Genomic DNA, 57671 nt, shown 5'->3' on the forward strand with positions numbered 1-57671 from the left:
AAGGAGAAAAGTAGGAACTTGACCACTACTATCGACCCGAAACATAACTAACAGGCGGGTCAATTCTCGGCGCAAATGCCGGGTCACTTCTCAGTACAAATCAACAGCGTAAGCCTCGGGTAAGGCGACTTGGAACGTTTTCATCACGCTGCCTTCTTAAATAGGTCGGCGCGCTGGCCATGCGTAATGGCGAGGCGAGAAAGTTCGACTTCGCGCGCCAGAAAGTCACGGTCTTTCAGGAGCGCCTCAATAGCCGCGTGCACATCTCCCCTGTGGTAGGCGAGTACCTGCTGAATTTCGTCTTCATAATTTTGCACAAGAGCGTTCATGGCTTCCTCCTGCTAATTTAGATGTTCTCATTTTGTTCTCATTGGAGTTCGTCGTCAAGACGCTAAATTGCCGTGCATGAACGTGCTACAAATCGTGCAATTTACTGTGTTACAAACTGTGCTACAATTTCGGGTTCGTAATTAAAATAAGATAATAAAAACAATAGTGTATGGAATAGTTTGATACCAACCGACCGTACCATTTCTCTCCCAGGCCATTTCACTAACACGTTGAGTTTACTGCGGGATTGGACAATCTCGCCGTGAAGCCGTTGTCGCTTGCGGTAAATTTGGCTAGATATGCGGCTTTGAAGGTTATTTTCAAGGACATCGCAATGGTCGGATGCTTGCCGCCGCTTATCCTGCTGATTTTAGGGGCTGGCATTGGTGCATTGATCGGCGGCAGCACTGATGCAGTTTATGGCGGTCTTGTGGGGTTGGCCATCGGGCTGGTCGTGATGGTGGTCCTTGTCTGGATATTGATGAAGGCCCGCAACCGATAGACTGCTTTCACTGACTGTTTTAGGCGTCCGCTGGGCGCGTTCTATGAGCCGGTTTCGGTTGCGCTTTTAGAAGATCAAAAAACATCGGCCAGAGCTAAGCTCTGGCCGATGTTTTGCATAATGGCGATAGCTTCAGGCTTTGCTGCCCTTAGCGGCCAGCAAGAATGCCAGCAATGATGCCCGTTGCGGTGGTGACCAGCAGGAACTGGTTGTCGACCTTCACCCAGCGCTGGCCCGGACCCGGACGGCGGAGGCCATAACGCTGATAATCACGGACTTCCGGATGACGGCGCCAATCATTGTAACGCTGGCCCTTGGACCAGTTCTGACGGCCATGATCGCGACGATCATTGCGGCCAAATTCCTTGCCGTGCGACGGGCGTGGCTTCTGCTCCATGCGATGCGGACCCGGCTTGCGCTGATAATCCTGCGCTTGTGCTGCCAGTGGCGCGCCGATGAAGGAAAGGGCTACGGCTGCAAGAATGACTTTTTTGAACATCATGTTCTCCTTTGCTGTTGGGTTGACACTATTGGGAGACGAATGAACGGAAGATGAATGGCAGCATTTTGAAACATTAAATAAAATCAATGTGATATTAACACTTTATTAACCATGGCTTTATGTGTGCCAAACGCGTCAGAACTCGATGGAAACACTTGACCGTTCCGGCATCGGAACGTAATAGTGTTACGACGGTTCCCCGACCGAGAGTGAAGGGGATTAATAGGGAACACGGTGAGGACGACCCGAAAAGGGACCGAGACCGTGGCTGCCCCCGCAACTGTAAGCGGATTGCTGTCCATCCTCGTGACGCTGACAGGCGTCATGCCACTGTGTTTGATCGGCGAAAGCTGAACGACACGGGAAGGCAGATGGAAGCGACCATCCGCAAGCCAGGAGACCTGCCGTCATAGGGCCTTGAGCCCACCATCATCCATTGTCACGGGCGGGGATGCCCGGAGCAGGAGCAGGTTATGACAGCACATCGCGCTGCAAGGCGCTTTTTTACATCGTCATTCATATCCCCGGATATCTCCGTTTGCTCACGGTGCCTTATCGCCGCTGCTTGCTGACGTGGCCACATCTTTCATCATTTCGGGGATTCTCATGACATTCCACGGCAAGACGTCGTTTCGCGCAGCGCTATGCGCTCTTTCATTGCTCGCAGTCGTGCCAGCACTTCAGGCTGCAGAAACGCACTATCCGCTGACACTGAAGAACTGTGGACGAGACGTCACATTCAAACAGGCCCCGACGCGCGCGGTGGCTGTCGGTCAAAGCAGCACGGAAATTCTGTACAGCCTCGGTCTTGGCGACAAAGTGGTGGGCACGGCGGTCTGGTTTGGCCCGGTGCTCAAGGGCTTTGAAGAGGTCAATGCCAAGGTCAAGCGGCTGGCAGATAATGATCCGAGCTTTGAAAGCGTTCTGGCGCAGAAGCCTGATATCGTGACAGCGGATTTCCAGTGGCATGTCGGACCGAACGGCATCGTCGCCAAGCCGGAACAATTCGAGGAACTGGGCATACCCGCCTATACGTCGCCTTCGGATTGCGTCGGCAAGGATAATTCCGGCGGAGGCGATGGCGTGCGCACGGCGGCCTTCACGATGGATGTCGTTTATCAGGAAATCGGCGAGCTGGCCGCGATCTTCAACGTGCAGGATCGTGGTGAAAAGCTGATTGCCGAGCTGAAGGGACGCGAAGAAGCGGCACGCAGCAAGATTGGCGCCAGCGGCGGTAAGCTCTCCGCTGCGGTCTGGTTCTCCAGCACGCAGATCGACGCCGATCCCTATATCGCCGGTAAGTTTGGCGCTCCGGCCTATATCCTGTCGGCGCTTGGCATCAAGAATGTGGTCAACAGCGAAGAAGAGTGGCCGACGGTCGGCTGGGAGACGATTGCAAAGTCCAACCCGTCGATGATCGTGGCTGCCAAGCTGGACCGTCGCCGTTATCCGGCGGACGATATTGCCGTGAAGCACAAGTTCCTCGAAAGCGATCCGGTGACAAGCCTGATGCCAGCCGTCAAGGGCGGTCATGTCTTCGACATAGATGCGCAGTCGATGAGCACATCGCTGCGGGTGATTGAGGGTATTGAAACGCTGGCCGCAGCCATCGCTGCTTCGGACCTCAACAAATGACAGCTTTGGTGGCCATAGGAAGGCTTCCTTTCAGCAACAAGGTGAGCGCCGGGGTTCTGGCGCTCATTCTGCTGCTTGCCGCCCTTTGGTTTGGTGCGGCGATTGGTGAAACCGCCATACCGCTCGATGTGGTGGCGAAGACCGTCGCAAACCGGCTGTGGCATGCAGGCTATGTGCTCGATCCCATCGATGAGGGGATCGTATGGAGCTATCGTCTCAGCCGCGCCGTGGTGGCGGCATGCTGCGGCGCGGCGCTGGCGCTTTCCGGCGTTGTGCTGCAATCTCTGCTGCGCAATTCGCTCGCAGATCCGTATATTCTGGGCATCTCCGCCGGGGCTTCGACCGGGGCCGTCAGCGTCGCCATTCTTGGCATCGGCGCTGGCGTTCTCACGCTTTCGCTCGGCGCATTCATCGGGGCGATACTCGCCTTCGTTCTGGTTTCACTGTTGGCGCTGAAAGCCGGGCGCGGCAACAGCGCCATTATTCTTGCCGGTATAGCCGGCTCGCAGCTTTTCAACGCGCTGACCTCGTTCATCGTGACAAAGGCGGCCAATGCCGAACAGGCGCGTGGTATCATGTTCTGGCTTCTCGGCAATCTCTCCGGCGTGCGCTGGCCCGATGTTACGCTGGCGCTGCCTGCCTGTCTGATTGGCCTGGTCGTCTGCCTGTGGCACGCCCGTGCGCTCGATGCTTTCACGTTTGGTGCGGAATCCGCCGCTTCGCTCGGTATTCCGGTGCGGCGCGTCTATGCGGTGCTGATTGGCGCCAGCGCCATGATGACGGCGGTGATGGTTTCCATCGTCGGGTCCATCGGCTTTATCGGTCTTGTCATTCCCCATGCGGCGCGGATGATTGTCGGCGTGCGGCATGGCGCATTATTGCCGGTTAGTGCGTTGATCGGTGCAATCTTCATGATCGCGGCTGATATCGTGTCGCGCATTATCGTGCCGGGACAGGTGCTGCCCATCGGGGTTGTGACAGCGCTGGTCGGCGCTCCGGCCTTTGCGCTGCTGCTCGGACAGAGGAGGGCGCGCGCATGATGCTGTCGGCGCACAATGTTTCCTGGATGGCGGGCGGCGCGGAAATCCTGAGCGGCGTCTCGCTTGAGGTGATTGAAGGCGAGTTTCTCGGCATTATCGGGCCGAATGGCTCCGGCAAGACGACGCTTCTGTCGCTGCTTTCAGGTCTGAAGCGTCCGCGCAGCGGTGCGGTGCAACTCGGCGAAACACCGATTGAACGTTTCAACCGCCGCGAGATTGCGCGGCTGCTGGCGCTGGTCGAACAGCAGGCGGAAACGACTGAGCGCATCACGGCGCGACAGGCGGTGGAGCTTGGGCGCACGCCCTATCTCGGCGCTCTGTCACCGTGGTCTGCTGAAGATGACGCCATCGTCGATCATGCGCTGGCGCATGTGGATATGACCCATCTGGCCAAACGCAACTGGCATACGCTGTCGGGCGGAGAACGCCAGCGCCTGCATATTGCCCGCGCTTTGGCGCAGCAGCCGCGCATCTTGCTGTTGGACGAGCCGACCAATCACCTCGACATTGGTCATCAGATCGGGCTTCTCGATCTCGTCCGCCAGCAAAGCCAGACCAACGGGCTGACCGTGGTGGCCGCGCTGCACGACCTCAATCATGCAGCCATGTTCTGCGACCGCATTGCGGTGATGGACAAGGGACGGCTGGCGGCGCTCGGCGCACCACGAGACGTGTTAACGGCGGAGCGTATCCGTTCCGTATTTGGCGTCGATGTGGAGGTCGAGCATATGGGTGCCAGCGGTTGTCATATCCGCTATTGCGCACCGGGGCTTGTGCATGAAGCGCCGGTGCTGCAGCTGCGTACAGCTTAGCACTATAGTTGCATTCTTCGTGATGCCGGTCTGCAACGAGCAATTTCCTGCGCTCCGGTGCTCACGTACCCTTAAGTACGCTCCGCTCCGGTGCTCAAAAATCACTCGTTTCGCCGCGGCCTGACGAATTTGCAACTGTAGTGCTAGTTTAAAGCGGCTTTCAAGCGGCGCTGTTCCAGTCCAAGCCCCAGTTCTTCCGCGCGGGCAATGATCGGAGCAAAGCGGCGCTGCTTCTTTTCCTCGTGATTGGAAGCAATGTCGGCAATGCGGTGCTTCAGGAACGGGTTGAGAAAACGCTCGCGAACGGAAACCACATAGGCTTCCGCCTCGTCGCCTAGCCCATCGGCTGCAAACACCGGCAGCACTTCTTCGCGCCACAGGGCTTCCAGCTCGCTGCGGATAGTTTCATCCTGCATGGCTTCCAGCACGATTTCGTCTTTGGGGCGATTTCCCTTCACCCATCGTTCGGCAATGAAGCTATGACCGAGATTAAGCAGATAAAGCTTCAGCCGCTCATAGCGCGCCAGATCGTCGGTCACGACAATATCCTTGTGGCGGCATGGCAGCGTCAGGCCCTGCGCTTGTTCGATAGCCCAGATCGCATAGGGTTCAGCGATAGCGCCGACTGGCTCAATCGCTTCGGAGACGATGCGGTCAACCAGACTATTGGCAAAGATGCAGCGCGTTTCCAGCCATTCGACAAAACCGCTCGGCAGCTTCCATTCCTGCGCCAGCCCGATCAGGATGGCGCGCAGTTTGTCGCCGTTGCGGGAAATCAGCTCGCACGGGAAAATCGAGAGCGGTGCTTCCGGGTTGTTCTTCCAGCGATGGTGCAGAAGCACGAGCAGCTTGGCGGGAAAACTCTTCGGCAGGGTCTGCGGATTGGCGAGCAGCGAAGCGTCGTCGCTCGCGTCCAGCTCATAGCCCTTGTCGCCGGTGTTCGAGAGGATCACCTGGACAGTCGCGCCGAGATCGAGAATCTCGGCCCAGTCGGTATGTGCGGAATAAGCGGCGGTCACGCCCTTGGCGTTGTGCTCCGTTTCCGACGGCTTGCCATCGACCAGACCGCGGATCACGACGGGATAGGTCTTGCCTTCATTCAGTGCGGCGATGCGTTGCGCGCTCTGCGGGTTGGACGTTGTCTGCACCACGGCAATCGTGCCGATTGCATCACCTGTCGCCAGCGCTTCGGCGACGAAGAAATCGGCATGGGCGAGCAGAAAACGGCTGGTGCCGAATTGAAGAATCGCTGGCTTGTTTTGCATGGCATGCTCCCGAATTTGTAACAGTAGTGCTACGCGATCTGCGCCAAATTGGTCAAGCCAATAGGTTCTGGCCGCAGAAATAGGGTTGAATTTTTCTGGAGCGCTGCGCGATTTGCCGCATTTTCGCACCGATTCAGGCATATTGCGCTTCCCGTTGGCTGGAATTATGGTAAGGCCAATTTGGGAGTGATGATGAGCGACTTTGCGGCCACAGCGGAACCTCGCAGGCTTTACCAGCAGATTGCCGACCGGGTCAGAAATCTGATTCAAGACGGGCAGTTTCCGGCGGGAAGCAGGCTTCCGGCTGAGCGCGAGCTTGCCCAGCAACTGGGTGTGTCGCGCCCGTCGCTGCGTGAGGCGCTGATCGCTCTCGAGATCGCCGGCAATGTCGAAATCCGGATGGGTTCCGGCATCTATGTCAATGCCGATCCGGAAAAGCGTGTCGTTACGCAAGGTGTATCCATTGGCGAAAGCCCGCTGGAAATCATGCAGGCGCGCGAGCTGATTGAAGGCAGCGTGGTGGTGATGGCCTGTGCGCGCATGACGCCGGAGCCGCTTGCCGCATTGCGCGCGACGCTCGACGAGATGCGGGCCAATGTGCATGTCGACCGCCGGGCGATGGAGCTTGACCGGCAGTTCCACCTGCTGCTGGCCGAACAGGCGGGCAATTCGGTGGTGGTGCGGATCATCCGCGACCTCTTCGACGAGCGGCACAGCCCGCTGACGTCGCAGATCAGGACGCGGTTTGAGAATAACGATACGTGGGTTCTGGCTTTGGCAGAGCACGAAATCATCTATGCGGCGCTGGAGGCGAGGGATCCGCTTCAGGCGCAGGCAGCCATGCGAACGCATTTGGAGCAATCCAAACAGCGTTGGATGGATAACGAGCCGCGTGACAGGTCATTCGCGGCGACATGAATTGGGAGTGAGGTCAGACATATGAATATTTCCGTTTCCCCGGCTGCAACGCCGGTCATCCTGCTGCATCCATCCGACGACGTCGCGGTTGCGCGCATTTCCGTTCGCGCTGGCGACCCCATCGGGCTGGAGGGCATCAATGCCCGCGAGCTGATCGGTCGTGGCCACAAGGTTGCCATTCGCGCCATTCCCGAAGGCAAGGAAGTTCTGAAATACGGACAGGTCATCGGTGTTGCCACCAAGGATATTGAAGCCGGCGATCATGTGCATCTGCAAAACCTCGCCATGCTGCCTTCCGAACATGAGCACCAGTTCTCCATCGATATCGAAGAACGCGGCATGCTGCCGGAAGCCGAACGCCGCCATTTCATGGGCTATGATCGCGGCGCTGGCGGTGTCGGCACGCGCAATTATATCGGCGTCATCTCGTCGGTGAACTGCTCGGCCACTGTGTCGCGTTATATCGCCGACTATTTCAACCGCATGGGCGGTCTTGATGGTTTCGACAATGTCGATGGCGTCGTCGCGCTGACGCACGGCAGCGGTTGCGCGATCAACACCAAGTCGGAAGGCTATCGCCTGTTGATCCGCACCATTCAGGGCTATGCCAAGCACCCGAATTTTGGCGGCATCCTGCTGATCGGCCTTGGTTGCGAAACCAACCAGATCGCGCCGATCCTCGAACATTACCGCATGGAAGAAGGCACGCGTCTGCGCACCATGACGATCCAGCAGCATGGCGGCACGCGCAAGACCATCGATCATGCGATTTCCGAGATCAAGGAAATGCTGCCGCTGGTCAATTCTGCGGTGCGCACCAAGCAGCCGCTGTCGAAGCTGAAAGTGGCGCTGGAATGCGGCGGCTCGGACGGCTATTCCGGCATTTCGGCCAATCCGGCGCTGGGCTATGCCTCGGACCTTATCGTGCGCAATGGCGGCACGACTGTTCTTGCAGAAACGCCGGAAATCTATGGCGCAGAGCATCTTCTGACGCGCCGTGCTGTGACGCCTGCAGTGGCGGAAAAGTTGTTGCAGCGCATTGACTGGTGGCGCGATTACACCGCGCGCAACGGCGACGAACTCAACAACAATCCATCGCATGGCAACAAGCTTGGCGGCCTGACCACCATTCTGGAAAAGTCGCTCGGTGCAGTTGCCAAGGGCGGCTCCATGCCGCTCAAGGCCGTCTATGAATTCGCTGAAACGGTCACCGAGCCGGGCTTCGTCTTCATGGATACGCCGGGCTATGATCCCGTTGCCGTGACCGGTCAGGTGGCTGGCGGCTGCAATGTCATCTGCTTCACGACGGGCCGTGGTTCAGTTTCGGGCTTCAAGCCTTCGCCTTGCATCAAGATCGCCACGAATTCCGAAATGTACGAGCACATGAAGGAAGACATGGATATCAATTGCGGCGGCATCGTCACCGGCGCGGAAACCATTGAAGAGTCCGGCACGCGCATCTTCGAATATATCATTGCGGCCGCCTCCGGCGAAAAGACGCTGAGCGAAATCTACGACTATGGCGACAATGAATTTGTGCCATGGCAGGTGGGCGCCGTCACCTGATCTGCATCTTTCAATATGTAATCGACAGGAATATCCGATGGTCAAAGCTCTGCGTATCGAGAGCGAAAACGTAACCCGCTTCGCCGAGATCGATGAAGCGCCGCTGCTGCCCGGTCATGTGCGCGTCAAGGTGCGCCATGTCGGCCTGTGCGGCAGCGATCTGAACACTTTCAAGGGTCTCAATCCGCTGGTGCAGCTGCCGCGTATTCCGGGGCACGAAATCGGCGGCGAAATCATCGAGGCCGGTGCGGGCGTCGATGCGGCTTATGCTGCAGGCAAGCGGGTCATCGTGCTGCCCTATACGAATTGCGGCGAGTGCTCGTCTTGCCGCAAGGGGCGGCTCAATGCCTGTCGCTATAACAAAACGCTCGGCGTGCAGCAGAATGGCGGTCTGGCCGACCAGATCGTGCTGCCTGCTGAAAAGCTGATCCTGAACGATACGCTGGAACCGCGCCATCTGGCGCTGGTCGAGCCGCTGTCGGTGGGCTTCCATGCCGTGGCGCGCGGTCGCGTCGAGGCGGGCGATACGGTGGCTGTGCTCGGCTGCGGCATGATCGGCATGGGTGTGCTGATCGGCGCGGTGGCGCGTGGCGCCAAGGTTATCGCCATCGATCCGAGCGCGGAAAAGCGCGAGCTGGCGCTGCAATTCGGCGCAACGCATGTTCTGGCGAGCGGCGAAGATGTCGTGCAAAAGGTCATGGAACTGACCGGAGACGACGGCGTGGATGTCGCTTTCGAAGCGGTTGGCTTGCCAATCACCTTCACGCAGGCGGTCGACCTTGCCTGCTTTGCGGGACGCGTGGTCTATGTCGGCTATTCGAAATCGCCGGTGACCTACCAGACCCAGTTCTTCAACCTGAAGGAACTGGACATTATGGGGTCGCGCAATGCGACGCTGACTGATTTCGAGGCCGTTGTCGCACATCTGGAAAAGCTCGGCGCAGATGCCGATAAGCTCATCTCAAAAGTGTTTCCGTTCGACGAAGCCGAACAGGCGCTGCCTTACTGGGACGGCGACCGTAATGTGCTGAAAATCGTGATCGAGCGGGCTTAATAAGCCGCGTTATCGAGAAAAGGGGAGCCGGTTTGGCTCCCCTTTTTCGTTTCACGGCGCATAGTCCCGCCCTCGCTGACGCGCCAAAGGTGGTTCTGTCATTTTATTACATTATTGGCTCTGTTGAGCAAAAATCTCTGTTGCAAACTTACATTCTCGCTCTTACGCTGCTGCAAACATCAAGGCGGCAAACCAGTTAAAAGCCGTCATCACGACGGGGAATGGCATGGCGCATGCGGGCGAATTTGCAGGAAAATCGGTTCTGATCACCGGCGCAGGCGGTGGCGTCGGTAGTGCGCTTGTGAAGCTGTTTGCAGCGCATGGCGCGCGTGTCATCGGCTGCGATACGACGTTGGACCATTTGACGGCGGAAGAGCTTCATAGCCGCCATGCCTTTGATCTGCTGGACCGCAGCATGCTGGAGCCAGCGGCAGCGCAAATCATTGCTGCGGACGGTCTGCCGGATATCGTCATCAACAATGCGGGCTGGACGCGCGCGGAAACATTCGACGGTCTTGTCCAGAGCAAGATCGAAGCGGAAATCGACCTCAATCTGACAGCCGTGGCGGGCTTTTCCAACGTCATGGCGCAGGCTATGGCGGCACGCGGGCGGGGCGTCTTCGTGTTTATCTCTTCCGTCAATGCCGTCCTGCATTTCGGCAACCCGGCCTATGCAGCCGCGAAGGCCGGGATCAACGCTTTCGCCAAGGCCATTGCAGTCGAGTTCGGACAAAAGGGCGTGCGCGCCAATGTCGTGTGTCCGGGATCAATCCGCACACCTGCCTGGGATCACCGCATTGCGCAGAACCCTGCCGTGCTGGAGCGCTTGAAGCGCCTTTATCCGCTGGGGCGCATCGTTGATACGCGTGAGGTTGCGGAGGCGGTGGCCTTTCTGGCCTCTGATCGCGCATCGGGGATTACAGGTGCGATCCTGCCGGTCGATGCCGGGTTGACTGCTGGCAGCAGGCCTTTCATCGACGATATTCTCGGAGGGAACTAGGCCGATGGGAAAGGGCAGCGGCTTGCCGCGCTGATTGTCATGAGCAAGGTTGCCGATATCATAACGCGGTTGCATGTCGTGGCGCAGGACGGATCAAAATCCGACCGCAAACTGGCTGCGCTGGTGCTGGCCGATCCGGATTATGCGTCAAAAGCCGCGATCTCCGACATTGCCGCGCGGGCCAGTGTGAGCGAACCGACGGTGACGCGCTTTTGTCGTGCGCTCGGTTGCGATGGGGTGCGTGAGTTCAAGTTCTTTCTGGCACAGGCACTGGCCATTGGCGGCCAATACCTGACCGCTGAACTCCCCGCTCGCGACATCGGCGAGAGCCGCATTGCGACAGCGGTAACGGATGCTGCGATCGCCGCGATCCAGCGCGCGAGCGATGGGCTGGATATGGCCGGGGTGATGAAAACAGCCGAGCGATTGGCTGCTGGTGGTCCTGTTCTGTGTCTGGGGTCGGGCGGTATCTCCTCCATGCTGGCGACCGAAATGCAGAACCGGCTGTTTCGTCTCGGCATTCCGGTCAGCGCGCAGGTGGATGGCCAGTTGCAGCCCATGTATGCCGCGGTCACTACGCCCGAAACGACGGTGATCGCGTTTTCGGTTTCGGGCTTTGCGCGCTCCGTGGTGGAGGCGGTGCTGGTGGCGAAGCAATATGGGGCCGTGACGATTGCCATTACAGCGGCTGATTCCGATCTTGCCCGGGCGGCGGACAGGATCATTCCGTTTCAGGCTGATGAGGACGGGAATATTTACAAGCCGACGTCCTCGCGCTTTGCGCTGCTTGCCATTCTCGACATGATCGCCACAGCGACAGCCGAGGCGCGCGGGCTGAAGGTGCTGGAAAACCTGCGCCGGATCAAACATAGCCTGAACACGCTCAAAATCGACGATCCGCGTCTGCCGCTGGGCGACTGAGATCATTGTAATGCATATAGCCGAGGCACAGAGAGCCGCGACAAGCAAGGGGATGAAGATGACGGGAACGATCAATCCGTTCGATGGTGATCAGGATCGCGCACAGATCTGGGACATGCTGGTGCGGCGTGATATCGATGCTTTCGTCAATCAGGACTGGGCGCTGGTGGCCGATGATTTCGACGAAATCCGCTTTCTTGGCATTCATGCGCATCATGAAGCCGATCCCGATAAATGGGATGCCGGATTTCCGACATTGGCGGCCTATCGCGACGAGTGGCTGCGACAGGCGGCGGAGAGTGCTGCGACGGAATTTGCCGAATCTCTTTCAGAGGGCATTTTCCGCGCTACCGATCTCAGCGTTATCGACATTACGGGCGATGTCGCAGTTGCGCGGAAAAAATTTTACGGCACCATCGCAAAAAAAGATGGCTCGGTCGATCGCCTCAACTGGCAGACGCTTTATTTCTGCCGTCGCGATGGCACGCGTTGGAAAATTACGGGCTTCGTCGGTTATATGAGATATCGCTAAAAAATAGCGGATTCAGGTGTTTTTGGGCGCAAATGAGGCCGGTTTGCGCCTATTTTCATGTATAGACGAATACATGTCGATCCATAGTATAATCATACTGTTTTTCTCAAATTATAGCTATTTCGTCTTCAATCTATAGTCATCGGGCCGATGTCGCAGCTGATGGCATATTTGTCGCAGGCCGTTCGTGCAATTGAGTGGCGGAGGACTACTATTGTCCTCATGCTGGCCGACTTCGACCTACTTAAAAATGCCCCGGCCAGCCTGCATATTTCGTCGCGCAACCTTTCAAAAAATCACTAAAGGGGATGGGTGCGCTTGGATGAATTCACGGCTGTGGGTGGACATGTCGGGAAATGACCTATATAGAATCAGGCAATCTTTCGCTAATCATTCCATGCGTTTCGTTCGCGGAACGCAGATCGTGTGTGCGCAATTTGCGCTGGAATGAAGTTTTATCAATCTTGAAAAGGAGATTAAGTCCGCCAGCACAGCGGGGTTAAACTTAATGCATGGTATTTTATACAAGGATGAAAGTATGAAGTCGCCGGCTAAGACAAAGATAAGCTTGAATGGCGTGTTTAAAGTCTTCGGCGACGACCCGGAGCGTGCAATGGAAGCGTTGCGCGCGGGCAAGTCAAAAGCGCAGATTTACAGCGATCTCGGGGCCACCATTGGCGTCGACGATGCTAGTTTTGATATTTATGAAGGCGAAGTATTCGTCATCATGGGTCTGTCCGGTTCGGGCAAGTCGACCCTCCTGCGCCTGCTCAATCGGCTGATCGAACCGACCGCTGGTTCCATCGAAGTTGAAGGCCGCGATATCGTCAAAATGACGAAGCGCGAGCTGATCGACCTTCGCCGCCGCGACATGAGCATGGTTTTCCAGTCATTCGCACTGTTGCCCAATCGTTCGGTGCTGAACAACGCCGCCTTCGGCCTTGAAGTGGCCGGAATGGGTGAAGCCGAGCGTCACGCAAAGGCGCTGAGCGCGCTCGCCGCCGTCGGTCTTGAACCTTATGCCAACAGCATGCCGGACCAGCTTTCTGGCGGCATGAAGCAGCGCGTCGGTCTGGCGCGGGCTTTGGCCAGCGAGCCGACCATCCTGCTGATGGATGAAGCGTTTTCCGCACTCGATCCGCTGATCCGCACGGAAATGCAGGACGAGTTGAAGCGCCTTCAGGCCCAGCACAGCCGCACCATCATCTTCGTCAGCCATGACCTTGATGAAGCGATGCGCATTGGCGACCGTATCTGCATCATGCAGCACGGCAAGGTCGTACAGGTCGGCACACCGAACGAGATCGTCTCGGAGCCTGCCAACGATTATGTCCGGTCCTTCTTCCGCAATGTGGATGTGTCGCGTGTCTTCAAGGCCGCTGATGTCGCCCGTGAGGATGAACTGATCGTGTTCGAACCGGACCAGCTTGCAACTGCGTTGGAGCGTTTTGATGCCAGCGGCAAGGTGTTTGGCGTGCTGGTCGATGCCGACCGCACCTATCGTGGCCTTGTCAGCCGGGATGCGCTCGCCAAAGGCGCTGTCGCCGAAGCCGGAACGCGACTTGACGATGTGGCCGCCATCGAGGCGGAAGCGCCGTTGTCCGGTCTGCTGACGCAGGTTGCAGCCAGCCCCTGGCCGATGCCCGTCACCGACCGGCAGAACCGCTATGTTGGCGCGATCAGCAAATCGTCATTGCTTGAAACTTTGGGTCGTGCGGGCTGATTGCCCGCCTCCAGATTTTTCTCGCATGCATTTATTGACGCATTTCCGGACGCAAAATCGCTTCGCACTTTTGCTGGAAATGCTTCCCACCCAGTCCAGAAATACGGAAATGGACGGTAAAACATGGATTTGAATTTCAGTGTTGGTGGTGCGGCTGATGTGGTGGTCAATTACATTCTCGACCATTTCACGCCTGCACTCGATATAATCGCAGCGGCCATCGGTTTTGTGACCGATGGCATTCAAAACGCTCTCATCGCAATCCCACCTGTCGCCGGTGTGGCCATCCTCACTTTGCTCGCGCTGTGGCGCGTTGGCTGGAAGTTCGCGATTTTCACCATTCTCGCATTGGCGCTCATCATCCACATGGAATTGTGGAGTGGCACAATGGAAAGCCTGTCGCTGGTGCTGGCATCGACCGTTATTGCGATGGTGATCGGCATCCCGCTGGGTATCGCCATGGCGCGCAGCGACATGGTGGCGTCGATCGTGCGCCCGGTGCTCGACCTGATGCAGACAATGCCAGCCTTCGTCTATCTTATTCCGGCGGCGATGTTTTTCGGTCTTGGCGCTGTACCCGGCACGATTGCAACGGTGATCTTTGCCATGCCGCCAGTGGTGCGCCTGACCAATCTCGGCATTCGTCAGGTCCACGCGGAATTCGTCGAAGCGGGTCTGGCCTTCGGCTGTACGTCGCGACAGCTTCTGTTCAAGGTGCAGCTGCCGAACGCCATGCCGTCGATCATGGCCGGTGTGAACCAGACAATCATGCTGTCCCTGTCGATGGTGGTCATCGCGTCGATGATCGGTGCCGGCGGTCTTGGCAATACGGTCCTGACCGGTATCCAGCGCCTCAATGTGGGTCTTGGTTTCGAAGGCGGTCTGGCCGTGGTCATTCTGGCGGTCATTCTCGACCGCATCACCCAGAGCTTCGGCAAGGGAAATGGCACTGGCTTCTTCAAGAGGCTGGCATCAATGAGAAAGGCGGCAGACACACAGTCTGCCTCATCCTTTCGCAAGCAGGAAGCATGAGACAGAACAATAAAATAACGGCAGCGCATTCCGAAAAGTGGGAACCGGTTTTCGGGCAAAAATGCGCTCCAAAGAATAATAAAACGGGAACTGAATCCAATCGAAAAGGAGTAGGCATGTTGAAGAAACTTGCAGGTTTCGGTCTGGCTGCAGTGGTGGCGGGTACCATGACAATGGGCGCGGCCTTTGCGCAGGACGGTAAGACGGTAAAGATCGGCTGGGCCCCGTGGTCCGATGCCGAGTTCGTCACCAAGCTGACCAAGAAGCTGATCGAAGACAATCTCGGCCAGAAGGTCGAGCTGGTGCAGACCGATGTTGCACCGCTTTATCAGGGCGTGAGCCGAGGCGATATCGATGCCATGCTGATGGCCTGGTTGCCGGAAACCCACGCTGATTATTACAAGCGCATCGAGGGCAAGGTCGAAAATCTCGGACCGCTCTATGAAGGTGCAAAGCTTGGCTGGATCGTTCCCGATTACATCCCGGAAAGCGAGATCAGCTCTATTGCCGATCTGAAGAAGCCTGAAGTGAAGGAAAAGCTGAAGGGCGAAATTCAGGGTATCGATCCGGGCGCCGGTCTGACACGTCTGTCGCAGGAAGCGATCAAGAAATACGGGCTCGATTACAAGCTCAATATTTCGAGTGAAGCGGCCATGTTGACGACGGTTGACCGTGCAACCCGTTCGGACGGCTGGTTTGTGGCAACGTCGTGGAGCCCGCACTGGATGTTCGGCAAGTACAAGCTGCGCTATATTGCCGATCCTGAAGGCGCGCTGGGCGGTGCAGAGCATGTGGACGCCATTGTCCGCAAGGGCTTCAAGGAAGAAAACCCGAAGGTCGCGGCGCTGCTGACCAAGATCGACATTCCGATCAACGAACTTGAATCGGCAATGTTCGATGCGCAGCAGACGTCTTACGAGAAGGCCGTCGATAAATATATCGCCGACCACCCGGACCGCATCAAGGAATGGCTTGCCGAATAATCGGTAAGTCTAGAGATGGAAAAGCCCCGCTCTTGCGGGGCTTTTTTTATCCCCTGCGGGCGATGAGAATACCGGCAATGACAATCGCGCCGCCAAGCCCCTGCATCATGCCGAGCGGCTCGGACAGAATAGTCCAGGCGAGGAACGCCGCCACCACCGGCTGAAGCAGCAAGGTGAGCGACGAAAAGGAAGCGGGCAGAAAGGCCAGAGCATAGGCGATCATGCTTTGTCCGGCGGCATGGGTGAGCCATGCAAGGCCCGCCAGCACAAGCCAGCCATAGAGCGTGGTGGGCATGATCTGCCCTTCCGCAAAATAGGCGACCGGCAGCGATACGATTGCTGCAATGGCACTGCTCCAAAGCATGATACGCATGGTCGAAAAGCGGTTGCGCAAGCGCCCGACCGATAGAATGTATCCGGCATAGAAGACCGCCGCGAGCAGCGCGAGCGCATCGCCGGATGATTGCGAATGCAGGAGTTCGCCGGGGCCGCCTTTCAGCACGACCACGCCGAGAACAGCAACGACCAGCCCGATGATGAACGACTGGCTGACATGTGCCTTATAGAGCAGCCATGCCGCAAGCGTTACGAAGATCGGGGCCATATTGGCGAGAAGCGTCGCATTGGCGACCGATGTGTAATGCAGCGACAAATGCCACGCGCCGAGATCGGCAGCGATGAACAGGCCAGGCACAGTAAGCAGCAGACAGTCCGTGAGGGTGAGGCGCGCATTGTCCTTGATGTCACCGCGCTCACGTCCGCTCATCAGCATGAGCGGGATGACCGCCAGCGCCACGCGCCAGAATCCGGTGGCAAGCGGGCCAACTTCCGAGAGGCGAACGAAAATCGGCGAACTGGCGATGGCAAAGCCACCGGCCACCAGAATTGGCATGGCCCAGCGCTGACCAAACGACTGAGCGTTGGAAGGGGTTGGGCTCGTTACGGGGCTCTCTGGGGCGGTCGTCTGCGACATGTCAAACTCGGGGTCAAACTCGGTCTTGTGTCGAACGCCTAAAGCCGCCTGCACAATGGATGCTGCGGGCACGCGATAAGGTCCGACATGCGAAAGATGAACCGGCGTTGCAGAGCGAATTCAGCACATTTTTTCTGCTACGCATGTTCCAAAACCGTCTGTCATGTCGCAAAGCAATCGAATTGTAGAAATTCTCAATTGTGGGCAGGACGGACGTCGAGATTGCTTATTCCTGTTTGAACAAAGCGTCCAGAAGAAAGATGTGCCGACAGGTTGCTTTGCGATCACTGTTGCCACAACGCCTTCAGCATATCGCCAGGCAATAAAAAGCGCCCCGCAGGGCGCTTTCTGTTCATTGATCGTTCGCTTACCGATAGGGCGAAACGCATTGTCTGCGTGGGCCGCTGTTCGGCTGGAAGGTGTTATCCGAAACGCGATAGGTGCGATAACGGTTCTGGCACCACCGCACGTGGTTGTTGGTGTGCACAACACGCGGCTGGTTCAGCGCGCCACCGACAATCGCACCGGCGGTGAAGGCTGCCAGTGGATACCACCAGCCGTCGCTGTGGCGGCGATAACCGTTACGATAGTAGCGCGAGCCATGATGACCGTGCCAGTAGCCGGGGCGGTTCGAAGGCCGGTGGCTGCTGTGTGGCGGACGGCCCGGCCTGTTGGCGTGATGCGGCGGGCGGCCTGGCCTGTGGGCATTGCTCGGCGGACGTTTATGACGCTGGGCATGGCCCCGCGGCGGACGGCGATCATCGCGAACCTGTTCGACATTCTGATTAAGCGCAGGACGCTCAAGGTTCATCGGCGCAGCCATGCTCGGAACGATAGATGTGATACCAAAGACCAGCGCCAAGGTCCCCGCGCATGCCTTTTTCAATATGTTCATGTGCAACCCTCCGTATGGAACAACGCATCTAAACGCCTGAAAACACAAATGGTTCCGTATTCAGACGGCGATAGGGTCGAATTTTGATGCGAAGAGGAGGTGTTTACTCGATACCGATGCGCACGATCTTGTCCACGAGCGCCGAGGCCAGATTGAGCGCGCTGCCGGTGGCGGTCACGATCTGGGGCAGGATCATCCATTCCAGCATCCATGCCGCGCCCGAGCGTTCCTGCTCATGCACCATGGACTGGTGAAGGCCCGAAACCTGAACCGCGTTGAAACGGGCAAGGCTGACCAGCACTTCAGCACCCACCGGGTTTTGTTTATGCGGCATGGCGGATGAGCCGCCACCGCCCGACAGGGAAAGCTCTGCCCCAAGCTCGGCCATCAGCGCGATGTCCTGTCCGAATTTGCCAAGCGTGCCAGTGATCAGCGACAGAAGACTGCCAAACTCGGCGATAAATGCGCGCTGGCTTTGCCATTGCGGTCGGTCGCGAAGGCCAAGTTTTTCTGCGAGAAGGGCGCGCAGTGCAGGGCCTTTTTCGCCGAATTTTTCCAGCGTTCCGGCAGCTCCGCCGAATTGCAGCGGGAAGGCGAGAGCGGCGAGCTTCTGCTCATAATCGGCGATTGGCGCCCGCCAGCTCGTGATGCGGTCTGAAACCGTGACGGGTATGGCGGCCTGCATACGGGTATAGGCCGTCAGGCCATTTTTGCCGAAGGTCGCATCAAGCCATTTGAAGCGGTCGGACAAATGTTGCAGCCGACCGCGTAAAATGGCGTTTGCCTCACGCAGCCGCAGCATCAGGCTCGTATCGATAACGTCCTGGCTGGTCGCACCAAAATGCAGTTGGGCCGCGAATTCCGGACCGGTCGCCTGACGCAGTTCCTTGACGAGTGCCGGGATGATGACGCCATCCCGTGCGGTCCCGCTTTCAAGAACGGACAGGTCCGGTTCAAAAGTCTCCGCTGCAAGCCTGATCGCATTGGCGGCTTCATTGGGGATAATCCCCAGCGAAGCCTGGGCATCCGATAGCGCCACTTCGAAGCGGACCATTCCGGCAATATCCGCAGCCGCGGTGAAGAGACTTAAAATCTCTTCGTCATCGCCAAAAAGTCCCGCCAGAAACGGATGTTCGAATACCGAAATGCTCATGCGTCAAATATCGAAAAAGACGGTTTCTTTTTCGCCCTGCAAGTGGATGTCGAAAGTATAGATGTCACCTTCGCGCTGGCCGATCAAGGTCGGGACGCGCATGCGGTGCTCGACGCGCGCCAACACCGGATCTTCCGCATTGGCGTCGGCCTCGTCGGAGAAATACATGCGTGTGTGCAGGCCGAGATTGATGCCGCGCGCGACGATCCAGAAAAGGATATGCGGGGCCATCAGGCGTCCGTCCCGGAAGGGAACGCGACCGGGCTTGATCGTCTCGAAGGTGAATTCGCCGGTTTCCATATGGGTTGGGCAGCGGCCCCATCCACGGAAATTGGGATCGGCCTTGCCGCCGGTTTCCGAAGGGCTGTTGTACAGTCCCGTGGCATCGGCCTGCCAGATTTCCACCAGCGCATCGCGCAGCGGCGCACCTATGCCGTCAAGAACGCGACCCTTGATGGTCACGCGCTCGCCCAGCGTCTTGTCGTTGGTTAGCGGGCTCGTTCCGAGATCTTCCGCGAAGACGCCATGGATGCCGACGAAATTCGGCGTCAATCCGATATGGACGTAAGGGCCCGCGGTCTGGGATGCGCTTTCCTTGAGATAACCCAGTGGCTGTACCATATCAGTTGCCCTCCGGACGGTTTTCAAAGAAGGTTGAGCGGCGTCCGCGCAACACAATGTCAAATTTGTAGGCCAGCATATCCATTGGCAGGGTCGCATTCATGTCGAGCGGTGCGATGAGGCGCTCGACAGCGCTTCTGTCAGGGACCGTCTTCACGATCGGGCAGCGCCAGATCAGCGGATCGCCTTCGAAATACATCTGGGTGATCAGACGCTGCGCGAAACCATGTCCGAAGATCGAGAAGTGGATATGGGCCGGGCGCCAATCGTTGACGCCGTTCGGCCACGGATAAGCGCCCGGCTGGATCGTCTTGAACCAGTAATAGCCGTTCTCATCGGTGATGGTACGGCCAACACCGCCGAAATTCGGATCGATGGCGGCGAGATAGGTTTCTTTCTTGTGGCGGTAGCGACCACCGGCATTGGCCTGCCAGAATTCGAGCAGCGCACCCGGAATCGGGCGATTGCTTTCGTCCAGCACGCGACCATGCACCAGAATGCGCGGGCCGACCGGCATTTCGCCGGGGCGCGCATAATTGCGGATCAGGTCGTTATCGAGTTCGTTCAGCATGCCATGCCCGAAAACCGGGCCGGTAATCTCGCTCTTGGTGCCTTCCAGCGACAGCAGCGCGCGGGTGGGCGAACGCAGAACGGATGTTTTGTACCACGGCGTATAGGCCGGTGGATGCATGGTCAGATCGCGAGCGAAAAAGGGGCTCGTTTCCGGCGGTGTGTTTTTCATTTCTCGGCTTCCTCCGCTTCCATCTGTGCGTAGGTCTGTTTGGCGATCTTGAACGCGTGGTTCGATGCGGGCACGCCCGCATAAATCGCAACATGCAGCAGAGCTTCGCAGATGTCGTCCTTGGTTGCGCCGGTATTCTTCGTGGCGCGGATATGCATTGCAACTTCATCGTCCTGGCCAAGTGCGGCCAGAAGCGCAATCGTTACCATGGAACGCTCGCGCTTGGTCCACTGCGGACGCGACCAGACCGTTCCCCATGCCGTCTCGGTGATAAGCTCCTGGAACGGTGCATCAAGACCCGTGGCACCATTCGATGCCCGGTCCACATGCGCATCGCCAAGAACCGAGCGACGGACGCTCATTCCAAGCTTGTAACGCTCGGAGCGCTCGGCAGTGTCACCCATGGTTATTCTCCCTGGAAGCTTAATTTGAAAGGCGGGTTGAAAGAAAATCGCGCAACAGCGAGACATAGGCGTCCGGTTGTTCCACGCAGGGTATATGGCCGCTATGCGCGATTTCAGCGAAAGTCGCGCTGGGCACGAGGCTTGCCAGTTCCTTGACGAGCGCAGGCGGCGTTGCGCCATCCCGATCGCCGACGACACATAGCACAGGCACGGAAATCGCCTTCGCTGCATCCGTGAAATCGGCATCGCGCAGGGCCGCGCAGGTGGCCGCATAGCCATCGAGCGGCTGGCGCGCGAACATGTTGCAATAGGCGCGGAAGGCATCATTGTCCGGCTTGCGGAAATCGTCGGTGAACCAGCGCGGCATGGTGCCGTCCAGAATGCTTGCCAGACCGTTCTGCAAAATTGCGTCGATGCGGGCGTTCCACATGTCCGCAGTGCCAATCTTGTGTGCGGTGTTGGACAGGATCATGCCCGCGACGAGATCGGGGCGGGCGGCATAGACACCCTGCGCAATCAGACCGCCGACCGAAAGGCCGCACAACACCACGCGGCGGATCGACAGCTTTTCGAGAAGCGCGATCAGGTCCTGCGCCAGAAGCGCGATGGAGTAGGGGGTGTTGCCGATATCGGAAAGGCCGTGTCCGCGCTTGTCATAAACCAGCGTCGGGATGTCGTTGCCGAGCTTTGCCCGAACATCATCCCAGATGCGCATGTCGGTTCCCAGCGAATTGATGAAAACCAGAACAGGCTTTTCATCCCCGCTCCACTGCAAATCATAGTGAAGCACGACGTCATTTACGTTGGCGAATTGCACGGCTTTCTCCTCTTGATCAGCACTGTTGCGCTTTCCAATTGGTTAAGTAAAATGATATTATCAGTCGAAATCATAACTTATAGGTTATCTAATCACGTGATCGGGAACAGGATCAAGTTTCGCCATCTGCACACCTTCGTTGAAGTGGCGCGGCAGAAGAGCGTGGTCAAGGCGTCTGAGATTTTGAATATCAGCCAGCCCGCCGTCACCAAAACAATCCGTGAGCTGGAGGATGTGCTGGGCGTTCCGGTTCTGGAGCGTGACGGTCGCGGTATTCGCCTGACGCGTTTCGGGGAGGTGTTTCTGCGCCATGCGGGAACGGCGTTGACGGCCTTGCGGCAGGGGCTCGATTCCGTCTCGCACGAGCTGGACGGTTCCGGCCCGCCGATCCGTATCGGCGCTCTGCCGACCGTTTCCACGCGCATCATGCCAAAAGCCATGAGCCTGTTTCTGGCGGAAAAGGCGGGCAGTCGTGTGAAGATCGTCACGGGCGAGAATGCGGTTCTGCTGGAGCAATTGCGCGTTGGCGATCTCGATCTGGTTGTCGGGCGTCTGGCCGCGCCGGAAAAGATGACCGGCTTTTCCTTCGAGCATCTTTATTCCGAACAAGTGCGGTTTCTGGTCCGGGCAGGGCATCCGCTCACTGACGGGCGACCTGTCTTCGATCATCTGGCGGATTATCCGGTGCTGATGCCGACGCAGAATTCGATCATCCGCCCCTTTGTGGAACGACTGCTGATCGCCAACGGCATCGGCGCGCTGCCCATTCAGGTGGAAACTGTTTCGGATGCTTTCGGGCGCGCTTTTGTTCGTGACAGCGACGCGATCTGGATCATTTCCGAAGGTGTCGTCGCGCGCGATGTGGCCGAAGGCAAACTGGTCATGTTGCCGATCGATACCAGCGAAACTGTCGGCCCGGTGGGCCTGACAATGCGGACGGACACGGTCAGTTCGGGATCGCTGCAAATGCTCATCCAGATATTGCGCGACGTTTCCGGCGCTTCGCTGTCCCGCTCAGTCTCCGGTGCCGGCACAGGCGGAACGTCGCTTTGATACTGTTAGTGATGCAATAGCTCGCCCAGAAATTTGCGCGTGCGTTCCTGTTTCGGATTGGCGAAGAATTCGTCCGGAGAAGCCTGTTCGATAATCGCGCCTTCCGCCATGAAGATCACGCGGTCGGCCACCTGCCGTGCAAAGCCCATTTCATGGGTAACGCAGATCATCGTCATGCCTTCGTCCGCAAGGCTGACCATGGTGTCGAGCACTTCCTTGACCATCTCCGGGTCGAGCGCGGAGGTCGGTTCGTCGAAGAGCATGACCTTCGGCTTCATGCACAGCGCGCGGGCGATGGCGACGCGCTGCTGCTGACCGCCTGAAAGCTGCGACGGAAATTTGTCGGCCTGCTCCAGAATTTTCACGCGGTTCAAAAGCGTTTTAGCGCTCTTTTCCGCGTCTGCCTTGCTGGTCTTAAGCGAGCGCATCGGCGCGAGCATACAGTTTTGCAGCACGGTGAGATGCGGGAAGAGATTGAACTGCTGGAACACCATGCCAACCTCACGACGCACCGCATCGATGGATTTGCCCGCATGGCCGAGCAGAATGCCGCCGACATGGATTTCGCCCTTCTGGTAGGTTTCCAGATGATTGATGCACCGAATGAGCGTCGATTTTCCGCTGCCGGACGGTCCGCAAAGAACGATCTTTTCTCCCTTGCGTACATCCAGATTGATGTCGTGCAAGGCTTGAAAATTGCCGTACCATTTTTCGACATTCTGCAAGCGGATCATCGCATCGGAGTTCTCGGCAGAGGGCTGGTGGATCATCGGGTCACTCCGGGCAGTGTCGTGGTGGTCAGCGGCTCGACGCGGCAAATTTGCGTTCAAGATGCGCACCGAAGATTGTCAGCGGGCAGCACATCAGGAAATAGAGCGCGCCAACAATGCCGAAGACGGTGAGCGGTTCGAAAATCTGGTTCGAAATGATGTTTCCGGCCCGTGTCAGCTCGGTAAAGCCGACGATGGAGGCAAGCGAGGTTCCCTTGATCAGCTGCACCAGAAAGCCGATGGTGGCAGGCAGCGAAATGCGGATCGCCTGCGGCAGGATCACGTCCTTCATGCGCCAGAAATAGCGAAGGCTGAGCGCTTTCGCAGCTTCTGTCTGGCCCTTGGGCACCGCTTCAATGGACCCGCGCCAGATTTCGCCCAGATAGGCGCTGGCATGCAGTGTCAGGCCAATCGCAACGGCAAGCCATGCATCGAGTTTCAGCCCGATGAGCGCAAGGCCGTAATAGACCACAAAGAGCTGCATCAAAAGCGGTGTTCCCTGAAAGACCGCGATATAGGTTGCCGTCATCCGTTCCAGTGCTGGAATGCCCGAAGTGCGCAGCAAGGCAATGCCGAGACCTGCGGTGCAACCGCAGACAAAGCCAACAGCCGAGAGCACTACCGTCCACTTCAATCCGATCAGCAGGAAGACAAATTCATCGTGACCCATGGGAAAACTCCTACTTGACCGGATAGGCGAAATAGCGCGCCGAGATGAAGGAGAAGAGGCGCATCATGACCCAGGAAATCACCAGATAGAACGCCGTGACGGTAAAATAGACCTCGAAGCTGCGGAAGCTGTCGGATTCGATGCGCTGGGCAACTGAAGTCAGTTCATAGGCCGAGATTGCCGAGGCAATGCTGGTTGTCAGCGTCAACAGGATGAACTGGCTTGTCAGCGACGGGAAAATCGCCCGCAAGGCCGGTTTCAGCACGATCAGCCGGAAGACCTGTGCCTTATGCAGGCCAAGCGCGATGCCAGCCTCGATCTGGCCCTTTGGAATGGATTGAACGCCGCCGCGAATGATCTCGATGGCATAGGCTCCGCCATTGATGCCCAGCGCGATGATAGCGGTTGGCGTCGGGTCGAGCCGGACACCGGCAAGCGGCAATGCGAAATAGATGAAGAAGATCTGGACGAGAAATGGCGTGTTGCGGATGAGTTCGACAAAGCCGATGACCAGCCAGCGCAGAAACCAGAAGCGTGAGCCGCGCAGCAGTACACCGCCAATGCCGATGACGATTGCCAGCAACATGCCGAATATGGCCATGGTAAAGGTTCCCAAACAGGCAAGCAGCAGGTTGGGGAGGCCATCGATGACCGGCGTGAAATCCAGAGTATAATTCATCGTTCGCTCTGTCTGTTTGCTCTTGAACAACAGGCCTTGAGCCTTGGGCGACGTCGTCTTTCTGGTCGCCGTTGTTCTCTTTGCTCCAATTGACCGATGCGGCCAGATGTCTGTCGGTCAGTCTTTGTCGACCATCTTTGCCATGGCTTGCACGGCCAGCTCATAACCATTTGCGCCGAAGCCAATCAGGATGCCGGTTGCGACGCGTGAAATAAGTGAATTGTGGTAGATGCTCTCGCGGGCATGGACGTTCGAAATATGCAACTCGATCTTCGGGCCGTCGAACATCTTCAAGGCGTCAAGCAAGGCGACTGAAGTAAATGTATAGCCCGCCGGATTGACGATGATACCGCAAGCTTGCTTGCGCGCCTGATGCACGCTTTCCACCAGTTCTCCCTCAAAATTGGTCTGGCGAAAATCCACCGTAAAACCAAGTGTCTCGGCCACTTGCGTCGCGCGGTCGCGAATATCGGCAAGCGTCGTGGTGCCATAGACTGTCGGCTCGCGCTCGCCGAGCAGATTGAGATTGGGGCCGTTCAAAATAAAGATGGTTCTGGACATGGTGCTTCCCGAAACGGCGGGTGGGCCGTTTTACGACATGAGGAAACGGTTGCAGACGCTGGCGTTTGTTAATCGGAAAAGCGCCCCCCGGAGCCTCCCCAATTCTCGTTTTATGCACTTGAACGCAAAGCGACTTCGCGCTTTTGCCGAAAATGCTGTTAGCCAGCGTCTGCAATCAGGATCGCTGAATTATCAGTTCGCCGTGAAGGAAACGCCTTCAAGCTTTTCCGGGAATTCCGGAACAGGCACTTTCATCCACTTATCGTAGATTTTCTTCAGCTCGCCATTGTCCTTGATCTTGTCGATGAAGGTGTTGATCGAAGCGTTGAGTTCCTTTTCGCCCAGACGCGTGCAAGCGCCGTTATAGAGCTTCTGGAATTCCAGCTTGTTTTCGAACTCACCCGGACGGGCCTTTTCGACGCGGTCCATATAGAAGATGTTGCCGCCAAGCGCCTGCACCTGACCGGACGCCAGAGCCTGTACGCTCGGCGCATCGCCGTCATAACGACGGATGGTGGCGCTGGATGGCGCATTCTTGGTAACCTGCGTGTCCTGTGCAGCGCCTTTGGCAACGCCAATGGTGAGATTGGCCATGTCGTCATTGGTTTTGATCGACATGGATTTCGGGCCGATCAGTACGATGGCATTCGCTACATAAGGCTTGCTGAACTGAACGGCCTTGGCGCGCTCCGGCAGCATGGCCATGGTCGCGAACAGCACGTCAACGCGTCCCGTGGTCAGCGCGGGAATGCGGTTGTTCACTTCAAGCGGTACGAATTCGACCGGCACGCCGAGTTCTTTGCCGAACAGATTGGCGATATCGGCGTCGAGACCATCCTGCTGGCCTGCGCTCGTCACAAAACCCCATGGCGGGTTGTCGCCCTGAATGCCGACGATGAGCTTGCCGCGCGCTTTGATTTCCTCTGGCGTAATGGCGGCTGCGGGCTTGGCGAGCCCAACGGCTGCCACCAGCGCTGCCGCGCCCAGCATCATGTGACGACGTGTCAGCATAGACTTAAACATTCGTTCCTCCTCCCAAAAACTGGCGCTCTATCGATCCTCTCCCGTGGATCAGATGGCCGTATGATTATATGTTTGGCAGATGATGCTTGGCAAATCAACCGAGTTTATCCAAATCATATGAGATTTTGAATTTTACATAAAACGGATTTTCCCGCCCGCCGCTAGAGCGGGCGTGATTGGGCAGATGACCGATCAGGCAATACGTCCGCTTTTGAGAATATGCTCCACGCCGCTCTGGATATGGCGGCGTATGACGGCTTGAGCGCCTTCGACGTCCCGCGCAACGGCCAGTTCAAACAGCAATTTGTGGTCGTCCACAACAGGGCGTCCGCGAAATGTCTGTGCCAGCATGTGATAGCGCAGAAAGCGGTCGAACACCGAGGATAGCGCCGTCAGCAGCGTTTCCGAATCGCATGCCGACACAATGGCTTGATGAAATTCCCAGTCGTAACGAACCCAGTCGATGGTGCGCGAAGCATCGCCCGCAAGCAGAACCCTTTCCGCCGCCGCGAGCTTATGATGGGCAGCAACGATACGCCCTTCCCATTCAAGGTCGCCAGATGCAAAGGAAAGCGCGATGGCATGGGTTTCGAGAACTCCGCGCAGATCGGCCAGTTCCTCCAGCTCCTTGCGGGAGGCGGGGCTGACTTCGAAGCCGCGCTGCCCCTCGGCCACGACGAGATTTTCCGTCGTCAGGCGGTTGAGGATTTCGCGCAGTGACGAAACGCTGATCGAATAGCGCTCCTTCGCCTGTTCAAGCTTGATCTTGGCTCGTGGCGGCAATGTTCCGGAAATGATGTCCTTGCGGATCTGCCGGAAAACCACATCGCTGACGGTTTCGGTGGATGCACTGTCTTCCCGCAGCATGGTGTTTCCTTTTGCGTGGCGGTCACGTTCAATAACGATAGCGGGAAGGGCAGCCGATCAGGGCAGCGTGCCCCCGGCCAGCGCATGTTGGACGCCGCCATCTATATGTTTGATAAGAATGGCTTTTGCTTCGGTCGCATTGCGCGCCAGTGCCGCATCGAGCAACTGCTTGTGTTCCTTTTCCGCGACGTCGCCACGATAGGACAGCGCAACCATCTGATAGCGCAGATATTTATCGAAGACGGTGGCATGGGTTTCCATTAACAGCCGGGAACCACAGGCTGAAATCAGCGCCTGATGAAACTCCCAGTCATAGCGCTTCCACTCTTCCGCTCGGCTGGCATCACCTGACGCCATGATCTGCTCCATCCGTGCCAGCTTGTAGTGCGACGAGACCAGTTGCGCCTCCCAATCCATGCCGCCGAAGGCGAAGGACTGTTCTAGCGCGTGGGTTTCCAGCAGCAGGCGCAATGCGGCGATTTCCTTGAGATCGGCATCCGACATGGGGGCGACTTCGAAACCGCGCTGACCCTCGGCGACGACAAAGCCCTCCGACGACAGACGGTTGAGAATTTCACGCAGTGTGCTGACGCTGGTGTCGTAGGAATCCTTCAGGCTTTCCAGCCGTAACCGTTGTGCAGGCGCCAGTCGCCCGAAGATAATATCGGTGCGAATGCGGCGATAGCAGCTTTCAGCGATGGACTCATTGGAAGATTCGTAACGCATTAGGAGATATCTCAGATATTCGACACTTTATCATACATGTCTCGCGTTCCTGTTACAATGTGATATCCTGACTTGCAGCAGGGTTTGAGACTTTCTCGGATGATCTGTGGATCGTCCCTGATCGTGAGTGCTGCCGAAATATCCTGGGGAGGAACAATGACGGACAGATCATTTGATAAATCGCGCGGTTTGAAGATCACACGTCTGCTTGGTCGAGAGAGTGTGTGCTGATGGCGCCACTTCGCATCGCGCTGATTGGCGCAGGCTTGATTGGCCGTGAACATGTCACGTTGATATCGGCAAACCCAGATGCGGAACTGGTTGCGATCTCGGATGTGTCGGATGAAAGCGTGTTCTATGCTTCCGCCATCGGTGTTCGCCACTTTCTCGATTTTGAAACGATGCTGGATGAGGTCAAACCCGATGGGGTCATCATCGCCTCGCCGAATGCATTGCATGTTTCGGCAGCGTTGGCCTGCGTTGAGCGCGGCATCGTCAGTCTCGTCGAAAAGCCGATTTCCGACAGGCTTGAAACCGCAGTTGCGCTGGTCCGGGCCAGCGAAAGTTCAGATGTGCCGGTACTGGTCGGACATCAACGTCGGCACAGCCCCGACATTCAGAAAAGCAGGCAATTGATTGCCGAGGGAATGATCGGTCGGCTGGTTGCCGTGCATGGCATGTGGCTCACCGATAAGCCGGGGCACTATTTCAATGCCGAATGGCGTCGCCGGGCAGGTGGTGGACCACTGCTGATCAATCTGATCCATGACATTGATTGCCTGCGATATATTTGCGGCGATATCCATTCCGTACAGGCTTTCACTTCCAACGCTGTCCGTGCGTTCGAAGTCGAAGACACGGCCAGCATTGGGCTCCGGTTTGAAAACGGTGCGCTCGGCAGTTTCCTGATGAGCGATACGGTGGTCTCGCCTTTCAACTGGGACACGGCTGCGGGGCAGGCGCTTTATTTCCCGCATCAGCCGGAGAATGCCTACTATTTCGGCGGCACAAAAGGCTGTTTAACGGCACCCGGTATGGATTTGTGGCGGCACGAAAATCCGGATGGCAACTGGCAGGACCCGCTTCTGCGCCAGCATGTTTCGTTGGATCGGTCGCGCGCCTATGTCAATCAGCTCGACCATTTTCTGTCGGTCATCCGTCGCGAGGCGGAGCCTTTGGTGTCCGCACGCGATGGAATGATGACACTCGCGACCGTGCTGGCAATTCAGGCAGCCGGGACCGGGAACAGCACCATATCCGTGCATGAATTCTTGGAGCAGGCGAACGCCTAACTCTCGAAGTCGCCGAAAATATCCTGCAAGCGGGTCAGTTGTTGCACGCGTTCATCGACAGCGCTGCCGAGCAGAATGATGATATGCGACAGCATGAGGTCCATGATCGCCGTCATCGTCGCCGCGCCATCCCAGAGCGGGCCGTGAGAGCCGGGGACGATGAGCGCGATGTCGGCGACTTCATTTGCCCAGGAGCAGAACTCGTCGGTCAGCAGGATCACCTTCACGCCGACACGGCGCGCTTCGATCGCCAGAGGGCGCGCCTTGGAGGCAAAGCGGCGCACATCGTGCAGAAACAGCACGCGGTTTTCGACGGAGCCGTCCAGCAGTTCCGCATAGGTGCCGTTCAGTCCATCCACGAAGGAGACGCCGGGGCGCGAATAGGAAAGTTGCGATGCAAAATATTGCGCGATGCCGCGCACATTCTGATAGGCGGCAACATAGACTTCGCGCGCGTCGATCAGCGCGTCGATGGTCTGCTGCCATTCCGGGCTGGTGGTCAGCTCATAGACGGTGCCAAGATTCTCGATCTGCTCCTGTACCAGACCGGCGAGCAGTTTTCCTTCGCGGAAATCCTGCTGAAGCCGGGCGACCGGTCCCTTCACCTGCCATGCCGGATTGGAACGACCGCGCCTGAGCGCCGTTTTCAGTTCTTCCAGTCCGTCGAAGCCCAGCCGTCGCAGGTAACGCCCCACGGTCATTTGAGAAATACCCAGCCGTTCGGCGATGGACTTTGCCGTCTCGAATGGAAGATCAGCGATGTTGCGCTCGATATAGCTGGCGATCAGCTTGTCGGCCTTGGATTTACGCAGCTCGGCGCTTTGCAGGCGTACGAGAATGTCTTTAGCCAAATCTTACCCCTCCCGTAAGCACCTCAGCGGTTCCCCTTGGAACTGAATCATCCAACCGCTCTATCTATTTGTTTTGAGCACATCTTATCCAAAAATCGTATCAAGATTTTCGGGATGTGCTCCAGTCGCTATAGCGGCGACTGGAGGTGATGCAACAGCTTATTGTGCCGTTTTTACCTTTGTCCAGACCCGGTCGAGCTGGCGAACGCCGGAGCCAAGATCTTCGAAGATCTGAAGCCGCTTCATCGTTTCGTCGGTCGGGTTGATTTCCGTGCTGCTCTTGATGTTGTCTGGCGTCAGCTGCCGGGCAGGCACATTGGGCGTACCGTTGGTCTGTTGGGCAACATTGAGCGCTGCAATTTCAGGCCGCGTGTAGAACTGCATGAACTTGATAGCATTGTCCTTGTTCGGGGACGTTTTGAGAACGCACATATCTTCCTGATACATGGTTGCGCCTTCTTCCGGAATGACATAGCCGAGGTCTTTCGGGTTGCCGAAGACGTCGATCATGCTGCCGACGAAGAAATGCGCGGCGGCAACGTCACCAGCGCCGACCATCGGTCGGGAATCATAGGTGAAAGCGGCCACATAAGGCTTCATCTCGATCACCGTATCGGCAGCTTTCTGAAGCTGCGCCGGGTCGGTCGAATTCACGGAATTGCCGTTGAGGATGAGGCCAACACTCAGCACTTCGCGCATATCGTCGAGAAGGGTGATCTTGAGCTTCTTTTCCTTGACCGTCGCCAGCAGGTCTTTCCAGCCGGTTATATCCTTGCCGAGCACACGCCGGTTATAGAGAATGCCGACAGTTCCGAAGGCATAGGGCAGGCAATATTCGCCCTTGGGGTCGCTTTTGGCGCGAAGGAACTTCGGATCGATATTCTTGAAGCCCTCATAGGTGTTGATGTCGGTCTTGGCCAGCAGATCGAGCTTGGCCATGATGTCCTGCATATGCACGGACGGAAACACGATGTCATAGCCGCTGGCGCCGCCCTGAATCTTGGCCAGCATTTCCTCATTGGAGGAATAGGTGGAAAGATTGACCTTGATCTTGGTCTCTTCCTCAAATTTCTGAAGAACGGCGGGATTGATATACTCGCCCCAGTTATAGATGTTCAGCTCGTCTGCGAAGCTTTTGCCGGTAGACATGCCCATAACCGTAAGCGCAATCAGCCCGAGGCGCTGAACGGCACCCTTGAAGGTCGTCATTGTAGTTCCCCTTGTCGTTTGTCACATTTTTCTCAAAGGCCGCAGCCTTTCCCGCTTATCGCTGATGACGGAAAGGATGGGTCTTCGAGGCGTTGACTTGTACCGGAATATGGTATCAACATAACCAAATCACGCAAGAGTTAATTCAATAACATTTCGGGGAACGAAAAATGCGCGATGCGATTGTGCGGCTGGTGTCCGCCGCCAAGACATTTGCCAGTCCGGAGGGCGGCGAGGTCAAGGCACTGGACGGTATCGATCTGGATATTGGTCGGAATGAGTTCATCACATTGCTGGGCCCGTCGGGTTGCGGCAAGACGACGTTGTTGCAGGCAATCAGCGGATTTGCCGCACTGGATAGCGGGCGGATCGAGATCGACGGCGTGGACATGACGGACCGTCCGCCTTATCGCCGTCCGGTCAATACGGTCTTCCAGAACTATGCGCTGTTTCCGCATATGAGCGTCGGGCAGAACGCCGGATATGCTCTCGAAGTCGCGGGTGTCGGCAAGGCCGAGCGCACGGAGCGCGTCAGGGCTGTTTTGCAGATGGTGGGATTGGCCGGTATGGAAGCCCGCCTGCCGCGTCAGCTCTCTGGTGGTCAGCAGCAGCGTGTCGCTTTGGCCCGGGCCATTGTGGCACGGCCAAAAGTTCTGCTGCTGGATGAGCCGCTATCCGCGCTCGACAAGAACCTGCGCGAGGCGATGCAGTTCGAACTAAAAACCTTGCAGCACGAATTGGGCATTACCTTCATCTTCGTCACCCATGACCAGCAGGAAGCGCTGACCATGTCGGATCGCGTGGCGGTGCTCTCCAATGGGCGCATCCAGCAGCTGGACACGCCGCGTGTTGTGTACGACCGCCCGGTCAATGCATTCGTCGCCAATTTCGTTGGCGCCAGCAATTTGCTGGAAGGGCAAGCCGACGCCAAGGGCTTCGTGCTGGGGGATGGGACGGTGTTACATCACGACGGTGACGGCAAAGCCAAAGGCAAGGTTACCGCACTTCTGCGGCCCGAAAATTTCTCGCTTGTCGCGCGCAATGAAAGACATGGCGCGCTCGATGTCACGCTCGACCAGATCGTCTTTGTCGGCTCGTCTTTCGAGCTGCTTGGGCGTCTCGCGTCCGGGCGCAAGCTGATGGCGCAGATTCCGGCGGTGGATCGAAACTCTGTCAATGATCTGCAGCCGGGGCAGGCCGCGCGCTGGTATTACGATCCGGCTACGGTCCACCTTCTGTGTGAAGGGGAGGGTGCGTGATGAATCTCGCTGCCCTGCGGCGCATGCAACTGACGGTTCTGCTTGGACCGGCGACACTGTTTCTGATCGTCTTCTTCGCCATACCGCTCGGAATTATGGTGGTGACGAGCTTTCTCGCGCCCGGTCTTTATGGCGGTGTCGAATGGGAGTTCTACCCGCATAATTTCGGGCGCATTCTGGGTTTTGCCGACCCGGCATTCGAGGAATACGACCCCATCTACCTATCGATTTTCTTTCGCTCAGTCCGGATAGCCATCGTGACGGTCATTGCCGCCTTGCTGGTCGCTTATCCCGCCGCGTTCTACATCAGCAGGCTTCCCGACCGGTGGAAGAATTTCTGCATTTTTCTCATTACCCTGCCGTTCTTCGCCAGCCTGATTGTGCGGCTGTTCGTCTGGGTGATGATCCTGCGCCCGACAGGCCTCATCAATGAAACGCTGATGTCGCTCGGCATCATTTCGCGTCCATTGGATATGATCTATACCGACGGGGCCATCGTGCTGGGCATGGTCTATGTGTTCCTGCCATTCATGTTCATGCCGGTCTATGCCAGCATTGAAAAGCTGGACTGGCGTCTGGTGCAGGCGTCGCTTGATCTGGGGGCAGGTCCGGTGCGGACATTCTTCCGGATTGTCCTGCCGCTGACCGCACCCGGCATTGCCGCCGGTTCGGTGATTGTCTTCATTCCATCACTTGGAAATTTCGTTGTGCCTGCCGTGCTCGGCGGTGCCAAGGTGATGATGCTCGGCAATCTCATCGAAGGGCAGTTTCTCTCGGCGCGCAACTGGCCGTTCGGGTCGGCGCTCGCCATGATGGTGATGGCCGTCATGCTGGTGCTGCTGTTGTTCTATGTGCTTTTGACCAACCGGCGTAATGCCGCCGAAGCGCTGTCGCGGTAAGGGGAGATATTCATGAAAATCGCCCGTACTCTCTTCAATGGCGGATTGCTGCTCTACGTCGCCTTGTTCTTCGCCTTCATCTATATCCCGCTTGCGCTCATCATCGTCTATTCGTTCAACGCCAATCCGGTGAACATGATGGTGTGGAGCGGCTTTACCACCGACTGGTATGCACAGGTGTTGGGCTTCAAGACAGGCGTTTCCGAAAGCGCGCTCTATATTGAATCGACCGACCAGCTTGTGGCCGCCGTGTTCAATAGCCTGAAAATCGCGATTTCAACGACGCTCATCTCGACCGTTCTCGGAACCGCTCTGGCGCTGGCCATGCATCGCTACAATTTTCTGGGAAAGCGCTTCTATCAGGTGACGCTTTTCATGCCGATGCTGATGCCGGATATCGTGCTGGGCATTGCGCTTTTGATCTTCTTCGTCAATGCGGGTATTCATCTGGGACTGACGACGATCATCATCGGGCAATGCACGTTTCTGATCTCCTATGTCTTCATCGTGGTTTCGGCCCGGCTGGCCGGTATGGACCGCACGCTGGAACATGCATCGGCAGATCTCGGCGCCAATGAATGGACGACGTTCCGCAAGGTCGTCATGCCCCAGCTCATGCCCGGCATTCTTGGTGGGGCACTGCTTGCCTTCATCATTTCCATGGATGACCTCGTCATCACCTATTTCATCGCAGGCGTTGATGTTACGACCCTGCCGATGTTCATCTTCGCCATGCTGCGACGCGGCATCAAACCGGAAATCAATGCGATCGCCGTCATGATGCTGACCTTCTCTTTCGTCGTGGCTTCGCTCGGTCTCTATCTTCGCTCTCGGAAGAAATAACATGACTTCACAGACACCTATCCGCAAACCGCGTGGCCGCGACCTCGGCATCCCTTTTACCGGGCGCACTGGCCCCAATAATGCGATCACCGATGTCGATGGCATCGGGGTCGGCTTCCAGACGATCATCGAGAACGAGCCGCGTCCAGGTCGCAAGCGTCCGGCGCGCAGTGGCGTGACCGCAATTGTACCGCATATGCAGTCGGAGACGCCGGTTCCGGTCTATGCCGGTATTCATCGCTTCAATGGCAATGGTGAAATGACGGGCACGCACTGGATCGCGGATGGCGGTTATTTCCTTGGCCCCGTCGTCATCACCAATACGCATGGTATCGGCATGGCCCATCACGCCACCACACGCTGGATGGTGGACCGCTATGCCTCGACCTACCAGACCGACGATTTCCTCTGGATCATGCCGGTTATTGCCGAAACCTATGATGGTGCGCTGAACGATATCAACGGCTTTCCCGTCACGGAAACCGATGTGCGCAAGGCGCTCGACAGCGCTGCTTCCGGCCCGGTGCAGGAAGGCAATTGCGGCGGCGGTACGGCTATGGTCACCTATGGCTTCAAAGGCGGCACGGGTACAGCATCCCGCGTTGTGGAGTTCGGTGGCCGCAGCTTCACAATTGGTGCGCTGGTGCAGGCCAATCATGGCCAGCGCGACTGGTTGACCATTGCCGGTGTTCCGGTCGGCAAGCATATGCGCGACGGCACCCCGCAAAGCCAGTTGCAGGAGCGCGGTTCCATCATCGTGGTGCTGGCAACCGACTTGCCCTTGATGCCACATCAGCTGCAGCGGCTGGCGCGCCGCGCCGCTATCGGTATCGGTCGTAACGGCACGCCGGGCGGCAACAACTCAGGCGATATTTTCCTGGCCTTCTCGACGGCCAATCAGCGCCCGATGCAACATCGTTCCGAGCCCTTCCTCCAGATGGAAGTCGTCAATGACGAACCGCTCGATCCTTTCTATCTCGCTGCAGTCGACAGCGTGGAGGAAGCGGTGGTCAATGCGATGATTGCAGCTGAGGATATGGGCGGGACTTCCTATGACCGTCTGCTCATTCAGGCTATCGACCACGACAAGCTGCGCGAAGTTCTGGCCAGCTATGGAAGACTGTCTGCATAAGGCAACAAACTGATCGTTGCTTGCAGTATAGAAAGCAGCGACAGACATGACGTCTGTCGCTGCCCCTTTGTGATGTTATCTCGACTGGAGGTCAGATCATCACAATGGCAATGCCGGATTGGGCTTTGCTTTTAAAACGACCGCTGAAAGCGAACTGTGCCGCCCCAGGCATCGTTGACGGTATTGTCGCGCACATCAGCTTCATAGCGCTTCCACTCGCCACCGAATTTGGTGTAGTTGACTTCCGGAGTGATGGTGAAACCGGGGACGATTTGATAGGCGATATTGGCCGCAGCAGCGGTCTTACCCCAATCATCATGCGCGCCTTGCAGATTGAAAACCACCTTGTCGGTCGCCTTGAATTTCAAGCCGCCCCATACTGCCCAGTCGCCGCCCCACTGGCCATACATCTGATCCGGATCGTCTTCCGAAGAATATGCGCCCTGCAGCCAGAGCGAAAAACGGTCGGTCAGATTGACGTCGCCACGGACCTTGGCAGCCCACGCTTCAATGACTGAGTCATAGGCCACAACACCTGCGATTGCCCCCCAGCCGCCCGCATATTTCAATCCGCCGACGACATGCGGTACATAGCCGTCAATGGTGTAATCGTGACCGTCGGGGTTGATATAGCCGCCGTCATTGTCACCGCCCTGTTCGAGGGCAATGACTGCGGAAAAGCCGCTGCTGCCTCCAAATGTGTACGAGATCTTGCCGGTGCGATAAGCGCCGGGTGAAACCACGTCATCATTGATGATATCGCCGAGATAGCCGGTGAAGGTGTGGAATTCCGAGTCGTCGATACCGACCCTCAGTCCGCCGAGTTCGATAAAGGCATATCGCAGGACAACATCCGAATCCGCATCACCATATACATCGCTGATGCCGGAACTGTTTGCCCAATAGTTGAAGCGGGTTTCAGTAAAAGTCTTCAAGGTGCCGAATTCGGTTTCCGAACCGGTCGAGGTGCGAAGCGCAAAGCGGGCAGTTTTGTCCCAGCCTTCGCGATCAATGCCAGAGTAGACATCGTCGCCGCCCTTAATATCGTAACGCAGATAGCCGTGGATACGCAGGCAGGTTTCCGTGCCGGGGATGTAGAAATAGCCCGTGCCATAGGCGTCGCAAACACGCATATACTCAACACCTTCAGGCTCTGGCGCGATGATTGCGTCGGCAGCATAGGATGAAAAGGAGATCATCGTCGCAGCCGAAGAGATCAGAACGGTCTTCATTTTCATAAGAGTTGCCTCGATTCAGCGTGAATTTTATGAGGCCCATTTATACATCCGTGACCGCGTCGCCTCAACAACGTAAAAAGTAATACATTCAATTGTTATTTAAATGTTGCAGCAATGATACCAATTACCACAATATATTATTATTTATACTTTTTATTTATATTAAATTGGTGCTAGTTTTATAATTATATCTAAATGATAATTGGTAAGCTAATTATACAATTGTCATTATTTTTCAAAAAGTTGCGATTTTTTGAATTTGATTGATAGTATAATCATTCATTTCAGAATGTGAGCTTTTAATCGTGCCTTGAGGGGCGAGTAATTGGAAAAGAAGTATTATCGATGGCAATTGACGCAGAAAAATTGACTTTGTTGCGGGATTTGATGGCAAATATACTTGTTTCCGCGAAAATATGGCGATCACTCGCAAACGAGGCGTTACTCGATCTCGGACTTGATTCGGGGATCGCGGCTTGCCTGTTCTGGATTGCGCATGTGGGGGATGGCGCCAAACAGATTGATATCGCAACGGAAATGGGGCTGACGGCGGCATCGCTGGTGCGGATGATCGATTCACTGGAGGCACTTCAGCTTGCGCGTCGCGAGGTGGATGAGAACAACAGACGAGCGAACAGGATCAGGTTGACCGAAGAGGGGCACCGCGTCGTTTCCATCATGCAAAAGCTCCTTGATGGTGTGCATCAGAAACTATTTCGTGAGTTTGAGAGCAGGGATATCAATACGGCCAACACGCTTTTGCGGCGAGTAATCAGCGAAAGGGCCTGATCGCCTACGTCCGAAGTGTTGCTGTGCATGCGGTCTCAGCAAATTTGTTGCTGAATGTTTCTCGCTTTCACTTGGAAATATTCAGTTACAAAAAAATAAGAAATACTCGTCGTGAAGCAGCTATAGTAGCGTGCAACAATATCTGCATGTTAAACGACACGAGTCTGAATGAGTGTTCCTCCGCATATACTGATTGTCGATGACGACCCGGAAATTCGATCACTGCTGTCTCGCTATATCAGCGAACAGGGTTTTCGTGTTTCTGTGGCGGGTGATCGGCGCGAATGCGAAAAGCGCCTCACGGAAACCAACCCCAATCTGATCGTGCTGGATGTCATGCTGCCGGACGGTTCCGGCCTCGATATTTGCAGACGGCTGCGGGATCGGGAGCCAAGTATTCCGGTCATCCTGCTGACGGCATTGAAAGAGGATGTCGACCGTATCATCGGTCTGGAAATCGGTGCTGATGATTATCTCGGCAAGCCGTTCAATCCGCGGGAGCTGACGGCGCGCATCAAGGCTGTGCTGCGCCGCAGCCAGCATGTTGCCTCAACGACGAGCGACGATGTGACGATTTTTCATTTCGGTGATTTCTCGCTCGACCCGCAATTGCGCAAGGTTGTGAAGCAGGATGGCGCACAGATCGAACTGACGGCGGCTGAATTTGACTTGTTGAAAGTGTTTGTGGAGCGTCCGGGACGCCTGCTGTCGCGCGATCAACTGCTCGATTTCACGCAGGGGCGTGGCCGTGGCCCGCTGGACCGTTCGATTGACGTTCTCATGAGCCGGTTGCGCCGCAAGCTGGATGATAGCCAGGCCGGGGATATTTTTAAAACTGTTCGCAATGGCGGCTATCAGCTGACCGTGCCCGTCAAGACATCGGTCGTGACGCGATGAACACGTTGCGCAATCGAATCGCGCTGTTGTTGATCTGCGCCATTGTCGCCGTTGTGGGGCTTGCGACTTTTGCGGCAGACCGTGTGCTCAGCCCGCCGTCGCGCGAACTGACATCTGATCCGCTGGCGCGCCAGATCATCCTGCTCGTTTCGTTGTTCGATAAGAACCCCGAGGAGGCGGAGAAGCTCGGTTTCACGCTTCAAAAGCAGCCGGTCGATAATGACGTCGATGAAAGAGGCACAAGTTTCATTTCACGCGCATTGGCGGCGAATGGCAAAAACTGGCCGCTGATTGTCAGTCGCGCGGATGCACCGAGGACAGAGAATGTTTCTGTCAAACTTGGTGAAGAGCAATGGTTGATTCTGCAAATCCCGCAGATGGGCCCACCGGATGGAGCGGCTCGGGTGCTGGCACTGTGGATCTGTCTGATCGTTCTGGGCAGTGCCGCCATTTCATTGTTTGCCGCCGACAAGATTACCAAACCGCTGCGCCTGCTGGAAGGCGCGGTCACGCGTATCGGGCCAGATGGCGTGCTGCCGCTGATACCCGAGACGGGATCGGGCGAGGTGCGAGCCACCGCGAAGGCTATCAACCAGCTTTCGACACGGCTTAAAGCCGCGATGGAAAGCCGTATGCGGTTGGTCGCTGCCGCCGGTCACGACCTGCGGACTCCCATGACGCGTATGCGGCTTCGTGCCGAATTCGTTACGGACGAGACGGAGCGCACAAAGTGGCTGGCCGATCTGCAAGAACTCGATTCTATTGCCGATAGCGCGATCCGCCTCGTGCGCGAGGAAGTGGACAGCAATGGTGCGACGGAGATTTTGCAACTCGACCGCCTCGTGACCGAACTGGTCACGGAATTGCGGGCGATTGGCTATTCGGCAGAGTTGCAGACAGCAAAAGTCACACAGCCCATTATGGTGCAGGCAAACCCGATTGCGCTGACACGGGCGCTGCGCAACCTGATGATCAATGCTGCAACCCATGGTCATCACGCGGTTGTGTCGAGTGTTGAGAAGAACGGCAAGGCAATCGTTCTTATAGAAGATGACGGACCGGGCATTCCGGAGGAGATGATGGGACGCATCTTCGAGCCGTTTTTCCGGGTGGATGCGGGACGCCGCAAAATGCATCCCGGTGCAGGACTTGGACTAGCTATCGCAAAGGAGATTATCGAACGCATGGGAGGGTGCATCGATATCGCCAACAAGACGCCGAACGGCATTGCACAAACGGTGACACTGCCGGTCGCAACCAAATCGCTCAGTAAACAAGGTCTATAGTATGGTTCAGCCGCTGATCTCCCATGGCAAGCCCCGCAGCTCCCTCCCAGGTGTGCGGTCTTTCGGAATGGCGCTCGCAGCCGCCTCGCTTCTGATAGTGTCGGCCTGTTCTCAAGAGCAATCCCAGAATGCCGCCGCCGGTGGTGCGCCCAAGCCGCAGGTCAGTGTTGTGACCTTGCAGCCGCAATCGGTGTCCATCAATGCGGAAATGCCAGGGCGCACGACGGCGTCGCTGGTGGCTGAAGTCAGGCCGCAGGTTGGCGGTATCATTCAGAAAAGACTGTTCACCGAAGGCGGCGAGGTCAATGAGGGCGACGCGCTCTATCAGATCGATCCCGCCAGCTATCAGGCTGCTTATGACAGTGCGGCGGCGGCTCTCCAGAAAGCGGAAGCCACTGTGCCGAGCGCACAATCCATGGTGACGCGCTATCAGGGCCTGATCAAGCAGAACGCAGTCAGCAAGCAGGACCTCGACAATGCAATCGCGTCGCTGGCGCAGGCCAATGCGGATGTTGCGGCTGCCAAGGCGGCGCTCGATACAGCGCAGATCAATCTCAATTATACGTCTATCAAAGCCCCCATCGGCGGGCGCATTGACCGGTCGACCCTGACGCCGGGCGCGCTGGTGACAGCCAGCCAGGATACGGCGCTGACCACGATCCGCACGCTTGACCCGATCAATGTCGATGTGACGCAATCGAGCACCAATCTGCTCAATCTGCGTCAGGCAATTCAGGACGGTCGTATCAAGATCAGCGGTGAAAATGTCACTGTTCGCCTGAAGCTCGAAACCGGTGCGATCTATCCGCTGTCGGGCAAGCTGGAATTCGCGGAATCTGCCGTGAGTGAAACGACGGGCACCTTCACGCTGCGCGCAACATTCCCCAATCCGGATCGCCTGCTGTTGCCGGGCATGTTTGTTCGCGCACTGGTTGAAGAAGGCGTCGCGCCCAACAGTTTCCTGGTGCCGCAGCGCGGTGTGACACGCAACGCCAAGGGCGAGCCGACCGGTCTGTTCGTCAATGCGGAAAACAAGGTTGAGGAACGTGTTCTGGAAGTCAGCCAGAGCGTCGGCAACAATTGGCTGGTCATCAGCGGCGTTGCCGCTGGCGACCGGGTTATTGTCGAAGGCTCGCAGCTCGTTCGCGCCGGTCAGGATGTCGAGCCAGTGGATGTAACCGTCGACGATACGACGGGCGAAGTGCGCGAGCGCAAGCAGGCTCAGGCGACGGAAGATTCCGCCACCCAGCTTGCTCAGGGTCAGGCAAGCAGCGCGGCGGTGAAGGAATAGACCATGTCGAATTTCTTCATCAACCGACCCAATTTCGCTTGGGTTATCGCGATCGTCATCATGCTTGGCGGTTTGCTGGCCCTCAATTCGCTGTCCATCTCGCAATATCCGCAGATTGCGCCGACAACGGTGCGCATCAGCGCCACCTATGCGGGTGCGGATGCCGAAACGGTCGAAAACTCGGTCACCAAGGTGATCGAGCAAGGCATGACCGGTATCGATAATCTGGATTACATGACGGCCAACTCGACCTCGACCGGGGCCGCAACCATTACGCTGACCTTCACCAGCGCTGCCGATCCTGATGTGGCGCAGATGCAGGTGCAGAACAAGCTGCAGCTCGTCCAGTCGCAGCTGCCGGAAATCGTGCAGAGCACCGGGATCACGGTCAGCAAGTCGTCGGAAAGCTTTCTGATGGTCATAGGCTTTGTCTCGACAGACAGAAAGCTGACGGCGAATGATCTCGCTGACTATATCGACAGCACGCTCAACGATACGCTGAAGCGTGTCGAAGGCGTTGGCGATACACGCATTTTCGGTGCTGGCTATGCCATGCGCATCTGGCTGGACCCGGACAAGCTTACGAAATACGCGCTCATGCCGAGCGATATCACCACGGCCATCGAAGCGCAGAACACGCAGGTTTCTGCGGGTCAGCTCGGTGCGATGCCCGCTGAAAAAGGCCAGCAGCTCAATGCGACGGTGACGGCCCAAAGCCGTCTTCAGACGCCGGAGCAGTTCCGCAACATCATTTTGAAAAGCACGACCGACGGTTCGCTGGTGCGGCTGAATGATGTGGCCCGCGTGGAGCTTGGCTCGGAAAGCTATACGAGCCAATCCAGCTATAACGGCCTGCCTTCGGGCGCCATCGGTATTTATCTTGCCACCGGCGCCAATGCGATCAGCACCGCCGAAGGCGTACAGACCGCCATCGGCAACCTTCAGGAAACGCTCCCGGCTGGTGTGGAGGTCGTTTATCCTTATGACACGACGCCATTCGTGCGCCTGTCCATCGAGGAAGTGATCAAGACGCTTATTGAAGCGATTGTTCTCGTCTTCATCGTCATGCTGGTATTCCTGCAGAATATCCGCGCGACGCTGATCCCTACACTCGCCGTTCCGGTCGTTCTGCTGGGGACATTCGGGGTGCTGGCGGTCTTCGGCTATTCCGTCAATACACTGACCATGTTCGCCATGGTGCTGGCCATCGGTCTTCTGGTGGATGACGCGATTGTCGTTGTGGAAAATGTCGAGCGCGTGATGGAGGAGGAGGGGCTTCCACCAAGAGAAGCCACGATCAAATCCATGGGCGAGATCACCGGCGCACTGGTCGGTATTGCAACGGTTCTCTCTGCCGTGTTTATCCCTATGGCCTTCTTCGGAGGCTCGGTCGGCGTTATCTATCGCCAGTTTTCGGTGACCATCGTATCGGCGATGATTCTGTCCGTGGTGGTCGCACTCATCCTGACACCGGCGTTATGCGCCACGCTTTTGAAGCCGGTTCATGGTCACGCGAAACAGCGCGGAATTTCGGGCTGGTTCAATCGCGGTTTCGACCGCACGACGAACGCCTATCGCAGCGGCGTCAGCGGGATTCTCTCACGCTCGTCGCGCTTCCTGGTGATTTTCGTATTGATCGTCATCGCCATGGGCTGGCTGTTCAACCGTCTCCCAAGCTCGTTCCTGCCGGAAGAAGATCAGGGCACGCTCATGACCAGCGTTCAGCTCCCCGTGGGCGCAACGCAGGACCGTACCGAGCGCGTCATGAAGCAGGTGACGGATTTCTATCTCAATCAGGAGAAGGATGCCGTCGAAGGCGTGATGAGCGTCATCGGCTTCGGCTATGGCGGGCAGGGACAGAATGTCGGTCTGGCCTTTGTGCGCCTGAAAGATTTCGAAACGCGCAAGACTGCCGATCTCTCGGCAAGCGCTGTTGCCGGACGCGCCATGAAATATTTCTCGACAATCCGCGACGGTAAGGTCTTTGCGCTTGCGCCGCCTGCCATTCAGGGTATGGGCAATTCGAGCGGCTTCGATTTCTTCCTGCAGGATGTCAATGGCGTGGGCCATGCCAAGTTGATCGAGGCGCGCAATCAGTTGCTGGCGCTCGCTGGCAAGAGCAGTCTTTTGTCCGGTACCCGCCCGAACGGGCAGGAAGACTCGCCGGAATTCGGCATCAATATCGATCAGGAAAAAGCGAGCGCGCTTGGCGTTTCTCTGGCCGATATCAACAGCACGCTCTCCACCGCCTGGGGTAGCGCCTATGTCAACGATTTCATCGACCGGGGACGCATCAAGCCGGTCTATATTCAGGGTGACAGCGCGTTCCGCATGCAGCCGGAAGATCTGGCCAAATGGCAGGTCCGCAATTCGGCTGGAACCATGGTGCCATTCTCGGCCTTCGCGACCGGCTACTGGAAATTCGGTTCGCCCCGGCTGGAACGCTATAACGGGTCGTCCGCTGTGGAAATTCAGGGTGCCGCCGCTGAAGGTGTCAGCTCCGGCGTCGCCATGGATGAAATCGACAATCTGATGAAGCAGTTGCCTTCCGGCTTCGCGCATGAATGGACGGGGCTTTCCTATCAGGAGCAGCTGTCCGGTAATCAGGCTGCGTCCCTTTATGCGATCTCGGTTCTGGTGGTCTTCCTGTGCCTCGTGGCGCTCTATGAAAGCTGGTCGATCCCGTTTGCGGTCATGCTGTCGGTGCCAATCGGCATCTTCGGCGCACTGCTTGGGGCGACGCTATTCGGCCAAAGCAACGACGTTTATTTCAAGGTCGGTCTTCTGACGACCATCGGCCTTGCTGCCAAAAATGCCATTCTGATCGTCGAATTTGCGATAGAGCGGCAGGCCGCAGGCATGGGGCTGGTAGAGGCGACTTTGGAAGCCTCGCGACAGCGCCTGCGACCGATCTTGATGACATCCTTCGCCTTTATTCTGGGCGTTACGCCACTGGCCATTGCAAGCGGTGCCGGTTCCGGTGCACAGAACGCAATTGGTATCGGCGTTATGGGTGGGATGATCGCCGCAACCGTGGTAGGTGTCTTCCTTGTTCCGCTGCTCTTCGTCACTGTTCGACGCGTATTCAAGGGCAAATCAAGTCAAACTCAACCGGTGTCGCCGCAGACGCAGACGGAATCAAACCATGACGACAAATGATCTTACCCGCGTTGCAGCGACTTTTGACCATAAGCCCTGCACCAGACAGGATCAGCGTGTCCGCCGCTATCTGAAAGTGCTGGGCACCCTGTGCCTCGTCGCCACCGTCAGTGGTTGTGTGGTTGGGCCGGACTATCAGTCGCCCTTGATCAATATGCCTTCGAACTGGGGCAACAAAAAGCAGCAGAAACCGGCCAAGCCAGCAGAGCTGGCCGAATGGTGGAAGCGGCTCAACGATCCATTGCTCAATGCTTTCGTGGAGGAAGCCGTTGCGGGCAATCTGGACGTTGCGACCGCCAAGGCCCGTGTGCGTGAAGCGCGTGCGACCTATCGCCAGTCGGTCGGTACATTGTTGCCATCGCTGGATGGTTCTGCTTCGGCGACTCGCAGCCGGACCGGCTCTTCGGTGGATGGCGCTGCGAGCACCAGCAACCAGTTCCAGGGCGGACTGGATGCAAGCTGGGAAATCGATCTGTTCGGCGCCAACCGCCGGTCGGTGGAAGCCGCGAAATACGGTATGGACGCCTCCGAGGAAGACCTGCGCAACACGCTCGTGACGTTGATCGGTGATGTGACGACCAACTATGTCGAAGCTCGCGGTTATCAGGCCCGTATCGCTCTGGCCCGACGGACTGCCGCTTCGCAACGCGAGACGGCAACACTGACGCGCAACAAGTTCGAGGCGGGCGCGTCCTCGGCGGTCGATCTTTCCAATGCATCGGGGCAGGCTGCGTCAACGGAAGCGAATATTCCAGACCTTGAAGCCGCTTACGCAGCTTCGGTGCATCGCCTGTCCGTGCTGACGGGCCGTGCGCCTGCTGCGCTTGCCGAGCGCATGAAGAAGGTCAAGGCGATCCCCAAGCCGAAACTGCCGATGCCGACCGGTATTCCGGCTGATATCCTGCTGTCTCGCCCGGATGTGCGGTTGGCCGAACGTCAATATGCGCAATACACGGCTAAGGTTGGTCAGGCGGAAGCTGCCCGTTATCCGAGCCTCAGCCTCACGGGCGATATTGCGACTTCGGCCACCAAGATCGGCGATCTTGGCAAAAGCTCGTCGATCAGCTGGTCGTTTGGCCCAAGCCTCTCGGTTCCGATCTTCAATGGCGGTCAGCTCAAGGCGGCTGTGGAACTGGCGGAAGCACAGCGCGACCAGTATTTCATCGCCTATCGTTCTTCGATCCTGACCGGGCTTGAAGAAGTTGAAAATGCGATCGTGTCGCTGGCGCAGGAGCGCATCAAGTCTTCCAAGCTTGCAACCTCTGCCGGTCATTATCGCGAAGCGGCATCGCTTGGACGTTCGCTCTATCAGTCGGGAACGCAGAGCTTCCTAGATCTTCTGGAAGCGCAGCGTTCGCTCTATTCGGCGGAAGATTCGCTGATCGCCAGCCAGGTTCTGATCACGACCGATTACATCGCACTCAACAAGGCGCTTGGCGGCGGCTGGAGCGGTGCCATCGAGGTTTCCAAACCGGAAGTGGTGGACGTGAATACGGGTCCACGTCTTCCGAAGAGAAAAGCAGTGGCGGCAGCCGCCAGCAACTAAACGCAAACCCGGTTATCCGGCCTTTCACCCGGATTGGCGATCTTATTCCGGCATCTGCTTCCAGCCTCACAACTGAGCCTGAGCAGATGCCGGAGTTGAAAAGATTGCTGGCAATTACAGATTTTTAGTGGATTTTTCGAATACGACACTTGATCATGCGGCCCGTCTGGCCGGTTTCAGAGGTCACATTCAATCCACGAGCAGATGCAAGGTTCCCTGAATGCGCTTTAAACGTCTCGTCGTCACGATCGCAGCCATCATCGCTGTGGCCGTATGCGGATATTTTTACTGGCGCAGCCAATCGGGATCACAGTCGCAGTCGATCATGACCGTCGCTGCGGCGCGGGGTGATATAGAAGTCACGGTGCTTGCCACGGGAACTGTCAAGCCTGTTCGTCTGGTTGCCGTCGGTGCGCAGGCATCGGGCCGTATCACATCGGTAAAAGTCAAGCTCGGACAGACCGTCAAGGCGAATGATCTCATTGCCGAGATTGACTCCACGACACAGAAAAACGATCTGCGAACCTCCGAGGCGTCGCTTGCCAATATGCAGGCGCAGTTGAAGGAAAAGCAGGCGACACTGGTGTTGAACCAGCAGACGCTGACGCGCCAGAAATCCATGCTGGCCAAACGTGCGGTATCGCAGGCCGATTACGACACGGCTGCCGCCGATCTGAATGTCACGCAGGCGCAGATTGAGTCTATCAAGGCCCAGATCAAGGAAGCCGAGGTCGCCGTCGAGACCGCCAAAGCCAATCTTGGCTATACGCAGATCACCGCGCCGATTGAGGGAACCGTTCTTTCCATCGTCAGCCAGGAAGGCCAGACGGTCAATGCAACGCAATCCGCGCCAACCATTGTTATTCTCGGCCAGCTCGACCGCATGACGGTTTATACGGAAATTTCCGAGGCTGATATTGTTCGGGTCAAGCCGGGTCTGCCGCTTTATTTCACGGTGCTTGGCGATCAGGACCGCCGCTATGAAGCAAGCCTTGAATCGGTGGAACCGGCGCCGGAATCGATCAAGAGCGACAGCAGTTTCAGTTCTTCAAGCTCGACATCGACATCATCGTCGACCAGCACCTCGTCGGAAGCGATCTATTACAACGGACTTTTCACGATCCCGAATGAAGACGGGCATTTGCGCACTTATATGACGGCGGAAGTCCATATCGTTCTCGGTCAGGAAAAGAATGTCCTGACCATTCCGTCTTCTGCTTTGGGCGCGCCCGATGCGGATGGTCGCTATACGGTCCGCGTGGTTGACGACAAGGGCGATATCACACGCAAAAAGATCGAGATCGGCTTGAACAACAAGGTCATGGTTCAGGTGAAGTCCGGCCTTGATGAAGGTGATCGCGTCATCAGTGGCGAATTGGCGGCAGGTTCGGCAGCGAGTTCCGGTTCGGGCGGTCGACGCGGCCCGCCGATGGGCTTCTGATCATGACGGAACCGTTGATCCGTCTCAGAAATGTCCGGCGGGAATATCCGTCGGGTGACAGCTCTATCGCGGTCCTCAAAGACGTCGATCTCACCATCGAGGCTGGCGAGATGGTCGCGATTGTCGGCGCGTCGGGGTCGGGCAAGTCCACCCTGATGAATATTCTCGGCTGTCTGGATCGTCCGACGTCCGGCAGCTACGAAATCAACGGGCGGGAAACCGCGTCCATGGATGTCGATGAGCTGGCCGCGCTGCGGCGCGAGCATTTCGGCTTCATTTTCCAGCGTTATCATCTGCTGCCCGAACTGACGGCAGTCGGCAATGTCGAGATACCGGCGATTTATGCCGGGATTGATCCGTCGACGCGCGCCAAGCGCGCCGGGGCCTTGCTGACGCGTCTTGGCATGGGCGACCGGATGCATCACCGTCCGGGTCAGCTATCTGGCGGCCAGCAGCAGCGCGTATCCATTGCGCGCGCGCTGATGAACGATGCCAGTCTCATTCTGGCCGACGAGCCGACCGGCGCGCTCGACAAGCACAGCGGCGAAGAGGTGCTGCGCATTCTGGGAGAGTTGCATGCCGAGGGGCGCACGGTCATCATCGTCACCCACGATATGTCGATTGCCAGCAGGGCGGAGCGCATCATCGAAATCAGCGATGGCGAGATTATCGCTGACCGCCCAGTGGAAAAGACCGAGATCGTTGAAAGCACCGTCAATCCCGACGATGCAGCGTCGACCCGCAAGCGTGCGCTGTCGCTCTACGGGCTGATGGGATCGATCCGCGAAGCCTTTCTTATGGCCTTGCTCTCGATGCGGGCGCACAAGCTGCGCACCTTCCTGACCATGCTGGGCATTATCATCGGCATTGCATCGGTCGTCAGCGTCGTGGCGCTGGGGCGCGGTTCGCAGGAACGGGTTCTGGCCAATATTTCCAGTCTAGGCACCAACACGCTGGAAATTTTCGCAGGTAAGGATTTTGGCGATGTGCGATCCGGAAAAATCACCACGCTGGTGGTTTCCGACGCGATAGAACTGTCCAAACAGCCTTATGTCGCGGCCGCAACGCCGACGGTCTCAACGAACAGCACGGTGCGTTTCGGCTCGCAGGAGTCCAATGCGCTGGTGAACGGTGTCAGCGAGCAATATTTTGTCGCCAAGGGCAGCAAGATTGCCGACGGGCAATTCTTCGACCGCGAAAGCGTGCGGACCACGGCGCCGGATGTCGTTATCGACCAGAACACCAAGAACGCCTTGTTTGCAGATACCAATCCAGTCGGGCAGGTGCTCTTGATCGGCAATGTTCCGGCACGAATTGTCGGCGTGATGGAGCCGCAGCAAGGCGGTTTCGGCTCGAACCAGAATCTGTCGCTTTATCTGCCCTATACGACTGTTCAGGCGCGATTTCTGGGAAGCAATTCGCTGCGCAGCATCACCTTGCAGGTCAAGGACGGAATCGATACGGCGCTGGCCGAGCAGTCAGTCACCGAGTTTCTGCTACAGCGCCATGGCACCAAGGATTTCTATATCCTGAATACAGACGATATTCGCAAGACGATCACCAGCACGACCCAGACGCTGACACTTCTGGTGGCGGCAATTGCCATCATCTCGCTGATTGTCGGCGGCATCGGGGTGATGAATATCATGCTCGTCACCGTCTCCGAGCGTGTTTCGGAAATCGGGGTGCGCATGGCGGTCGGCGGGCGGCAGAGCGATATTTTGCAGCAGTTTCTGATCGAGGCTGTGCTCGTCTGCCTGATCGGTGGCGTTTTGGGTATTCTGACGGCGCTTGGCTTCGGATTGCTGTTTAGCCTGATCAGCTCAAATTTCAGCCTGATCTATTCGACCACGTCGATTGTCGCGGCCTTCCTGTGTTCAACACTGATCGGTGTCGTGTTCGGCTATCTCCCGGCGCGAAACGCCTCGCAGCTCGATCCGGTAATCGCGCTTTCGAAAGGTTAGTGTCCGCCGCCGGTGATCTTTTGCTTGGTTCGCTTTATGATGAACCATACCAGCAGGATCACCGCCGGTATGGCGGCAAGATAGAGCCCCTTGAGCACCTCTTCATTGTGGTAATATTTGCCGAAGCTCTCCAGAAACATTTTGATGATGCCCAGCGCGTAATAGCTGATTGCCACGATGGAAAGGCCCTCGACGGCTTCCTGAAGTTTCACTTGCAGCGAGACCCGCTTTTCCATGGATTCGAGCAACAAGGCGTTCTGCTGTTCAAGTTCGACCTGAACGGAGGTTCGCAACAGATCGCTGGCGCGGGATGTACGCACCGCGCAATTCTCGATTTTCTTGTCGGCCTGATGGCAGAAGCGAACCGCAGGGCGAAAGCGGCGGTCGATGAAGACACCGAGCCGCTGATGGCCATCGAGCCTTTGCTCGCGGATTTCTTCCAGCCGGGCAAAAACCAGATCGGCATAGGCAGCCGTAGCACTGAAACGCTCACGCGTTTTGCCTGAGAAATCGATGATGTCTGCGGAAAGCTTGGCGATCCGGTCGAGCAGGGCGTCCTGTCTGCTGGTGCCTGCGCCCAGCTCGTCGACGATTGAACGTAACCGGCTGTCGAACTTGGCGCCCTGTACGAACGCGTCCTGCGCCAAGGGCAGGCTCAGAAGGGCCATCATACGATAGTCTTCAATTTCGAGAATGCGCCGGACCATGCGCCCGGTGCGGTAGTCATTCAGTGCGCGGTTCAGCACCACGATGCGCATCGCATTGCGCTCATTCAGGCGGAAGGTCGTCCAGACTTCCGCGTCGCCAGCGCCGACTGTTGAGGCCACCGCATCGGAATGCGAACCGAGCAGTTGCTTGGCGTCATGGGTGCCAGCCTTGCCGACCAGAACTTCCACCGAGGTGATGCGCTCGCCCGGCATCTTTCCGACAAGGTCGGTCCAGGTGGCGTCCTTTAGCGGAATGACATCCGGGTCGCCGTTCCACGGCACGACATAGGTGAGCGACACGAATTCGGTGTGCATTTCCCATTTGATCTGGCCGCTGGTCGTGCGGACGATACCGCTCTTTCCGTCGAGCGTATTGGCGCCATTGAGATCAAGCAGGGATTGCGGAATTTCGCTGATCGCATCCTGAACATAAAAGGCGTCATGCCAGACAACCGCAGGCGCGTCGAAATAGATCGACGGCCGTGCGTGAAGTTCGTTGTGGAGCTGCCGACGCATCGGATGGTCAATGATCATAGCCAGAATCCGGGAAGAGAGTTCTGACTATATTTAGCCATGAATTTCGATGCGCGGTATTTAAATATTGTTAGCGCCTGAAATAGACAGGCGCTTTATTGAATATTCAGGCGCTGAGCGTCGCCACGACCAGTTCATGATCGGAAATCGCAGCGCCGTCCCTGTCGATGGCTGCGACGGTTTGCGGTTCTTGTGCCGTGAAGCCACGCGTGAAAATCCAGTCCAGTCGGGCAAAAGGCGGTTGCGGTGTTCCATCTGGGCGGATGCGCTGCGTCTGCGCAAAATCATTGGCCGCTTCCCAGTCATAGCCCTTTTGGGTGAGCGCATCGAATAGCGGTTCGAACCGGGCTGGGTCGCGGGTTCCGTCCGGCAGGACATTGGTGTTGAAATCGCCGCCGATCACCACTGGCAAATCTCCGGCCAGCTTGTCGATAGCGTCGAGCAGACGAATGGTCTGGCGTGCGCGGTCTTCCGCGTCGCTCTTGCTTTCGAGATGCGCCGCGACGGCAACAATTGGTCTGTTCGCTGTCTCTATGCGGGTGGCTATCGCCATACGGCTGCCGAAGCGACCCTGACCGTCGGTTTCGTCGATCCACCAGACCCCGCCGTCGTCCAGACGGATGAGTGCGGCGTCGAGCAGAGGCAGGCGGCTCAGCACCGCATTGCCGTGAAAGCCAATGGAATTCGTCTCGTGTTTGTGCCATTCGCGCTCGCGCCGATCACCGAGACCCATTTCGACAAACTCGACGCCATAGGCGTAGGACATGCCCAGATCGCGGGCGAGGTCGGCCACCGTATGCCGGTTGCCGGAACGGGCCATGCCTATATCGGCTTCCGTTAGCAGCAGGATATCGGGCTGGTGCGCGGCCAGAAGCGCGACGGAGCCGGTATGATATTTGAGGCGCTCCGCATTCCATGCGGCGACCGACAGCATGCCGGTCTCAGCTGCCGGCGCTGTGGCATCATGCAGACTGACCTCAATGGATGACAATGACGGAAGCTGCGCGATCAGCCGCTCATGTTCTTCCATCGTCGGTGCTGCCTGTCGCGCGTCCTCCCAGAAGGATGAGGTCGGCATGTCGAGCGCTTCGACGGTTTGCGTTACGATGGACCGATCATTGCCTGCGCGGGTGGAAAAGTGCGGGTTCGTGAAGAAAGACTGAAAGTTCATCGCTGTTCTCACGCAAATGTAGTGGTCTTGGCTTTAGCCGCATTGTTCGCGGCAGCGGGGTCGATCAATGCGCCGGTTTCAACCGAATAAAGGTGGATCGCCTGCGGATCAATCTCGATGCCCACCCGTTCACCGGTTTTGAGATCGGCTGCTTCGGTCAGTGCGATGGCAAAGAGCGTCCCGTCGAGATCGGCGTGGACCACGCGGCTTGCCCCCAGCTCTTCAACAAAGTCGGTGGTGGCGATCAGTGCGCCCGGCTTTTCCGCCGAAACGAGGCGCGTCGATTCGGCACGAATGCCAAGCACCACACGCTGCCCTGCCAGCATGTTTACTTTCGCAGGCGGTACGGCAACGGACTGGCCACCATCGAGAACCAGAATGCCGTTGTCGCCGATCTTGCCTTCCAGCAGGTTCATCGACGGCGTGCCGACGAAATTGGCCACAAAGCGGCTTGCCGGCCGGTGATAGACCTCAGCGGGTGTGCCCACCTGTTCGACCTTACCCGCATTCATGACGATGATCCTGTCGGCAAGCGTCATGGCTTCGTGCTGATCATGTGTCACGAAAATCGACGTCGCACCGAGCTTGCGGTGCAGCCGACGAATTTCCGAACGCATCGCGATACGCAGTTTCGCATCAAGATTGGAGAGCGGTTCGTCAAACAGGAACACCTTCGGCTCGCGGATCATGGCGCGGCCCATGGCGACGCGCTGACGCTGCCCGCCTGACAATGCAGCGGGTCGACGATCCAGAAAGGCTTCCAATCCGAGGGTCTTCGCCACATCGGCAATGCGCTGATTGCGCTCGGCCTTTGAAACGCCCGACACTTTGAGCGCATAGCCAATGTTCTGCGCTACGGTCATGTGGGGGTAGAGGGCGTAGTTCTGGAAAACCATGGCGCAGCCGCGTGCACGGGGTTCCATCTGGTTGACGACCGTGCCGTCTATCGCGATTTCGCCGCCAGTGATTTCTTCCAGCCCGGCGACCATGCGCAGGAGCGTGGATTTTCCGCAGCCGGACGGGCCCAGAATGACGATGAATTCTCCGGATTTGATTTCGAGATCGACGCCGTGAACGACTGCGTTTTTGCCGTAGCTCTTCTTTACGCCGCGAATGGAGATCGGTGCCAAGAGAGTATCCTTTATTTCTCGGTGGAGATAAGGCCGCGCACGAACCAGCGTTGCATCAGAATGACGAGGATCAGCGGTGGCGACATGATGATGAGAGTTCCGGCCATGGCGACATTCCAGTCGGGCAGGCCGAATTCGGAGGGAATAAGTGTCTTGAGCTGCGTGACGGCGATGCCGAATTTTGGATCGGTGGTGATCAGCAGCGGCCAGAGATACTGGTTCCACGCCCAGACAAACATGATCGTGAAAAGCGCGATCATGTTGGGCCGCGACAGGGGCAGCAGCACATCCTTGAAAAAGCGGATCGCGCCTGCACCGTCCATCTTGGTTGCTTCGGCAAGTTCATCCGGGACAGTGAGATAGAACTGGCGATAAAGGAACGTGCCGGTGGCCGTTGCGACCAGTGGAAGCACAAGGCCGGTATAGGAGTTCAACAGACCCCATTCGAGCTTGATTTCAATGCCGAAGAGATGCGCGAACAGCCATGAAATGCCGGTATAGTCGAAGATCGTCTGGAACGGCTGCAAGGCGTTGGCGGCAATCGAGTAGGTGGGCACAATGCGCACTTCAAGCGGCAGCATCAAAGTGATGAAGATGATCCAGAAGATGAACTGGCGTCCGCGAAAGCGGAAATAGACAATCGAAAATGCCGCCATTGCTGAAAGGATCACTTTTCCCGCCGCAACAGCGGCTGCGAAAATGAGGCTGTTCAGCAGCTTGGTGCCGAGATCCGCACGCGCCCATGCGGTCTGGATATTTTCCCAGAAATGGGTGCTCGGCGTCAGCGGCATAGGTACTGTGTTGACGGCTGCGATGTCGAGTGTCGATGCAATGATGACGATTGCAAAGGGCAGCAGAGCGATGATGAGCCCGAGCACCAGGATCGCATAGCAGATGAAATTGAAGACGGGGGTGCGTTCGATCATGATCCTGACCTCACTTGTAATGCACGCGCCGCTCGATAAAGCGGAACTGGACGATGGTGAGCAGGATGACGAGCAGCATGAGGATGATCGACTGTGCCGCAGCGCCGGAATAATCGAGGCCTTTGAAACCATCGAAATAGATCTTGTAGACCATCAGCTCCGTGGCGCGGGCCGGGCCGCCCTGAGTCAGAACATCGACGATGCCAAAGGAATCCTGAAAGCTCTCGGTGATGTTGATCACCAGCAGGAAGAAAAGGGTCGGCGTCAGCAGTGGCAGTTGAATATCCCAGATGCGGCGCATCGGGCCTGAGCCGTCCATGGCTGCGGCTTCGATGAGCGGGCGCGGAATGCCTTGAAGTGCTGACAGGAAGAAGATGAAATTATAGCCAATATATTTCCAGGAAAAGGCGACGATGACGGCGATCATCGCATCCTTGCCGTCGAGGGCCGGGTTCCACAAACCGGGCCATACCTGGTTGATGACCGAAAGAAGTCCCGCTTCGGGAGCCAGAATAAAACGGAACGCCAGTCCAAGAGCAGGAGCTGCAATGGCGTAGGGCCAGATGAAAACCGAGCGATAAAGCTTGTTGCCGCGCAGTTCGCGGTCGGTGATCAGAGCCAGAACCAGCGCGATGCCCATGGCAATCGACGTTGATGCAAGACCGAAAATCAGGCTGCGGGTGATCGAGCCCCAATAGACCGGATCTTGTAGCAATTGCGCAAAATTATCGAAACCGACCCAGACATTGCCGCCGCCCCATGGCTGTTCCAGCGTGAAGGCCCAATAAAGTGCCTGTGCGCTCGGCCAATAGAAGAAGACAAAGATGAGAAGCAGCATCGGCAATACAAATAAAAGGCCGATTGTCGTGGAAGAAAAAGTGACGCGCTTTTCCATGGAAGGTCATTCGCTTTCCTCGGCGCTGGTGTGGCAGCAGCCAAATGATAGTGCATGCAACGAAGCTGATCGGCGCAGAGCGCGCCGATCAGGCTGTGGTTTGAACGATCAGGGAAGCTGCGCGCCCTTGTAGGTGCGCTCAAAGCGGCGGAGAATCTGGTTGCTACGTTCTGCCGAAGCATCCAGCGACGCCTGAACATCTTCATTGTTGATGAAGATCGCCTGCAAGCCGTTGGCGATTTCCTGACGAATCTGCAGAAGGCCGCCGAGACGGATGCCATGCGGCGCAGGATCGTTGGCAGGCGAGGCGGTCAGGCTCTTGATGGCGAGTTCACGACCAGCATAGGGAGCCTTGTCGTAGAAGCCCTGCTTCTGGAGATATTCGAAGCCGGAATTGCGCACCGGAATATAGCCGGTAACGGTCGACCAGGTGAGGGCTTCCTCAGGCTTGGCGATGAAGTCGAAGAAGGCTGCGGCAGCCTTATATTCGGCCTCCGACTTGCCCTTCAGCGTCCAGAGCGAAGCGCCGCCGACGAAGGAGCTCTTGCGTTCGGTGCCTTCGTAAACCGGAAGCATTGCGACGCCCCAGTTCATGCCTTCCTTGGCCGTGCGGCCGATATTGCCGTGATCGCCGACCGAGGTCATCATGGTCTGGCAATCACCAGCCGAGAAAGCTTCGATAAAGGTCTGGCCGGTGGCCTTGGACTTGATGACGGCTTCGCCGGAATCGTACCAGCCCTTCAGTTCCTTGATGAAATTGACCAGCTTGCCCTTGTTGAAGGTCATCTCAGCGTCAAGGCCTTCATAGCCGTTGCGCTTGCTGGCAATCGGTTCGCCATGCACGGCTTCGAACTGTTCGACGAGCTGCCAGACTTCGTTGTTGGAAATGTCGAAGCCGAACGGGCAGGCGTAACCGGCAGTCTTCAGAGCCTTGAAATCGGCTGCCGCTTCTTCCCAGGTTGCAGGCGCATGGTCCTTGCCGATTTTCGCGAAAGCGTCCTTGTTCCAGTAGAACAATGCGGTCGAGGAGTTGAAGGGGAACGAATACATTTCACCCTTGGACGTCGCATAATAGCTGGAAATGCCGGAGAAATAATCGTTCCAGTCGACCTTGTAGCCCATATCGGCCATCAGCTTGTTCGCCGGGTAGTAGGCGCCCGAAAGCATGATGTCGAGCGTGCCCGCATCCGATACCTGCGCGATTGTCGGCTGCTTGCCTGCGCGGAATGCGGCGATCGTGTTCTGCAGCGAGGCATCATAGGTGCCCTGCGTGGTGCAGACGACTTCATAGTCGTTCTGGGACTTGTTGAACCGGTCGCACTGTTCCTCGACGCGTTTGGCGATATCGCCGGAATTGCCGAACCAGAAATCGATCTTGGTCTTTTCGGCGGCAGCCGGACTTGCAAGGAAAGCCGTAGCGATAACTGCGCCGATAGCGCTGAAAACCTTGGTCTGCATGAGAACCCTCGATATTGAGACGCGCATCTTTTTGAGCGCACGCCCTAATAACGATTCCGAACGCAGTCCTCCAATGAAGTTTATATGAATATTGATCGGCAATCTGTATCAGTGAATGAATGTAATTTTCTGTATAATTCTAATTAAAACTACAAGCTCGTACATATAAATGTCACAAACGATTTTCTATACGGTAATTTATTGGAGGACCGCTCCATTGAGGCGCATATATAGCGTATTTTACAAGGGAATCTGATCGTTTGTCGGCTTTATATTTTGTGTCGGCTTGACGAGTCACTACCGCAAATCACACCGTGCGCGATTTGCGCCAAATTGCGGGCTTCTTGTGATGTGCACTTTGGATTTCACGAAAGCTGGCCGGAAAATTAGCGTCAGTAAAACAAAATGCCCACGTCAGTAGGGAATTTTGCTAAATCCCTGCAAAACAATGAAAAATTATAAGCTGAACTCCGCCACGGTTTGTTTAAAAAGGCAGAGAAAGGTTGCAACGCTCACTGTTCGTCATCTGATTGTAACAGAAGTAGGAGAAGCATCCGGCCATTCCGCAGTTCGTTGGGGGACAACGAGCTTTGGTTTTTGTGTTCAAGAGGGGTGAAATATGGCGGGTTTGGCAATTGGCACTGTCGGGAAAATGTCTTGCGCGATGCAGATGCGGCGCATGATGTTGCTCGCATGCGTGAAAGTTGCACGCGGCATGTAGCCGTTTCCGTCATCTGCATGGGCCCGGACGGGCTGGTCTTCTGAACGGCACTGCCGGGCCGAAGATCGCGCAGAAATCCTCCAAACAGCGTTCCGGACTGCCGGGACAATGAAAGTCTGAAACTCCCGCAAAACCGGGGGCTGGATGAGCCTTGGCTTGATCTAGGTGTTGCAGATTTTCAACGGTCGTCGTGGAAGTAACGGTCTGTATCTTATTAGGAAAAAACGCCATTGACTAACGAAACCATCAATGAAAATCGTATTATGCAATCGTAAAAAACGACTCGTAAAAAAATCGAAACTTCAATCCACTTGATCCTGGAGGTCAGAAATGAACATCAAGAGCCTTCTTCTCGGCTCCGCTGCAGCCCTGGTTGCAGTTTCCGGTGCACAGGCCGCCGACGCAATCGTTGCGCCGGAACCTGAAGCAGTTGAATATGTCCGCGTTTGCGATGCTTACGGCGCTGGCTACTTCTACATCCCGGGCACCGAAACCTGCCTGCGCATCAGCGGCTACGTCCGTTACGACGTAAAGGGCGGCGATGACGTCTACACCGGTAGCGACCGTAAGGGCTGGGACAAGGGCGCTCGCTTTACGCTCCGCACCCACACCGCTTCGGAAACCGAACTCGGCACCCTGAAGACCTACACCGAAACCCGCTTCAACTACGGCGCCAACAATTCCCGCGAAGACGGTGAATACGGCTCGACCAACAGCGGCGTTGATTTCCGTATCGGCTACATCCAGCTCGGCGGCTTCCGCGTCGGTATCGATGAATCCGCATTCCACACCTTCACCGGTTACCTCGGCGGCGTCATCAACGATGACGTGATCGGCGCAGGCAGCTACACCACCGGTCAGATTTCGTACACCTACAAGGGTGGCAACGGCTTCTCGGCTATCTTGGCTGTTGAAGAAGGCGGCACGGGCTACGTCATCGACGGCTACACCCCGCACATCCTCGGCGGTCTGAAGTACGAAGGCGGCTGGGGCTCGATCGCTGGTATCGCAGCTTACGACTCGGTCATCGAAGAATGGTCTGCAAAGGTTCGCGGCGACGTGAACATCACCGACCGTTTCTCGGTTTGGGTACAGGGCGGTTACGCTTCGGAAGAATCCCCGCTGCAGAACTACGGCCAGTGGGGCGGCGATTGGGCTGTCTGGGGCGGCGCGAAGTTCAAGGCAACCGACAAGGCTGTCTTCAACATTCAGGCTGCACACGACGATTGGGGCAAGACCGCAGCTACGGCTAACGTTGCTTACC

Annotated in this window: 55 protein-coding genes and 1 riboswitch (1 of these 56 running past the window's edge); of the genes, 30 read left to right on the top strand and 25 right to left on the bottom strand. The window is 57.1% G+C overall.

Features of this window, described 5'->3' with window-relative positions; genetic code table 11:
* Window positions 1-143 precede the first annotated feature (143 nt).
* Entirely contained in the window at window positions 144-329 is a 186-nt protein-coding gene (locus FHW00_RS02390; protein ID WP_078336717.1) for a CUE domain-containing protein, read from the bottom strand.
* A gap of 248 nt (window positions 330-577) precedes the next feature.
* On the opposite strand from FHW00_RS02390, the gene FHW00_RS02395 reads away from it, so the two are divergent.
* Window positions 578-832: a hypothetical protein gene (locus tag FHW00_RS02395; protein WP_078336718.1), complete on the top strand. Its 255-nt coding sequence runs from the start codon at window positions 578-580 to the stop codon at window positions 830-832.
* Between the two features lie 148 nt (window positions 833-980).
* Here FHW00_RS02395 and FHW00_RS02400 read toward each other — a convergent pair whose 3' ends face one another.
* Window positions 981-1331 carry an RcnB family protein gene (locus FHW00_RS02400; protein WP_078336719.1) on the bottom strand — a complete coding sequence of 117 codons (351 nt, stop codon included), beginning with the start codon at window positions 1329-1331 and terminating at the stop codon, window positions 981-983.
* Window positions 1332-1509: 178 nt separating this feature from the next.
* A riboswitch (cobalamin riboswitch) is annotated at window positions 1510-1757 on the top strand.
* Window positions 1758-1940: 183 nt separating this feature from the next.
* Between FHW00_RS02400 and FHW00_RS02405 the strand changes: the two genes are divergently transcribed.
* Genes FHW00_RS02405 through FHW00_RS02415 form a run of 3 tightly spaced genes read left to right on the top strand, consistent with a single transcriptional unit; the run spans window position 1941 to window position 4821 of the window.
* On the top strand, window positions 1941-2969 hold the full coding sequence (locus FHW00_RS02405; RefSeq protein WP_078337058.1) for an ABC transporter substrate-binding protein: 1029 nt from the start codon (window positions 1941-1943) through the stop codon (window positions 2967-2969).
* Window positions 2966-4009 carry a FecCD family ABC transporter permease gene (locus FHW00_RS02410; RefSeq protein ID WP_078336720.1) on the top strand — a complete coding sequence of 348 codons (1044 nt, stop codon included), beginning with the start codon at window positions 2966-2968 and terminating at the stop codon, window positions 4007-4009. Before FHW00_RS02405 ends, FHW00_RS02410 begins: the two co-directional genes overlap by 4 nt.
* Complete coding sequence (locus FHW00_RS02415) at window positions 4006-4821, top strand: ABC transporter ATP-binding protein (protein ID WP_078336721.1); 816 nt, start codon at window positions 4006-4008, stop codon at window positions 4819-4821. The genes FHW00_RS02410 and FHW00_RS02415 overlap by 4 nt, the downstream gene beginning before the upstream one ends.
* A 143-nt stretch (window positions 4822-4964) precedes the next feature.
* On the opposite strand, the gene FHW00_RS02420 is transcribed toward FHW00_RS02415, so the two are convergent.
* A complete protein-coding gene (locus FHW00_RS02420; RefSeq protein WP_078336722.1) occupies window positions 4965-6086 on the bottom strand; it encodes a D-mannonate oxidoreductase in 1122 nt (373 codons plus the stop codon).
* 192 nt (window positions 6087-6278) lie between these two features.
* On the opposite strand from FHW00_RS02420, the gene FHW00_RS02425 reads away from it, so the two are divergent.
* The 9 genes from FHW00_RS02425 to FHW00_RS02465 all read left to right on the top strand — a co-directional run bounded on the left by FHW00_RS02425 (window position 6279) and on the right by FHW00_RS02465 (window position 15815).
* Window positions 6279-7004, top strand: coding sequence for a FadR/GntR family transcriptional regulator (locus FHW00_RS02425; protein ID WP_078336723.1), 726 nt, complete (start codon window positions 6279-6281; stop codon window positions 7002-7004).
* 21 nt (window positions 7005-7025) lie between these two features.
* A complete protein-coding gene (locus FHW00_RS02430; protein ID WP_078336724.1) occupies window positions 7026-8570 on the top strand; it encodes a UxaA family hydrolase in 1545 nt (514 codons plus the stop codon).
* 37 nt (window positions 8571-8607) lie between these two features.
* A complete protein-coding gene (locus tag FHW00_RS02435) occupies window positions 8608-9624 on the top strand; it encodes a zinc-binding alcohol dehydrogenase family protein (RefSeq protein WP_078336725.1) in 1017 nt (338 codons plus the stop codon).
* 226 nt (window positions 9625-9850) lie between these two features.
* Window positions 9851-10624: an SDR family oxidoreductase gene (locus FHW00_RS02440; protein ID WP_078336726.1), complete on the top strand. Its 774-nt coding sequence runs from the start codon at window positions 9851-9853 to the stop codon at window positions 10622-10624.
* Window positions 10625-10663: 39 nt separating this feature from the next.
* Entirely contained in the window at window positions 10664-11545 is an 882-nt protein-coding gene (locus tag FHW00_RS02445; protein WP_078336727.1) for a MurR/RpiR family transcriptional regulator, read from the top strand.
* A 58-nt stretch (window positions 11546-11603) separates the two neighbouring features.
* Entirely contained in the window at window positions 11604-12077 is a 474-nt protein-coding gene (locus tag FHW00_RS02450) for a hypothetical protein (RefSeq protein ID WP_078337059.1), read from the top strand.
* A 538-nt stretch (window positions 12078-12615) separates the two neighbouring features.
* Window positions 12616-13800 carry a glycine betaine/L-proline ABC transporter ATP-binding protein ProV gene (gene proV / locus FHW00_RS02455; RefSeq protein WP_078337060.1) on the top strand — a complete coding sequence of 395 codons (1185 nt, stop codon included), beginning with the start codon at window positions 12616-12618 and terminating at the stop codon, window positions 13798-13800.
* A gap of 123 nt (window positions 13801-13923) precedes the next feature.
* On the top strand, window positions 13924-14832 hold the full coding sequence (locus FHW00_RS02460) for an ABC transporter permease (protein WP_078336728.1): 909 nt from the start codon (window positions 13924-13926) through the stop codon (window positions 14830-14832).
* A gap of 116 nt (window positions 14833-14948) precedes the next feature.
* On the top strand, window positions 14949-15815 hold the full coding sequence (locus tag FHW00_RS02465; RefSeq protein ID WP_078336729.1) for a glycine betaine ABC transporter substrate-binding protein: 867 nt from the start codon (window positions 14949-14951) through the stop codon (window positions 15813-15815).
* Window positions 15816-15861: 46 nt separating this feature from the next.
* On the opposite strand, the gene FHW00_RS02470 is transcribed toward FHW00_RS02465, so the two are convergent.
* The 7 genes from FHW00_RS02470 to pcaD all read right to left on the bottom strand — a co-directional run bounded on the left by FHW00_RS02470 (window position 15862) and on the right by pcaD (window position 21420).
* Entirely contained in the window at window positions 15862-16788 is a 927-nt protein-coding gene (locus FHW00_RS02470) for a DMT family transporter (protein WP_113533404.1), read from the bottom strand.
* Window positions 16789-17155: 367 nt separating this feature from the next.
* Complete coding sequence (locus FHW00_RS02475) at window positions 17156-17683, bottom strand: BA14K family protein (RefSeq protein WP_078336730.1); 528 nt, start codon at window positions 17681-17683, stop codon at window positions 17156-17158.
* Between the two features lie 103 nt (window positions 17684-17786).
* Entirely contained in the window at window positions 17787-18836 is a 1050-nt protein-coding gene (locus FHW00_RS02480; protein ID WP_078336731.1) for a 3-carboxy-cis,cis-muconate cycloisomerase, read from the bottom strand.
* A 3-nt stretch (window positions 18837-18839) separates the two neighbouring features.
* Window positions 18840-19457 (bottom strand): protocatechuate 3,4-dioxygenase subunit alpha, encoded by a 618-nt coding sequence (pcaG, locus tag FHW00_RS02485; RefSeq protein WP_078336732.1) that lies wholly within the window; start codon window positions 19455-19457, stop codon window positions 18840-18842.
* Window position 19458: 1 nt separating this feature from the next.
* A complete protein-coding gene (gene pcaH, locus FHW00_RS02490; RefSeq protein ID WP_113533405.1) occupies window positions 19459-20199 on the bottom strand; it encodes a protocatechuate 3,4-dioxygenase subunit beta in 741 nt (246 codons plus the stop codon).
* The gene (gene pcaC / locus FHW00_RS02495) at window positions 20196-20603 is read right to left on the bottom strand and encodes a 4-carboxymuconolactone decarboxylase (RefSeq protein WP_078336733.1); all 408 of its coding nucleotides are present in this window, start codon (window positions 20601-20603) and stop codon (window positions 20196-20198) included. Before pcaC ends, pcaH begins: the two co-directional genes overlap by 4 nt.
* 19 nt (window positions 20604-20622) lie before the next feature.
* Window positions 20623-21420 carry a 3-oxoadipate enol-lactonase gene (pcaD, locus tag FHW00_RS02500; protein ID WP_078336734.1) on the bottom strand — a complete coding sequence of 266 codons (798 nt, stop codon included), beginning with the start codon at window positions 21418-21420 and terminating at the stop codon, window positions 20623-20625.
* Window positions 21421-21516: 96 nt separating this feature from the next.
* Between pcaD and pcaQ the strand changes: the two genes are divergently transcribed.
* Window positions 21517-22473 (top strand): pca operon transcription factor PcaQ, encoded by a 957-nt coding sequence (gene pcaQ / locus FHW00_RS02505; RefSeq protein ID WP_078336735.1) that lies wholly within the window; start codon window positions 21517-21519, stop codon window positions 22471-22473.
* 5 nt (window positions 22474-22478) lie between these two features.
* On the opposite strand, the gene FHW00_RS02510 is transcribed toward pcaQ, so the two are convergent.
* The 7 genes from FHW00_RS02510 to FHW00_RS02540 all read right to left on the bottom strand — a co-directional run bounded on the left by FHW00_RS02510 (window position 22479) and on the right by FHW00_RS02540 (window position 27769).
* Window positions 22479-23207: an amino acid ABC transporter ATP-binding protein gene (locus tag FHW00_RS02510; RefSeq protein WP_113533503.1), complete on the bottom strand. Its 729-nt coding sequence runs from the start codon at window positions 23205-23207 to the stop codon at window positions 22479-22481.
* A 64-nt stretch (window positions 23208-23271) separates the two neighbouring features.
* Window positions 23272-23913 carry an amino acid ABC transporter permease gene (locus FHW00_RS02515; protein ID WP_078336737.1) on the bottom strand — a complete coding sequence of 214 codons (642 nt, stop codon included), beginning with the start codon at window positions 23911-23913 and terminating at the stop codon, window positions 23272-23274.
* A 10-nt stretch (window positions 23914-23923) separates the two neighbouring features.
* Window positions 23924-24592, bottom strand: a complete 669-nt coding sequence (locus tag FHW00_RS02520; RefSeq protein ID WP_078336738.1) for an amino acid ABC transporter permease — start codon at window positions 24590-24592, stop codon at window positions 23924-23926.
* Window positions 24593-24709: 117 nt separating this feature from the next.
* Complete coding sequence (gene aroQ, locus FHW00_RS02525; protein ID WP_078336739.1) at window positions 24710-25153, bottom strand: type II 3-dehydroquinate dehydratase; 444 nt, start codon at window positions 25151-25153, stop codon at window positions 24710-24712.
* 192 nt (window positions 25154-25345) lie between these two features.
* Entirely contained in the window at window positions 25346-26176 is an 831-nt protein-coding gene (locus FHW00_RS02530) for a transporter substrate-binding domain-containing protein (protein WP_078336740.1), read from the bottom strand.
* Window positions 26177-26368: 192 nt separating this feature from the next.
* Complete coding sequence (locus FHW00_RS02535; protein WP_078336741.1) at window positions 26369-27043, bottom strand: GntR family transcriptional regulator; 675 nt, start codon at window positions 27041-27043, stop codon at window positions 26369-26371.
* A 57-nt stretch (window positions 27044-27100) separates the two neighbouring features.
* Complete coding sequence (locus FHW00_RS02540) at window positions 27101-27769, bottom strand: GntR family transcriptional regulator (protein ID WP_078336742.1); 669 nt, start codon at window positions 27767-27769, stop codon at window positions 27101-27103.
* Between the two features lie 230 nt (window positions 27770-27999).
* Between FHW00_RS02540 and FHW00_RS02545 the strand changes: the two genes are divergently transcribed.
* A complete protein-coding gene (locus FHW00_RS02545; protein WP_078336743.1) occupies window positions 28000-29061 on the top strand; it encodes a Gfo/Idh/MocA family protein in 1062 nt (353 codons plus the stop codon).
* On the opposite strand, the gene FHW00_RS02550 is transcribed toward FHW00_RS02545, so the two are convergent.
* Window positions 29058-29912 carry a MurR/RpiR family transcriptional regulator gene (locus FHW00_RS02550; protein WP_078336744.1) on the bottom strand — a complete coding sequence of 285 codons (855 nt, stop codon included), beginning with the start codon at window positions 29910-29912 and terminating at the stop codon, window positions 29058-29060. The genes FHW00_RS02545 and FHW00_RS02550 overlap by 4 nt on opposite strands.
* A gap of 159 nt (window positions 29913-30071) precedes the next feature.
* Window positions 30072-31121 (bottom strand): polyamine ABC transporter substrate-binding protein, encoded by a 1050-nt coding sequence (locus FHW00_RS02555; protein WP_078336745.1) that lies wholly within the window; start codon window positions 31119-31121, stop codon window positions 30072-30074.
* 170 nt (window positions 31122-31291) lie between these two features.
* On the opposite strand from FHW00_RS02555, the gene FHW00_RS02560 reads away from it, so the two are divergent.
* The 14 genes from FHW00_RS02560 (at window position 31292) to FHW00_RS02620 (ending at window position 48865) form a co-directional block, all read left to right on the top strand.
* Window positions 31292-32380, top strand: coding sequence for an ABC transporter ATP-binding protein (locus FHW00_RS02560; protein ID WP_078336746.1), 1089 nt, complete (start codon window positions 31292-31294; stop codon window positions 32378-32380).
* Window positions 32380-33279 carry an ABC transporter permease gene (locus tag FHW00_RS02565; protein ID WP_078336747.1) on the top strand — a complete coding sequence of 300 codons (900 nt, stop codon included), beginning with the start codon at window positions 32380-32382 and terminating at the stop codon, window positions 33277-33279. The genes FHW00_RS02560 and FHW00_RS02565 overlap by 1 nt, the downstream gene beginning before the upstream one ends.
* Window positions 33280-33291: 12 nt before the next feature.
* The gene (locus FHW00_RS02570; RefSeq protein ID WP_078336748.1) at window positions 33292-34122 is read left to right on the top strand and encodes an ABC transporter permease; all 831 of its coding nucleotides are present in this window, start codon (window positions 33292-33294) and stop codon (window positions 34120-34122) included.
* 1 nt (window position 34123) lies between these two features.
* Entirely contained in the window at window positions 34124-35254 is a 1131-nt protein-coding gene (locus tag FHW00_RS02575; protein WP_078336749.1) for a DmpA family aminopeptidase, read from the top strand.
* Between the two features lie 317 nt (window positions 35255-35571).
* Entirely contained in the window at window positions 35572-35772 is a 201-nt protein-coding gene (locus FHW00_RS24480) for a hypothetical protein (RefSeq protein ID WP_445557856.1), read from the top strand.
* A 264-nt stretch (window positions 35773-36036) separates the two neighbouring features.
* Window positions 36037-36441, top strand: coding sequence for a hypothetical protein (locus tag FHW00_RS24485; RefSeq protein ID WP_445557842.1), 405 nt, complete (start codon window positions 36037-36039; stop codon window positions 36439-36441).
* 396 nt (window positions 36442-36837) lie between these two features.
* Window positions 36838-37281 (top strand): MarR family winged helix-turn-helix transcriptional regulator, encoded by a 444-nt coding sequence (locus tag FHW00_RS02585; RefSeq protein WP_078336751.1) that lies wholly within the window; start codon window positions 36838-36840, stop codon window positions 37279-37281.
* A 168-nt stretch (window positions 37282-37449) separates the two neighbouring features.
* A complete protein-coding gene (locus FHW00_RS02590) occupies window positions 37450-38178 on the top strand; it encodes a response regulator (protein ID WP_078336752.1) in 729 nt (242 codons plus the stop codon).
* Entirely contained in the window at window positions 38175-39464 is a 1290-nt protein-coding gene (locus FHW00_RS02595; protein WP_078336753.1) for an ATP-binding protein, read from the top strand. Before FHW00_RS02590 ends, FHW00_RS02595 begins: the two co-directional genes overlap by 4 nt.
* Before the next feature lie 67 nt (window positions 39465-39531).
* Window positions 39532-40755, top strand: a complete 1224-nt coding sequence (locus FHW00_RS02600) for an efflux RND transporter periplasmic adaptor subunit (protein ID WP_113533504.1) — start codon at window positions 39532-39534, stop codon at window positions 40753-40755.
* A 3-nt stretch (window positions 40756-40758) separates the two neighbouring features.
* A complete protein-coding gene (locus FHW00_RS02605) occupies window positions 40759-43914 on the top strand; it encodes an efflux RND transporter permease subunit (protein WP_078336755.1) in 3156 nt (1051 codons plus the stop codon).
* Complete coding sequence (locus tag FHW00_RS02610; protein WP_078336756.1) at window positions 43901-45460, top strand: efflux transporter outer membrane subunit; 1560 nt, start codon at window positions 43901-43903, stop codon at window positions 45458-45460. Before FHW00_RS02605 ends, FHW00_RS02610 begins: the two co-directional genes overlap by 14 nt.
* A gap of 220 nt (window positions 45461-45680) precedes the next feature.
* Window positions 45681-46901, top strand: coding sequence for an efflux RND transporter periplasmic adaptor subunit (locus FHW00_RS02615; protein ID WP_113533408.1), 1221 nt, complete (start codon window positions 45681-45683; stop codon window positions 46899-46901).
* 2 nt (window positions 46902-46903) lie between these two features.
* The gene (locus FHW00_RS02620) at window positions 46904-48865 is read left to right on the top strand and encodes a MacB family efflux pump subunit (RefSeq protein ID WP_078336757.1); all 1962 of its coding nucleotides are present in this window, start codon (window positions 46904-46906) and stop codon (window positions 48863-48865) included.
* Here FHW00_RS02620 and FHW00_RS02625 read toward each other — a convergent pair.
* The 6 genes from FHW00_RS02625 to FHW00_RS02650 form a co-directional block, all read right to left on the bottom strand.
* A complete protein-coding gene (locus tag FHW00_RS02625; protein ID WP_078336758.1) occupies window positions 48862-50106 on the bottom strand; it encodes a DUF3422 domain-containing protein in 1245 nt (414 codons plus the stop codon). The genes FHW00_RS02620 and FHW00_RS02625 overlap by 4 nt on opposite strands.
* Before the next feature lie 106 nt (window positions 50107-50212).
* On the bottom strand, window positions 50213-51277 hold the full coding sequence (locus tag FHW00_RS02630) for an endonuclease/exonuclease/phosphatase family protein (RefSeq protein ID WP_078336759.1): 1065 nt from the start codon (window positions 51275-51277) through the stop codon (window positions 50213-50215).
* An 8-nt stretch (window positions 51278-51285) separates the two neighbouring features.
* The gene (gene ugpC, locus FHW00_RS02635) at window positions 51286-52407 is read right to left on the bottom strand and encodes a sn-glycerol-3-phosphate ABC transporter ATP-binding protein UgpC (RefSeq protein ID WP_078336760.1); all 1122 of its coding nucleotides are present in this window, start codon (window positions 52405-52407) and stop codon (window positions 51286-51288) included.
* 11 nt (window positions 52408-52418) lie between these two features.
* The gene (locus FHW00_RS02640; RefSeq protein ID WP_078336761.1) at window positions 52419-53333 is read right to left on the bottom strand and encodes an ABC transporter permease subunit; all 915 of its coding nucleotides are present in this window, start codon (window positions 53331-53333) and stop codon (window positions 52419-52421) included.
* Window positions 53334-53343: 10 nt separating this feature from the next.
* A complete protein-coding gene (locus FHW00_RS02645) occupies window positions 53344-54228 on the bottom strand; it encodes a carbohydrate ABC transporter permease (RefSeq protein WP_078336762.1) in 885 nt (294 codons plus the stop codon).
* 108 nt (window positions 54229-54336) lie between these two features.
* Window positions 54337-55686 (bottom strand): extracellular solute-binding protein, encoded by a 1350-nt coding sequence (locus FHW00_RS02650; protein ID WP_078336763.1) that lies wholly within the window; start codon window positions 55684-55686, stop codon window positions 54337-54339.
* Window positions 55687-56737: 1051 nt separating this feature from the next.
* On the opposite strand from FHW00_RS02650, the gene FHW00_RS02655 reads away from it, so the two are divergent.
* Window positions 56738-57671 carry the 5' portion of a porin gene (locus tag FHW00_RS02655; protein WP_078336764.1) on the top strand. Its footprint extends 125 nt past the window's final position, so 934 of the gene's 1059 nt are visible here — the first part of the coding sequence; it begins with the start codon at window positions 56738-56740; its stop codon lies off the right edge, out of view.

The sequence above is a fragment of the Ochrobactrum sp. P6BSIII genome (assembly GCF_014138065.1).
In the GTDB taxonomy this organism is placed as follows: Bacteria; Pseudomonadota; Alphaproteobacteria; order Rhizobiales; family Rhizobiaceae; genus Brucella.

Bases quoted from the DNA above. Each gene is read 5' to 3' on its own strand.
- FHW00_RS02390 (WP_078336717.1), bottom strand. From the start codon at position 329: ATGAACGCTCTTGTGCAAAATTATGAAGACGAAATTCAGCAGGTACTC.
- FHW00_RS02400 (WP_078336719.1), bottom strand. From the start codon at position 1,331: ATGTTCAAAAAAGTCATTCTTGCAGCCGTAGCCCTTTCCTTCATCGGC.
- FHW00_RS02405 (WP_078337058.1), top strand. From the start codon at position 1,941: ATGACATTCCACGGCAAGACGTCGTTTCGCGCAGCGCTATGCGCTCTT.
- FHW00_RS02410 (WP_078336720.1), top strand. From the start codon at position 2,966: ATGACAGCTTTGGTGGCCATAGGAAGGCTTCCTTTCAGCAACAAGGTG.
- FHW00_RS02415 (WP_078336721.1), top strand. From the start codon at position 4,006: ATGATGCTGTCGGCGCACAATGTTTCCTGGATGGCGGGCGGCGCGGAA.
- FHW00_RS02420 (WP_078336722.1), bottom strand. From the start codon at position 6,086: ATGCAAAACAAGCCAGCGATTCTTCAATTCGGCACCAGCCGTTTTCTG.
- FHW00_RS02425 (WP_078336723.1), top strand. From the start codon at position 6,279: ATGAGCGACTTTGCGGCCACAGCGGAACCTCGCAGGCTTTACCAGCAG.
- FHW00_RS02430 (WP_078336724.1), top strand. From the start codon at position 7,026: ATGAATATTTCCGTTTCCCCGGCTGCAACGCCGGTCATCCTGCTGCAT.
- FHW00_RS02435 (WP_078336725.1), top strand. From the start codon at position 8,608: ATGGTCAAAGCTCTGCGTATCGAGAGCGAAAACGTAACCCGCTTCGCC.
- FHW00_RS02440 (WP_078336726.1), top strand. From the start codon at position 9,851: ATGGCGCATGCGGGCGAATTTGCAGGAAAATCGGTTCTGATCACCGGC.
- FHW00_RS02445 (WP_078336727.1), top strand. From the start codon at position 10,664: ATGAGCAAGGTTGCCGATATCATAACGCGGTTGCATGTCGTGGCGCAG.
- FHW00_RS02450 (WP_078337059.1), top strand. From the start codon at position 11,604: ATGACGGGAACGATCAATCCGTTCGATGGTGATCAGGATCGCGCACAG.
- proV (WP_078337060.1), top strand. From the start codon at position 12,616: ATGAAGTCGCCGGCTAAGACAAAGATAAGCTTGAATGGCGTGTTTAAA.
- FHW00_RS02460 (WP_078336728.1), top strand. From the start codon at position 13,924: ATGGATTTGAATTTCAGTGTTGGTGGTGCGGCTGATGTGGTGGTCAAT.
- FHW00_RS02465 (WP_078336729.1), top strand. From the start codon at position 14,949: ATGTTGAAGAAACTTGCAGGTTTCGGTCTGGCTGCAGTGGTGGCGGGT.
- FHW00_RS02470 (WP_113533404.1), bottom strand. From the start codon at position 16,788: ATGTCGCAGACGACCGCCCCAGAGAGCCCCGTAACGAGCCCAACCCCT.
- FHW00_RS02475 (WP_078336730.1), bottom strand. From the start codon at position 17,683: ATGAACATATTGAAAAAGGCATGCGCGGGGACCTTGGCGCTGGTCTTT.
- FHW00_RS02480 (WP_078336731.1), bottom strand. From the start codon at position 18,836: ATGAGCATTTCGGTATTCGAACATCCGTTTCTGGCGGGACTTTTTGGC.
- pcaG (WP_078336732.1), bottom strand. From the start codon at position 19,457: ATGGTACAGCCACTGGGTTATCTCAAGGAAAGCGCATCCCAGACCGCG.
- pcaH (WP_113533405.1), bottom strand. From the start codon at position 20,199: ATGAAAAACACACCGCCGGAAACGAGCCCCTTTTTCGCTCGCGATCTG.
- pcaC (WP_078336733.1), bottom strand. From the start codon at position 20,603: ATGGGTGACACTGCCGAGCGCTCCGAGCGTTACAAGCTTGGAATGAGC.
- FHW00_RS02510 (WP_113533503.1), bottom strand. From the start codon at position 23,207: ATGATCCGCTTGCAGAATGTCGAAAAATGGTACGGCAATTTTCAAGCC.
- FHW00_RS02515 (WP_078336737.1), bottom strand. From the start codon at position 23,913: ATGGGTCACGATGAATTTGTCTTCCTGCTGATCGGATTGAAGTGGACG.
- FHW00_RS02520 (WP_078336738.1), bottom strand. From the start codon at position 24,592: ATGAATTATACTCTGGATTTCACGCCGGTCATCGATGGCCTCCCCAAC.
- aroQ (WP_078336739.1), bottom strand. From the start codon at position 25,153: ATGTCCAGAACCATCTTTATTTTGAACGGCCCCAATCTCAATCTGCTC.
- FHW00_RS02530 (WP_078336740.1), bottom strand. From the start codon at position 26,176: ATGTTTAAGTCTATGCTGACACGTCGTCACATGATGCTGGGCGCGGCA.
- FHW00_RS02535 (WP_078336741.1), bottom strand. From the start codon at position 27,043: ATGCTGCGGGAAGACAGTGCATCCACCGAAACCGTCAGCGATGTGGTT.
- FHW00_RS02540 (WP_078336742.1), bottom strand. From the start codon at position 27,769: ATGCGTTACGAATCTTCCAATGAGTCCATCGCTGAAAGCTGCTATCGC.
- FHW00_RS02545 (WP_078336743.1), top strand. From the start codon at position 28,000: ATGGCGCCACTTCGCATCGCGCTGATTGGCGCAGGCTTGATTGGCCGT.
- FHW00_RS02555 (WP_078336745.1), bottom strand. From the start codon at position 31,121: ATGACGACCTTCAAGGGTGCCGTTCAGCGCCTCGGGCTGATTGCGCTT.
- FHW00_RS02560 (WP_078336746.1), top strand. From the start codon at position 31,292: ATGCGCGATGCGATTGTGCGGCTGGTGTCCGCCGCCAAGACATTTGCC.
- FHW00_RS02565 (WP_078336747.1), top strand. From the start codon at position 32,380: ATGAATCTCGCTGCCCTGCGGCGCATGCAACTGACGGTTCTGCTTGGA.
- FHW00_RS02570 (WP_078336748.1), top strand. From the start codon at position 33,292: ATGAAAATCGCCCGTACTCTCTTCAATGGCGGATTGCTGCTCTACGTC.
- FHW00_RS02575 (WP_078336749.1), top strand. From the start codon at position 34,124: ATGACTTCACAGACACCTATCCGCAAACCGCGTGGCCGCGACCTCGGC.
- FHW00_RS24480 (WP_445557856.1), top strand. From the start codon at position 35,572: ATGCGCGCCTTGCAGATTGAAAACCACCTTGTCGGTCGCCTTGAATTT.
- FHW00_RS02585 (WP_078336751.1), top strand. From the start codon at position 36,838: ATGGCAATTGACGCAGAAAAATTGACTTTGTTGCGGGATTTGATGGCA.
- FHW00_RS02590 (WP_078336752.1), top strand. From the start codon at position 37,450: ATGAGTGTTCCTCCGCATATACTGATTGTCGATGACGACCCGGAAATT.
- FHW00_RS02595 (WP_078336753.1), top strand. From the start codon at position 38,175: ATGAACACGTTGCGCAATCGAATCGCGCTGTTGTTGATCTGCGCCATT.
- FHW00_RS02600 (WP_113533504.1), top strand. From the start codon at position 39,532: ATGGCGCTCGCAGCCGCCTCGCTTCTGATAGTGTCGGCCTGTTCTCAA.
- FHW00_RS02605 (WP_078336755.1), top strand. From the start codon at position 40,759: ATGTCGAATTTCTTCATCAACCGACCCAATTTCGCTTGGGTTATCGCG.
- FHW00_RS02610 (WP_078336756.1), top strand. From the start codon at position 43,901: ATGACGACAAATGATCTTACCCGCGTTGCAGCGACTTTTGACCATAAG.
- FHW00_RS02615 (WP_113533408.1), top strand. From the start codon at position 45,681: ATGCGCTTTAAACGTCTCGTCGTCACGATCGCAGCCATCATCGCTGTG.
- FHW00_RS02620 (WP_078336757.1), top strand. From the start codon at position 46,904: ATGACGGAACCGTTGATCCGTCTCAGAAATGTCCGGCGGGAATATCCG.
- FHW00_RS02625 (WP_078336758.1), bottom strand. From the start codon at position 50,106: ATGATCATTGACCATCCGATGCGTCGGCAGCTCCACAACGAACTTCAC.
- FHW00_RS02630 (WP_078336759.1), bottom strand. From the start codon at position 51,277: ATGAACTTTCAGTCTTTCTTCACGAACCCGCACTTTTCCACCCGCGCA.
- FHW00_RS02640 (WP_078336761.1), bottom strand. From the start codon at position 53,333: ATGATCGAACGCACCCCCGTCTTCAATTTCATCTGCTATGCGATCCTG.
- FHW00_RS02645 (WP_078336762.1), bottom strand. From the start codon at position 54,228: ATGGAAAAGCGCGTCACTTTTTCTTCCACGACAATCGGCCTTTTATTT.
- FHW00_RS02650 (WP_078336763.1), bottom strand. From the start codon at position 55,686: ATGCAGACCAAGGTTTTCAGCGCTATCGGCGCAGTTATCGCTACGGCT.